The organism is Streptomyces sp. NPDC045022, from assembly GCF_056432605.1.
Window position 1 is genome coordinate 1 of sequence record NZ_JBWKIR010000027.1, and the last position, 55890, is coordinate 55890.

The following is a 55890-nucleotide window of genomic DNA, read 5'->3' on the forward strand; positions in this document are numbered from 1 at the left end:
TAACCGACGATGACCGCGACCTCGGTCAGACCCACCTCGGCGAAATTGCCCAGCGTCAGATCCAGGACCGTGAGCGAGTCCTCCGCGCCCTCCGGACCCACCGGCACCAGGGCCTTGGGCAGGGTGTCGGTGTAGGGACGCAGACGCCGCCCGGCGCCGGCCGCCAGCACGAGGCCGATCATGCGGTTTCTCCTTCATCGTGTACGGCGGGCGCCCCAGCGGACACCCAGAAGCGGATGCTCTCGACGAGCACCACCACGGCGACGGCCACGGCGAGAACCGTGAGCGCGACCTTGAACTGAGAGGCGGTGAGCACCGCGGCGAGGACGGCGACGAGCAGCGTCCGCCCCTCGTGCCCACCGATGGCGCGCACCAGCCAGGCCGGGGGCGCTCCGGCGTTGCCGCGGATGCGGTACACCGTGTCGTAGTGATGGTAGGCGACGGCGGCCACGAGGCCGAAAGCCGCAGGAAGGGCACCGTTCACCCCCGCTTTGCCCGCGAGGGCGAGGACGGTGCCGTACTCGGCGGCCCGGAAGACCGGCGGTACGAGCCAGTCGAGGGCGCCCTTGAGGGGGCGGGCGACGGCCAGGGCCGAGGTGAGGACGTAGCCGAGGGCGCCGGCGACCGGCAGCACACCGCCGAAGTCGGTGAGGGCCGAGCAGGCCACGACGGCGGCGCCGCCCAGCAGTGCCACGACGGGCACGACGACACCGGGCAGGCCCCTCTTCGCCACACGCCTGACGGCCTCGGCGAGCGGGCCCGAGTCGGCGAGGTCGGCGAGGGCCTGTGCCGCGCGGTCGGTACGCCGGGCCTTGCGGGTCACCGAGCGCAGCACGCGGCCGGCCGTGGTGTAGGTGGCGGCGAAGGCGCAGCCGATGAGCAGCACGTAGAAGGTGATCCTGGGGGTCGTGGCCGCGGTCAGGATCGCGATCAGCGCCCAGCGCTCACCGATCGGCAGCACGATCATGCGGCGCACCCAGACCGTCCAGCCGACGCTGTCGAGCTTGTCGGAGAGGGCGGCGGTGGGGCTGGTGTTGGCGGTGGCGTCGTGGTTGGCCTCGGTGAAGGAGAAGTCGACCACGTGCCGGCAGGTCTGCAGGATCATCGCGCCGAGGGCGAGGGCCCATACATCGTCACCGCCGCGGGCCGCGCCGAGGGCGAGGCCCGCGTAGTAGGCGTACTCCTTGGCCCGGTCGAAGGTGGCGTCGAGCCAGGCGCCGAGCGTGGAGTACTTCAGGGCGTAGCGGGCGAGCTGGCCGTCGGTGCAGTCCAGCACGAACGAGGCGATCAGCAGCACACCGGCGGCGACGAACCCGCCGCGGGTGCCGGTGGCCGCGCAGCCGGCCGCTATGAGCGCGGTGAGCAGCGAGGCGGTGGTGACCTGGTTCGGGGTGAGGCCCCGGCGGGCGCACCAGCGGGCGATGTAGCGCGAGTACGGGCTGATGAAGAACGTGGTGAAGAACCCGTCGCGGGACTTCACGGCCGACTTCAGGCGGACGGCCTCGTCGTCCACGGCGGCGACGGACTGCCGGGCCTCGTTGCGGGCCTGCGGGTCGGCGGGGACGGCGGCGACGAGGCTGCCCAGCTCGGGATGGTGCACCTCGCTGCCGTCGGCGTCGAGGGCGGTGACGACGCGGTCGGCGAGGCCGTCCACGGCCGGCGCGGTGCCGCCGCGGGCGGAGGTCTCGCGGGCCACGGCCCGGGTCAGTGCCTGCCGGGCGGCCGGCTGGGCGGTGACGGCGCCGGGGACGGCGGCGAGCGGAAAGCGCGGGTCGGTCAGGCCGAGGCGGAGGGCGTGCGGGTGGCCGACGAAGCGGGCGTCGACCAGGGCCACGCGGTCCGTGGCGGGAGCGGCGGCGAGCAGGGTCTCGGCCTCGGTGGCGTCCGCGGCGACCCGGATGTCGAAGCCGAGCGACCGCAGATCGTTCTCGAGCGACGATCCGGGGACCGGCGGACCGGTGACGATGGCGGTCGACAACCGAACTCACTCCCTGGGTGCCGGGCGCGCGGGCGCCGGTCTTCTGCATGGTGGGGCGCCCCGGCCTGCGGCACCCGGGCGGCATGTCGGCAGAGGCTATCGGATGGGTCGAAGCCCGTGTTCACCGGCCGTTCACGGGGTGGTCCACGGGGCCTGCCCCGGCCTTTGCCGCGATCATCATCGGGGATCCGGGGCCCGGCCCACAAACCCATGGGGGCAGACCCGGGCATCCAGGACACCCGTCGGCCTCGGCATAGGGTGGACGACCATGACGTGGCTGATCACCGGCGGAGCCGGATACATCGGGGCGCATGTGGCACGCGCCATGGCCGCCGACGGGGAGAGCGTCGTGGCGCTGGACGACCTGTCGGCCGCCGTCCCCGCGCGGCTGCCCGCCGAGGTCCCGCTCGTCGAGGGCTCGACGCTGGACGGGGACCGGCTGAGGCGGGTGTTCGCCGAGTACGGCGTGACGGGTGTGGTCCATCTCGCGGCACGCAAGCAGGTCGCCGAGTCCGTGGCCGAGCCCACCCGTTACTACCGGGAGAACGTCGGCGGTCTGGCCACGCTCCTGGACGCGGTCGCCGAGGCGGGCATCCGCCGGCTGCTGTTCTCCTCGTCGGCGGCCGTGTACGGCAACCCGGACGTGGACCTGATCACCGAGGACACCCCCTGTGCCCCGGTGAACCCCTACGGCGAGACCAAGCTGGCCGGGGAGTGGCTGGTGCGGGCGGCGGGGCAGGCGCACGGAATCTCCACCGTGTGCCTGCGCTACTTCAACGTGGCGGGCGCGGCCGCGCCCGAGCTTGCGGACACCGGCGTGTTCAACATCGTGCCGATGGTCTTCGACCGGCTCACCCGCGACGAGGCCCCGCGGATCTTCGGCGACGACTACCCGACGCCGGACGGCACCTGTGTCCGGGACTACATCCACGTGGCCGATCTCGCCGAGGCCCACCTCGCGGCGGCCCGGCGGCTCGCCGGCGGGGACCTGTCCGGCGATCTGACGCTGAACATCGGCCGGGGCGAAGGTGTCTCGGTGCGGGAGCTGATCGAGGTCGTCGGCGAGGTCACCGGGGACCGCCGGCCGCCCCTGGTGGAGGGGCGCCGCCCGGGGGACGCGCCGCGCGCGGTCGCCTCGGCCGAGCGGGCCGCCGAGGAACTGGGCTGGCGCGCCCGGCGGGGCGTGCGGGAGATGGTCGACTCGGCCTGGCGGGGCTGGCGGCGGCATCACGGCAGGTGAGCCGGGACCGCCCTGACCTGCGGAACGTTTCCGCAGGTCAGGGCAGATGACAACGGTGTTCAGTGCCGCGTTGCCCGATACCCCCCACCCGTAGTTCACTGGCTTTCCGAGTACAGGAAGGGCGGTAGTCATGGGGGCAGGGCACGACCACGGGCACGCGCACTCCCATGCGCCGGCCACGGGTACGGCCGCGGCCGCGTACCAGGGGCGGCTGCGCATCGCGCTGGGCATCACGCTCGCGGTCATGGTGGTCGAGGTGGTCGGCGGCCTGGTCGCGGACTCGCTCGCGCTGATCGCGGACGCGGCGCACATGGCGACCGACGCGGTGGGCCTCGGCATGTCCCTGCTCGCGATCCACTTCGCGAACCGCCCGGCGAGCACCAACCGCACCTTCGGCTACGCCCGCGCCGAGATCCTGGCCGCGCTGGCCAACTGCGTGCTGCTGCTCGGTGTCGGCGGATACGTCCTCTACGAGGCGGTCGAGCGGTTCGTCACGCCCGCGGACACCCGGGGCGGCCAGATGATCGTGTTCGGTCTGTTCGGCCTGGTCGCCAACATGGTCTCGCTGACGCTGCTGATGCGCGGGCAGAAGGAGAGCCTGAATGTGCGCGGCGCCTTCCTGGAGGTGGCCGCGGACGCGCTCGGCTCGGTGGCCGTGCTGATCTCGGCGGGCGTGATCCTGGCCACCGGCTGGCAGCCGGCCGACCCCATCGCCTCGTTGGTGATCGGGCTGATGATCGTGCCGAGGACGCTGAAGCTGCTGCGCGAGACGCTGGACGTGCTGCTGGAGGCGGCCCCCAGGGACGTCGACATGATGGAGGTCCGCGCGCACATCCTGGCGCTGGACGGCGTGGAGGACGTCCACGATCTGCACGCCTGGACCATCACCTCCGGCATGCCCGTGCTGTCGGCGCACGTGGTGGTCAGCTCCGAGGTGCTGAACGCCATCGGCAACGAGAAGATGCTGCACGAACTGCAGGGCTGCCTCGGTGACCACTTCGACGTGGAGCACTGCACCTTCCAGCTGGAGCCGGGCGGGCACGCGGCGCACGAGGCACGGCTGTGCCACTGACCGCGCGCACCGCCGTACGGCGCCGCCGGTCGGTTCCCGGCGGCGGTTGCCGGGCACGATGATCCACCGGGTCCCGCTTCCGGTGCCGCGCCGCGCGCGGACGTGCCGGGAAGTGCCGGGAGTGCCGGATTCGTACGGCAGACTTGGAGTGCGAAGACCGAGGCGAAGGATGGGTATGCCGATCACACCTGCCACCGCGACGCACAGCTCGTCGAACGGCACCGCAGAGGCGATTTTGCTGGAACTGGTCGACGAGAAGGGTGTGACGACCGGTACGGCGGAGAAGCTCGCCGCCCACCAGCCACCGGGGCAGCTGCATCGCGCGTTCTCGGTGTTCCTCTTCGACGAGCACGGCCGGCTGCTGCTCCAGCAGCGGGCCCTCGGCAAGTACCACTCGCCCGGTGTGTGGTCCAACACCTGCTGCGGCCATCCCAGTCCCGGTGAGGCGCCGTTCGCGGCGGCGGCCCGGCGCACGTACGAGGAGCTGGGCGTGTCCCCGTCGCTGCTGGCGGAGGCGGGCACGGTCCGTTACAACCACCCGGACCCGGCCTCGGGACTGGTGGAGCAGGAGTACAACCACCTGTTCGTCGGCCTGGTGCAGGCGCCGCTCGCGCCGGACGAGGAGGAGGTCGCCTCGACCGCCTTCGTCACGGCGGCCGAGCTGGCGGAGCGGCATGCCCGGGATCCGTTCTCGGCCTGGTTCATGACCGTGCTGGACGCGGCCCGTCCGGCGGTCAGGGAGCTGACGGGCCCGTCCGCCGGCTGGTAGGCCCGCGCACGTCCCTACGTGAGGATCGCGGGCTTGAGCGGCAGGGCGGCCCAGATCACCTTGCCGCCGCTCGCCGTGTGCTCCACGTCGACCACCCCGCCCGCCTCCCGGGCCACCTCGCGGACCAGGAGCAGCCCCCGGCCGCCCGTCTGTCCGTGGTCGGCCTCCAGGGCGGTCGGGCGGTAGGGGTGGTTGTCCTCCACGGACACCCGCACCCACTCGGCTCCGACGGCCACCTCCACGGCCAGCATCGGCGACAGCAGCGCCGCGTGCTTGACCGCGTTGGTGACCAGTTCGGAGACGATCAGCAGCAGGCCGTAGGCCAGGTCGTCGGAGACCGGTACGCCCTGGCGCAGCAGCAGGTCCCGTACCGCGCGTCGCGCCTGCGGGACGGAGGCGTCCACCGCGGAGGCGGTGAACCGCCAGACCCCTTCGTACGGCAGTGGATCGGGCGGCCGTTCGGCGCCCCCCGCTGGGCGCGGGCCGTCCCCGCGCCCGTGGTTGTCCATCGTCCGGTCGCCACCCTCGCGCTCGATTGTCACCACACGTCGAGTGTTGGTAACAATCCGCTCCGGCCAACCGGACTGAACACAAGTCAGCTGGTATCGAACGGTTTCTGACCGCCTGCGTATGACATGGCCCCGGGTGGGACTGTTCCTGTCCCCCGGCCGCCTGGTTCGCGAACTATTCGGGTTGTACGGGTTTGGCTTGCCGGTGCTCTGCCAGGTCCCGAGGGCCGGCCATGATCACCGGGGCGGCCGGGGGCGCCGACCGGGCTGCCGCTACCATCCGGCCCATGGAGCCCCAGCTGACGCACCAGGTCGCCGACTGTGTCGCCACCGTGGTCATCCGCCACCCGGCCAAGCGCAACGCCATGACGGCCGCGATGTGGCGGGCGCTGCCGCCGCTGCTGGACCGGTTCGCGCGCGACCCGGGTGTCCGGGCGCTGGTGCTGACCGGGGAGGGCGGGACCTTCTGCGCGGGCGCCGACATCTCGACGCTCCGGGGATCGCCCCAGGAGGCGCAGGAACTCGCGGTGGCGGCCGAGGAGGCGCTGGCCGCGTTCCCGAAGCCGACCCTCGCCGCGGTGCGCGGGCACTGTGTGGGCGGCGGGGCGCAGCTCGCGGCGGCCTGCGATCTGCGGCTGGCGCAGGAGGGCGCGCTGTTCGGGGTGACACCGGCGCGGCTGGGCATCGTCTACCCCGCGTCCTCGACCCGGCGGCTGGTGTCGCTGGTGGGACCGGCCACCGCCAAGTACCTCCTGTTCACGGCCGAGTTGATCGACACTCGGCGCGCACTGCGCACCGGACTCGTGGACGAGGTGCTGCCCGAGGGGGAGCTGGACGAGCGGGTCGCCGAGCTGACCCGCACCCTGGCGTCCCGCTCGCAGCTCACCCAGGCCGCCGCGAAGGAGTTCGCGAACGGCCGCACCGACCGGGACGCCCACTGGGCGGAGCAGGCGCGCGGCGGCGGCGACACCGCGGAAGGGGTCGCCGCGTTCCTGGAGCGCAGGCAGCCACGCTTCACCTGGAGCGTGTCCGCGGCAGGCTGAACCGGGTGTGGAACCCCTCCACGAGGTGCGCGGGCGCCTTCTGCGGCGAACCGGCGTCGTAGGGCGGCTGCGGGTCGTACTCGATCAACAGCTGGACCGCCTGGGCGTGTTCGTCGCCCGCGAGGGTGCCGACCAGCATGAGGCCCATGTCGATGCCGGCGGAGACGCCGGCCGCGGTGACGTACTTGCCGTCGGTGACGACCCGCTCGCCCGTCGGTTCGGCACCGAACGTCGTCAGCAGGTCCAGGGCGTCCCAATGGCTGGTGGTGCGCCGGCCCCTCAGCAGGCCCGCGGCCGCGAGCAGGAGTGAGCCCGAGCAGACCGAGGTGGTCCAGGTGCTCGCCGCGTCGGCGACGCGCAGCCACTCCAGCAAGGCCGGGTTCTCCATCTGGCCGGCGGTGCCGGGGCCTCCGGCGACCACGACGATGTCGGGACGCGTCACCTCGTCCAGCGCCCTGTCCGCGGTGAGGGCGAGAAAGCCCGTGTCGGTGCGCACGGGGCCGGGCCGTTCGGCGACGAAGTCGACCTGTGCGCCGGGCAGACGGCTGAGGACCTCGTAGGGTCCCACGACGTCCAGGGCGGTGAAGCGGTCGTAGACGACCATGGCGATCTGCATGGGGATTCCCTTCCAGCCGGCGGACGCCGGTCTCAGTGAGCGGACGCCGGGTGGAAACGTCTGCGGTATTCCGTGGGCGGTGTACCGAGCGATCCGACGAACGCGCGGCGCATGGCCTCGGGGGTGCCGTAGCCGCTGGCGCGGGAGATCTCCTCGATGCCGCCGACGGTGTCCTCCAGGAGCCGCCGGGCGTGTTCGAGGCGGACCCGGTCGACGTAGCGGCCGGGTGTCATGCCGGTCTCCTCCCGGAAGGCGCGGGCGAAGTGACGCGGCGAGAGCCGGGCGCGGGCGGCCAGCGCCTCGATCGTCAGGTCGTCGGCGGGGTGTTCGGTGATCCACCGCTGGACCTCTCGCAGGGGTGCGCGCTGCGCGGTCTGGGCGGCGAGCTGGACGCTGAACTGCGCCTGATTGCCGTGCCTGCGCAGGAAGACGACCAGGTGCCGGGCGACGGCGAGCGCGACGTCCCGGTCCAGGTCCTCCTCGACGAGGGCGAGGGCGAGGTCGATCCCGGAGGTCACGCCCGCCGAGGTGGACACGTGCCCGTCGCGGACGTAGATCGGCTCGGGGTCCACCCGCACGGCCGGATGGTCGCGGGCGAGCTTGTCGCAGTAGGCCCAGTGGGTGGTCGCCCGGCGGCCGTCGAGCAGTCCCGCGGCGGCGAGCAGGATCGACCCGGTGCAGACGGACACCAGGCGCCGCGCGCGCGGGCCGTGCGTGCGCAGCCACTCGGTCAGCCGCGGATCGGGGCTGCGCGTGCCGTGACCGCCGGGGACCAGCAGGGTGTCCGGGTCGGGCGCCTCGGTGAGCGCCTCGTCCGGTACGAGGGTCAGACCGCTGGAGGCGCGCACGGGACCGCCGTCCAGGGATGCCGTGCGGATGCGGTACGTCCCCGGCTTGTGGTTCTCGGCACCCGTGAAGACTTCCAGGGGGCCGGTGACGTCGAGGCTCTGCACGCCGTCGAAGAGGACGAGGAGGAGGGTGCGCTGCGGCATGCCTCCGATTCTTCGAGGACGTGCGCGTGGCCGCAATGACGTGTTCCCCACCTTTCCTGCCATGCGGGGCTCCAGGGCGCTTCGCGCAGGTACCCGATCTCCGCCTGGTCACCGGGACCGGGCGGGAAGGAGACGGTTTCGTGTTCCGTGCCATCGCAGACGTGTTGCGGCAGATCGGCGGGGCCATCGCCACGGTGGTCACGCTGCCGTTCCGGGCGCTCGCCCGGCTGTTCGGCGGGGCGTCGTCCTCGGCGCGCGGGAGCCGGGCCTGAGGCAGGGCTCGGCGCCCCGCCGGGCGCCGCCCTGATCCCCGGTTGTCGGTGTCACCTGCCACAATTGCCGCGCAACCTCAGTGGAGAAGGCGGTACGGGATCGTGACGACACCCCTCGTAGGGTCCATCGAAGGCAGGATCGCCGGGGAACTCGGCGTGCGGGAGCGGCAGGTGAAGGCCGCGGTGGAGCTGCTCGACGGCGGTTCGACGGTGCCCTTCATCGCCCGCTACCGCAAGGAAGCGACCGAGATGCTCGACGACGCGCAGCTGCGCACGCTCGAGGAGCGGCTGCGTTATCTGCGGGAGCTGGAGGAGCGGCGGACCGCCATCCTGGAGTCGGTGCGCGAGCAGGGCAAGCTCACCGAGGAGCTCGAGGCGCGGATCCGGAGCGCCGAGACCAAGGCGCGCCTGGAGGACATCTACCTGCCCTACAAGCCCAAGCGGCGCACCAAGGCGCAGATCGCGCGCGAGGCGGGCCTGGAGCCCCTCGCGGAGGGGCTGCTGGGCGATCCGACGGTCGATCCGGCGGCGGCCGCAGCCGCGTTCGTGGACGCGGACAAGGGCGTCGCCGATCCGCAGGCCGCGCTGGAGGGCGCCAGGGCGATCCTGGCCGAGCGGTTCTCGGAGGACGCCGACCTGATCGGCGAGCTGCGCGAGCGCATGTGGGTGCGCGGGCGGCTGGCCGCGAAGGTGCGGGAGGGCAAGGAGGAGGCGGGCGCCAAGTTCGCCGACTACTTCGACTTCGCCGAGCCGTTCACCGAGCTGCCCTCGCACCGGATCCTGGCGCTGCTGCGCGGCGAGAAGGAGGAGGTCCTGGACCTCGTCCTGGAGCCGGAGGAGGCGACGGAGGGCCCGTCCTCGTACGAGGGGATCGTCGCTTCCAGGTTCGGGATCGCCGACCGGGGCCGTGCCGCCGACAAGTGGCTGACGGACACGGTCCGCTGGGCCTGGCGCACCCGTATCCTCGTCCACCTGGGCATCGACCTGCGGCTGCGGCTGCGGACGGCCGCCGAGGACGAGGCGGTGAACGTGTTCGCCGCGAACCTGCGCGACCTGCTGCTGGCCGCACCGGCCGGCACGCGCACGACGCTGGGCCTGGACCCCGGTTTCCGTACCGGTGTGAAGGTCGCCGTGGTCGACGCGACCGGCAAGGCCGTCGCCACGGACGTGATCTATCCGCACGTCCCGGCCAACAAGTGGGACGAGGCGATCGCCAAGCTGGCGCGGCTCGCCGAGGAGCACGCGGTCGAGCTGGTCGCGATCGGCAACGGCACGGCGTCCCGGGAGACCGACAAGCTCGCCGGTGAACTCATCGCCCGGCACCCGGAGCTGAACCTCACCAAGGTGATGGTGTCCGAGGCGGGGGCGTCCGTGTACTCCGCGTCGCAGTACGCCTCGCAGGAACTGCCCGGCATGGACGTCTCGCTGCGCGGCGCCGTCTCCATCGCCCGGCGTCTGCAGGACCCGCTGGCCGAGCTGGTGAAGATCGACCCGAAGTCGATCGGTGTCGGCCAGTACCAGCACGACCTGTCCGAGGTGAAGCTGTCCCGCTCGCTGGACGCGGTCGTCGAGGACTGTGTGAACGGCGTCGGCGTGGACGTCAACACCGCGTCCGTGCCACTGCTGTCGCGGGTGTCGGGCATCTCCACCGGGCTCGCCGAGAACATCGTCGCGCACCGCGACCAGAACGGCCCGTTCATGTCCCGTTCCGCGCTGAAGAAGGTGGCGCGGCTCGGTCCGAAGGCGTACGAGCAGTGCGCGGGCTTCCTGCGGATCCGCGGCGGCGACGACCCGCTGGACGCCTCCAGCGTGCACCCGGAGGCCTACCCGGTGGTGCGCCGGATGGTGAAGACGACAGGCCAGGAGGTGGCCTCCCTCGTCGGCAACACGGGCGTGCTGCGCTCGCTGCGGCCCGCCGACTTCGTGGACGACACCTTCGGTCTGCCGACCGTCACCGACATCCTCAAGGAGCTGGAGAAGCCGGGCCGCGATCCGCGCCCCGCCTTCAAGACGGCCACCTTCAAGGAGGGCGTGGAGAAGATCTCCGACCTGTCCGCGGGGATGGTGCTGGAGGGCGTGGTCACGAACGTGGCCGCCTTCGGCGCGTTCGTGGACATCGGCGTCCACCAGGACGGTCTGGTGCACGTCTCGGCGATGTCGAAGACGTTCGTCAAGGACCCGCGTGATGTCGTGAAGCCGGGTGACATCGTCAAGGTGAAGGTCCTCGACGTGGACATCCCGCGCAAGCGGATCGCGCTGACCCTGCGGCTGGACGACGAGGCCGCCCCGCAGGGGCAGGGCGGCGGCCGGCAGCAGCGCGGTGGCGGCGCCCGGCCGCCCCAGCAGCGGCAGGGTGGCCAGGGGCAGCGGCAGGGTGGCCAGGGGCAGAGTGGCCAGGGGCAGCGGCAGGGCCGTGGTGGCGGCGACCGGGGCGGACGGCAGGCGCCGGCCCCGGCCAACGGCGCGATGGCCGACGCGTTGCGCCGGGCGGGCCTGCTGGACCCGAAGAAGCGCTGACCGGGACAGGGGCCGGAGCCGCACGGCTTCCGGCCCCTGTGCCGTCCCCGCTCGAAAACCACTGGACCGAGATCATCCGCTCGGCAGACTTGCCCCATGACCGATCCGAAAGAAGACCTGCGGGTGTACCTCCAGGACGCGCGCGACGTCCTGCTGTGGAAGCTGGAGGGGCTGTCGTAGTACGACGTGCGCCGCCCCCTGACCCCGACGGGGACCAATCTGCTGGGCCTGGTCAAGCATCTGACCGGCGCCGAGGCGCTGTACTTCGGGGCGACCTTCGGGCGGCCCTTCGACGGCACGCCGCTGTGGATCACCGGGGAAGCGGAGCCGGACGCGGATCTGTGGGCGCGTGCCGACGAATCCCGGCAGGAGATCGTCGACCGGTACCGGACGGCCTGGACACACGCCGACGAGACCATCGCCGTGCTGCCACTGGACGCGGTGGGCCGGATCCCGGGCAGCCAGGGGAACGAGGTGACCCTGCACCGGGCCCTCACCCACATGGTCGCCGAGACCCAGCGGCACGCCGGACACGCCGACATCGTGCGGGAACTGGCCGACGGGGCGGTGGGGCAGCGGCCGGGCGGGCTGAATGTGGCGCCCCATGATCCCGGACACCTCGAACGGGTCGAGCGGGCCGCGCAGGAAGCCGCCGCCCGCTGGGCCCGGAGCCCGGCCGGGAACCCGCTCTAACGCTCGGTCACCTTGCCGTCCGCCACCTCCAGGCGCCGGGTCACCCGGACCGCGTCCAGCATGCGCCGGTCGTGGGTGACCAGGAGCAGCGTGCCTTCGTAGGCGTCGAGGGCCGACTCCAGCTGTTCGATTGCCGGAAGGTCCAGGTGGTTCGTCGGCTCGTCCAGGACGAGGAGGTTGACGCCCCGGCCCTGGAGCAGCGCGAGGGCGGCACGGGTGCGCTCGCCCGGGGAGAGGGTGGCGGCCGGGCGCAGTACGTGGCCGGACTTCAGGCCGAACTTGGCGAGCAGGGTGCGGACCTCGACGGGATCGGTGTTGGGGACGGCCGCCCGGAAGGCGTCGAACAGCGTCTCGGGGCCGTGGAAGAACCCCCGGGCCTGGTCGACCTCGCCGACCAGGACGCCCGAGCCGAGGGCCGCGTGTCCGGAGTCGAGCGGGACGCGGCCCAGCAACGCGCCGAGCAGGGTGGACTTGCCGGCGCCGTTGGCTCCGGTGACCGCGACCCGGTCCGCCCAGTCGATCTGCAAGGACACGGGACCGAAGGTGAAGTCGCCGCGCCGGACCTCGGCGTCCCGGAGCGTCGCCACGACCGCGCCCGAGCGCGGGGCGGACGCGATCTCCATGCGCAGTTCCCACTCCTTGCGCGGCTCCTCCACCACGTCCAGGCGCTCGATCATGCGCTGGGTCTGCCGGGCCTTGGCGGCCTGCTTCTCGCTGGCCTCGCTGCGGAACTTGCGGCCGATCTTGTCGTTGTCGTTGCCGGCCTTGCGCCGAGCGTTCTTCACGCCCTTGTCCATCCAGCCCCGCTGCATCTGGGCGCGGTCCTGGAGGGCGGACCTCTTGTCGGCGTACTCCTCGTAGTCCTCGCGGGCGTGCCGGCGGGCCGTCTCGCGTTCCTCCAGGTAGGCCGCGTAGCCGCCGCCGTAGAGGTTGATCTGCTGCTGGGCGAGGTCGAGTTCGAGGACCTTGGTGACGGTGCGGGTGAGGAACTCGCGGTCGTGGCTGACGACGACCGTACCCGCGCGCAGGCCGGTGACGAAGCGTTCCAGGCGCTCCAGGCCGTCGAGGTCCAGGTCGTTGGTGGGCTCGTCGAGCAGGAAGACGTCGTAGCGGGACAGCAGGAGGGAGGCGAGGCCGGCGCGGGCCGCCTGGCCACCGGACAGGGAGGTCATCGGCTGGTCCAGGTCCACGGCGAGACCGAGGGAGTCGGCGACCTCCTCCGCGCGCTCCTCCAGGTCGGCGCCGCCCAGACCGAGCCAGCGTTCCAGCGCGGTCGCGTAGGCGTCGTCGGCGCCGGGCGCGCCGTCGACCAGGGCCTGCGTGGCCTCGTCCATCACGCGCTGCGCCGCGGTGACGCCGGTGCGGCGGGCCAGGAACGCCCGGACGGTCTCCCCCGGCCTGCGCTCGGGCTCCTGCGGCAGGTGGCCGACGGTCGCGGTCGGCGGGGACAGCCGCAGCTCGCCCTGCTCGGGTGCGGTCAGCCCGGCGAGCAGGCGCAGCAGGGTGGACTTGCCCGCACCGTTGGCGCCGACCAGCCCGATCACGTCACCGGGCGCGACGACGAGGTCGAGACCGGAGAAGAGGGAGCGGTCGCCGTGCCCGGCGGCGAGGTTCTTGGCGACGAGGGTGGCAGTCATCAGGACGCCGATCCTAATGGGCCGGACGCCCGGGCCTCAGCCGGGTTTCCCCGAGCCCGGACGGAGACTCCCCGCACCGGACACCCGGGCCCGAACCGCAGACTCCCCGCACCGGACACCCGAGCCCGAACCGCAGACTCCCCGCACCGGACACCCGAGCCCGAACCGCAGACTCCCCGCACCGGCCACCCGAGCCCGAACCGCAGACTCCCCGCACCGGACACCCGAGCCCGAACCGCAGACTCCCCGCACCGGACACCCGAGCCCGAACCGGAGCCCGGCCGGATGGGACACCCGAGCCGCAGACTCCCCGCACCGGCCACCCGAGCCCAAGCCGCAGACTCCCCGCACCGGACACCCGGGCCCGAACCGGAGCCTGGCCGGATGGGACACCCGTGTCTCGGCCCGGAGCCTCCTGAGGCCGAGACACGCACACCTCACCCGAGACCTCCCAGGCCGGGGCGAGCGCGCCTCAGCCGGGAGGCCGCCGGAGGACCGGCGTCGTGAGGACGCCCTGTGTGGTGCGGGCGACGAGGTACGTCTCCCCCTTGAGCGCCTTGGGGTCCAGGGCGAGGCGGTGGCGGCCGGGCTCCAGGGTGCCGTCGAACACGTCCTGGGTGTGGGTGCGGTGGAACCGGTCGAGGCGGTACGCGGTGACGTGCACCCGGCACGGGGAGGCCACCTCGATCTCCGCGGTGCCGTCCGCGGCGGCCAGGCCGGTCAGCCGGCGCTGCGCCGGCACGCTGCGGTCCAGGGCGTGCTCGATCTGCGCGACGAGCAGCGGCACGATCGGGGCCAGGCCGTCCACATGGGCCACCTCGACCCCGGCCCGGTCGAACGCCCGCAGTACGGCCGCCCGTTCCGCCTCGCCGACCGCGCGGCCGAAGGCGACGGCGTGGTAGCCGCGCAGTTCCTCGGCGGGGACCTCCCGGGCGTCCTGGGTGATGTCGGCCCCGATCCCGATGGTGCGCAGGGCGGCGGCCAGCCGGGCGAGGACGGCGACCCGGGCGCCGATCAGCAGGACCCGGCGGCGGGGCGCGGGCGGGCCGTCGGCGCCGTCGATCAGCGCGGACAGGGCCGCGCGGTACTCGGAGCCGTGGAACCGGAACGGCCCCGTGCCGTGGTAGCCGTTGAGCTCCAGGTCGGCGGTGGCGCCCGTCTGCCAGGCGAAGTCCCGCCAGATGTAGTCCTCGCCGTCGCGCTCGATGACGGCGGTGACCGCCCCGCAGGCCAGGTCCTCGCACTCGGGGCAGCCGTAGATGATGAACCGGCCGTCCGGGAGCGGTGGTTCGGCCTCCAGCAGCAGGGCGCGCACCTGCGCGGTGAAGATGGCCGGCGGGACGTCGGAGGCGAGCGGCGAGACGGCGTCCAGGTCGGACAGCCGGAACAGCAGCGGACGGCCGTCCACGACGAAGTCCACGAAGTCGCGGTGGATCCGGTAGCCGCCGTCGGCCAGGACACCACCGGCGCGCATCGCCGGTGCCAGGCCGAAGGTCGCGTATGCGGCAGACATGCTGTGAGTATCCCCACGCCGGGGCGGATGTGAGCGCGGCATGACATTTTCGCCCGGGCAGGGCCTATCGTCCTGGCGTGGACAACGAGCCGAGTGACGAAGTGATCGTGGTCGGGTGCGGGGTCGCCGGGCTGACGACGGCCGTGGTGCTGGCCGAGTCGGGGCGGCGGGTCCGGGTCTGGGCGCGGGAGCCCGCCGGTCGTACGACCTCGGCGGTCGCCGGCGGCCTGTGGTGGCCGTACCGCATCGAACCGGAGCCGCTGGTCGGTGCCTGGGCGCTGACGTCCCTCGCCGTGTACGAGGAGTTGGCGGCGCGTCCGGAGGAGACGGGCGTACGCCTGGTCGACGGCGTACAACACGGGGTCCGGCTGGACGAACTGGGCGCGTGGGCGGGCCGGGTGCCGGGGCTGCGGGCGGTGGCCGGTGGACTGGCGGCCCGGCTGCCCGTGATCGACATGCCCGCGCACCTGGCATGGCTGCGGGAGCGGCTGGTGAAGGCGGGTGGGGCGGTGGAGGAGCGGGAGGTGACCGACCTGACCGCCGTGCCGGCCGCCGTGGTGGTGAACTGCACCGGTCTCGGGGCTCGTTCGCTGGTGCCGGACCCTGGGGTGCGTCCGGTGCGCGGGCAACTGGTCGTCGTGGTGAACCCGGGCGTCACCACCTGGTTCACCTCGGTCGACCACTCGTCGGCGGCCTCCACCTACTTCATCCCGCAGCCCGGCGGACTCCTGCTCGGCGGTACGGCCGAGGAGGGCGACTGGTCCCTGGAACCGGACCCGGACACCGCCGCGGCGATCGTGGCCCGGTGCGCGGCGGTCCGGCCGGAGATCGCCGGTGCGCGGGTGCTCGCCCACCGGGTGGGGCTGCGGCCGGCCCGCGAGGCGGTACGGCTGGAACGGCAGTCCCTGCCGGACGGCCGCACGCTGGTGCACAACTACGGCCATGGCGGCGCCGGGATCACGGTCGCCTGGGGCTGCGCCCGGGAGGCGGCCGGGTTGGCGTTCCCGGCCGCCTGAGGCGTCAGCCCGCCGGGATGTGCGGGGCGGTGCGCGGTGCGCGGACGCCGTCGAGGTCGGCCGGCGCGGGGACCGCGAAGGCGCTGCCGTAGGTGGCGCGGGCGAAGGCCGCCGCGCCACCGGCCAGAGGGAGCCTGGCGCTGGTGCCGGACAGGGCCACGGTGAGCGTCGGCCTGGTGGACCGGGAGGACGCCCTGCTCGAAGAGCTGGGGGGAGGGTCGATGAGGCCCTTGTCCGTGCCGGCGACGATCAGGGCCAGGCGGTGTCCCTTGGGGACGACGTGGTCGGTGGCCGCGAGGTCGAGGGTGATCGTGTACGCCTTGCCCGGGGTGAGCGGGACGCCCTTGCCGAGGGAGGCGTAGTGGCCGAGGTCGGCCCAGCCGCGGCTGAAGACGGTGTAGTCGACGTCGGCTGTCTTCGCCCTGGTCTCCTTGAAGCAGGCGCTGTCCCCGGACGTGCTCGCGCCCCAGCAGGTGCGGTCGGTGAGCGTGGTGATGCCCTCGGCGTCGTCGGCGTAGTCACGGATGGTGTCGGGACCGAGGTCCACCAGGACGGCGGTCAGGTGGGCCGCGGCGGTGGTCGGGGTGGCGGTGACCGTCACCGTGGAGGAGCCGGACAGGCGCAGGTCGCGGGTGAGCGGTGCCGTGAGGAAGCCGGCCTTCTCGGGGGTGGACGTGGTGAGGTGCGCGGCCCAGTCGGTCTCGCTCAGCTTCGGGTCGTCGGTGAAGGTCTCGGAGCCACCGGCCGGGTGCAGGCCGAGCGTGCCGACGCCGGCCCGGGTGCCGGAGGCGGGGTGCAGGGTGGTGGTGCCGGTGCCGTGCGGCGGCCAGGCCTTGGAGGTGACCCACTGGTCCGGGTGGCGTTCGATGTCGGCCGTCGGTGCGCGGTCGATGCCGTTGTCGTAGCCGAGCAGTTCGTGGTCGAACCAGCGGTGCAGGGTGTCGACCCAGGCGCCGCGCCGGTAGTCGAAGGGGTCGACGTGCCCGGTCTGGGACAGCCAGATCTTCCGCTCGGCACCGTGCTTCGCGAGGGCGTCCCACCACTGGCCGAAGTGCTTGGTGCGGACGTTGAGGTCCTGCATGCCGTGTACGACGAACACGCTGGCGCGTACCTTGGCCGCGTCCTTGACGTAGTCCCGCTCGGTCCACAGCGGCGTCCAGTCGCCGCTGCGCGGGCTGCCGTCGGCGAGCTTCTTCCGTACGGCCGCGCAGTGGGCCCGCGCGTCGTCGCTCTCGACAAGGCCGGCCAGTTCGTCGGGGCCGCCGTCGTAGAGCGGGGCGCCCTGCGCGAAGTAGTAGTCGTACCAGGAGGAGATGGCGCTGATCGGGACGATGGTCTTCAGCCCCTTGACGCCGGTGGCGGCGACGCCGTTGGCGATCGTGCCGTCCCAGCTCTTGCCGATCATGCCGGTGCGGCCGTTGGTCCAGCCGGCCTTGACCGGTGTGCCGCCGGTGCGGCTGGTGTAGGCCCTGGCGCGGCCGTTCAGCCAGTCGACGACGGCCTTCGCGGACTGGATGTCGGAGCGGCCGCCGACGTCGACGCAGCCGTCGGAGCGGTTGGTCCCCGTGAGGTCGACGCCGACGAATGCGTAGCCGCGGGGCACGAAGTAGTTGTCGTAGAACAGCGGCATACGGACGACGTTTCCGTTCGCGTCGTACGTCTTCCGCTGGCTCTCGTTGCCGCGCCCGCAGCAGGAGTAGTACGGGCTGGCGTCCATGATGACCGGCACCTTGCGGCCCTGCCGGGCCGGTTCGGCGGGCCGGACGATGTCGGCGGCGACGCGGTCGCTCTTCCCGTCGCGGTCCCCGTCGAGGCCCGTGTCCACCCACACCGACTCGCGGACGGCGTCGGCGTAGGAGTAGACGGGCCGGCTCTCGCGCGGGGGCGCGGCGTGGGCGGCGGCCGGGGTGAGGAAGAGCGCCGTCAGGGTGGCGACGGCTGCTGTCGCGAGCGATCTCCAGATCGTGAAGCGCGTGCGTGTCGGCATGCGCGGACGGTACTCCGGACAACTCACGCGCAAAAGAGGGCATCTGAGGGACGCGGGGCGCTCGTGACGGCTGAATGGCGATCGTGTGACAGGAGAGGCCATGGACAGGTCAGGGGCCGCAGGGACTGAATAGGCTGCGAACAGACTTCTCCGAACGGACTTACGGTCCTGACGACTTGGAGCTGACGTGCACCGCAGAATCATCGCGCCGGGCGCACTCGCGGCGGCCTCCCTCCTGCTGGCGATCCCGGCATCGGCCGCGAGCTACTCCCCCGGCGCGCCGGGCATCGGCGACCCCTACTACCCGTACTACGGCAACGGCGGCTACGACGTCTCGCACTACGACCTGAGGCTGCAGTACCAGCCGAAGACGGACGAGTTGCAGGGCACGGCGACGATCCTGGCGAAGACCACCCAGGACCTTTCCCGCTTCGACCTGGACTTCCTGCTGGACGTCAGCGAGGTGCGGGTCAACGGCGCCAAGGCGGCCTTCGCGTCCTCGGGGCAGCACGAACTGGTCGTCACCCCGAAGACGCCGATCGCGAAGGGCACGCCGATCACGGTGGTCGTCCGCTACGGCGGAGTGCCGTCGGCGAAGAGCGCGTACGGCTTCACCGCCTGGCACCGCACACCCGACGGCGCGGTCGCGGCCGACGAACCCGAGGCCGCCTGGTGGTGGTTCCCGAGCAACGACCACCCGAGCGACAAGGCGACCTACGACGTGTCGGTGGCCGTGCCGGACGGCACCCAGGCCATCTCCAACGGCACGCTGCAGTCCACCAGTTCGAAGCTGGGGTGGACCCGCTACACCTGGCGGCAGAACAAGCCGCAGGCGACCTATCTGGCCACGCTCGCGCTCGGCGGGTTCGACATCACCACGAGCACCTCCGACGGCGGTGTGCCCGTCATCAACGCCTACAGCAAGGACCTCGGCGACAACGACGGGGCCGCGCGGGCGAGCGTGGAGCGCACCGGGGAACTGGTCGACTGGCTGAGCGGCTACTTCGGGCCGTATCCGTTCAGTTCGGCCGGCGGGTATGTGCCGAACACCACCACCGGGTACGCGCTGGAGACGCAGACCCGCGTCTACTACAGCCCGAAGCAGTTCGCGAACGGCTCCAACACCTCTGTGGTCGTGCACGAGCTGGCCCACCAGTGGTACGGCGACGACGTGTCACTGAAGGGCTGGAAGGACATCTGGGTCAACGAGGGCTTCGCGCGGTACGCGCAGTGGCTGTGGTCCGAGCACGAGGGCGAGGGCACCACGCAGGAGCTCGCCGACTACGTGTACGCCTCGCACCCGGCCGGCGACGCGTTCTGGACGGTCAAGCCCGGCGACCCGGGTCCGGACGGCCAGTTCGACATCGCCGTCTACGACCGTGGCGCGCTGGCCATCCAGGCGCTGCGCAACGAGATCGGTGACGACGCGTTCTTCGCGATCCTGAAGGGCTGGCCGAAGGAGCACGCGTACGGCAACGCCTCGGTGGCCGACTTCCAGAAGTACGCCGAGCAGGTGTCCGGCAAGCCCCTGTCCGCGCTGTTCGACACCTGGCTGTTCCAGCCGTCGAAGCCGGCCGCGCCCGCGGCACGGTCCCTGGTGAAGACCGGTACGGCTGCCGCGCAGCCGAAGTCGTGGAAGAGGATCGAGGCCACGAACGACGTCCACGGGCACTGACCCCGGGCGCCCTACCGGCTCGTCTCGGCCGCCCCTTCGAGGAGCGCGTCCCGGCCTATCGCGTCCGCGCGGGAGGCCGGGACGGTGCACGCGTAGGCCCCCGCGATCGCCCCGTACCGGGCGCATCGCTCGGGCGGCTCGCCACTGAGCCGGCCGTAGAGGAACGCGGCGGCGAAGGCGTCCCCCGCGCCGTTGGAGTCGACCACCGGCGTGGGCGGCGCCACCGCCGGTACCCGGGTCAGCTCGCCGTCGGCCAGCAGATACGCGCCCTCCGCTCCCGCGGTGGCGACGACGGTCTCGGCCCGGCCGCGTTCGGCGATGTGCCGCATGGTCCGCTCGGGGTCGGCCAGTGTGGCGGCGGACAGGAAGACGACGTCCGCCGCGTACGCGAACGGCTCGTGGTACGTGTTCTCGCCGTCCCAGTCGTGCAGGTCCGTGGAGAGCGGCACGCCCGTGTCGCGGAGGACCGGAAGGGCGTGGGCGCACGGCTGGGTGATGGTCACGTGAACGTGCCGGCCGGCGGTGGCCAGCGCGCGCAAGGTGTCCTCGGGGAAGCGGTCGTCGGGGTGGGCGCGGCTGGTGTCGTACAAGGACATGCGGCGTCCGTCCGGGCCGACGAGGTTGACCGCGCGCTTTGTCCCGGCGGGCTGCGGGAGGGCGGTGAGGGGGATGCCGTGCTCGTGGTGCAGGGCCCGGACGAGGTCCCCCTCCGGGTCGTCGCCGAGCAGATCGAGGTGGTGGGTGTCCAGGCCGAGCGCGGCCAGGCCCAGGGCGACGAAGTCGCCGGTCTGCCCTGCGCGGGTGCGGATCCCGGAGTCGATCATGTAGCTGTCGGCGTACGGCAGGGGCAGTTCGGGGACGTGGATGATCGTGTCCACGCCCGCCCCGCCCACCACCAGGACATCCGTTCGCCCGGTCATCCGCCGCCCTCCCCGTGGTCGTACACCGTGACTGCGATCCCCCGCCGCACCAGCCGTTCGGTGATCAGGGTTCGGTGCGGGACCATCTGCCGCCCGCCAGGCCGCAGCCTATGCGGGGCACGTGCACGGACGCGCCCCGTTCGATCACTTCGCCGGCGAGGCGGGCCAGGGCGGCGTCGATCGCCTCATAGCGAACGGGCACGCCCTTGCTGCCGGTCCTGATGCCGCGCTGGCCGATCATGTTGGCCACCCACACCTGCCGGTCGACCTGGACGAGCTGGACCGCGCCGAGCCCGAAATCGTTGTGCGCGCGGTCGCGATGCCAGGCCCGGTAGGCCGCCTCCGGCTGCGGCCAGCGCCGTGAGAGCGCCAGGACGAAGCCCTTCCCCCAGCCCCCGATGTCGTTGCAGACATGGGCGATCACCGTGGCGCCGTTGACCGACGGCACGGTGGCGTCACCCCGGACATACGTGATCTCCGACATGCCGCCACCGTGGGCGATGGCACTGACAGTGGCGCTGAGCCGCTACTTCGTCAGCTGCGAGAGCTCCCGGTCGGTGTTCTGCGACACCCGGCGGCGGACGGCGAACCAGCCGGCGACCAGCATGACGGCGATCACCGGGAGGAGGAACAGGGTCTTGCGGCCGACGTCGGGGTCGTTCCACATCATGCCGAGGCAGACCAGCAGGAAGGCGATCGTGGCGATCTCGGTGACCGGGCTGAACTTCAGCTGGAAGTGCGGCCGGTCCACGAGGCCCGCGCGGGCACGGCGGACGAACACCAGGTGACAGATCATGATGATCACCCAGGTGCTGATGATGCCGAGGGAGGCGACGTTCAGCACGATCTCGAAGGCCTGGCTGGGCACCATGTAGTTCAGGCCGACACCGAGCACGCAGACCGCGCAGGTCAGCAGGATGCCGCCGTAGGGGACCTGGCTGCTGTTCATGCGGGCGGTGAACTTCGGTGCCGAGCCGGCCATGGCCATCGAGCGCAGGATGCGGCCGGTGGAGTACAGGCCCGAGTTCAGCGAGGACATGGCGGCGGTCAGCACGACCAGGTTCATCACGTCGCCGGCCGCCGGGATGCCGATCTTGGACAGCACGGTCACGAACGGGCTCTGGTCGGCGGAGTACACCGAGCCGGGCAGCAGCAGGGCGAGGAGCACGACGGAGCCGACGTAGAACAGGCCGACGCGCCACATGATCGAGTTGACCGCGCGCGGGACGACCTTCTCCGGCTCGGCGGTCTCACCGGCGGCGACGCCGACCAGCTCGAGGGCGGCGTAGGCGAAGATCACGCCCTGCATGACGAGGACTACCGGCATCATGCCGTGCGGGAAGACGCCGCCGTGGTCGGTGATGACGCTCAGGCCCGGCTGGGTGCCGTCGACGTCGTGCTGGGTGGCGAGCAGGAAGATGCCGACCAGCATGAAGCTCACCAGGGTGGCGACCTTGATGATCGCGAACCAGAACTCCATCTCGCCGAAGATCTTCACCGAGATCAGGTTCACGGCGAGGACCACCGCGAGGGCGATCAGCGCCAGCACCCACTGGGGGATGGAGGTGAACATGCTCCAGTAGTGCGTGTAGAGCGCGATCGCGGTGATGTCGGCGATGCCGGTGGTCGACCAGTTGAGGAAGTACATCCAGCCGGCGACGTAGGCGCCCTTCTCGCCGAGGAACTCGCGCGCGTAGCTCACGAAGGACCCGGAGGACGGGCGGTACAGGACCAGTTCGCCGAGGGCGCGGACCACGAAGAAGGCGAAGACTCCGCAGACCAGGTAGGCCAGGGCGAGTGCCGGGCCCGCGTTGTGCAGGCGGCCGCCGGCGCCCAGGAAGAGGCCGGTGCCGATGGCGCCGCCGATGGCGATCATGTTGACGTGGCGCGCCTTGAGGTCCTTGCTGTAACCGGCGTCGCCCGCGTCCGCGGGCGTCCGGGCCACCTGGGGGTGGGTGGTGGCCTGTGCCGATTCCACGGCTTCCTTGCTCACGGGTGGTTCCATTCCTGGTGCGCCCGGACCTCATGGGCCCGGGGTTCGTGCAGGTCCTGGCCCGCACCACCCTTGTGTCGCGGCACAGACCAAGGCAGCAGCTTCCCAAAGGTTCACCGGGTATGCGATGGTCCACGTCACACAGCGGTACTTCTCACATGGCCTCCGCGGGTTTCACACGATCGGTGAGACAGCGATACTGCTGTACATGACGACCGATGCCGAGGAGACGCCCCTCACCATCGACGAGCTGGCCGCCCGGGCGGGCGTCACCGTCCGCACCGTCCGTTTCTACGGCAGCAAGGGGCTGCTCCCGCCGCCGGAGATCGGTCCGCGCCGGGTGGGGCACTACGGGCCCGGTCATGTGGCGCGGCTGGCTCTCGTCGAGGAGTTGCGCCAGCAGGGCATGACGCTGGCGGCGATCGAACGGTATCTGCGGCAGCTGCCGCCGGACCTGACCCCGCACGATCTGGCCATTCACCGCGCGGTGGTCGCGTCCTGGGCGCCGGACGCGGTGGAGACGGTGTCGCGCCGGGAACTCGAGCGGCGGGCGGGACGGCCGCTGGGCGAGGAGGACGTGGAGCGGCTGGCGGCGATGAACGTCGTCATGCCGGAGGACGAGGACGGGTTCCGGGTGGACGCCGGGCTGCTCCGGCTCGGCGTCCAGCTCCTCGACGTGCCTCTGTCGCAGGAGGCGATCCTCGCGGCGCGCAAGGTGCTCGTGGAGCACTCGCGCGCCGCGGCTCACGAACTCTCCCAGCTCTTCCGAGGCGAGGTGGCGGAGCGTGCCGCCCGGGATGTGAAGTCCCTGTCGGCGCACATGCACCCCTTGGTGGTGCAGGCGCTGCTGACCACCTTCCAGCGATCGCTGCGGGAAGAGCTGAGCGAGTGGCTCACCGGATCAGGAACGGGCTGAGTCGCCGAACCGCTCCCCCTTCTCCGCCTTCGCCACGAGCAGCGCGGGCGGGGTGAAGCGCTCCCCGTAGCGCTCGGCGAGTTCACGCGCGCGTGCCACGAATCCGGGCAGGCCGCCTTCGTAGCCGTTGATGTACTGGAGGACGCCGCCGGTCCAGCCGGGGAAACCGATGCCGAGGATCGAGCCGATGTTGGCGTCGGCGACGGAGGTGAGGACGCCCTCTTCGAGGAGACGCACGGTGTCGAGGGCCTCGGAGAAGAGCATGCGCTCCTGCATGTCCCGGAACGGGATCTCGTGTCCGGGCTTGGTGAAGTGCTCGCGCAGTCCCGGCCAGAGCCCGGCGCGCTTGCCGTCCTCCGTGTAGTCGTAGAAGCCGGCGCCGCCGCTGCGGCCGGTGCGGCCGAACTCGTCCACCATGCGGTCGATGACCGCTTCCGCCGGGTGCGCGGTCCAGGTGCCGCCCGCCTCCTCCACGGCCCGCCTGGTCTCCCGGCGGATCTTGCGCGGGAGGGTCAGGGTCAGCTCGTCCATGAGGGAGAGCACCTTGGCGGGGTAGCCGGCCTGGGCCGCGGCCTGCTCCACGGAGGCGGGTTCGACACCCTCACCGACCATGGCGACGCCCTCGTTGATGAAGTGGCCGATCACCCGGGAGGTGAAGAAGCCGCGCGAGTCGTTGACGACGATCGGCGTCTTGTTGATCTGCCGGACCAGGTCGAAGGCCCGGGCGAGGGCCTCGTCACCGGTGCGCTCGCCCTTGATGATCTCGACCAGCGGCATCTTGTCGACGGGCGAGAAGAAGTGCAGCCCGATGAAGTCGGCCTGCCGCTCCACGCCCTCGGCGAGCGTGGTGATGGGCAGCGTGGAGGTGTTGGAGCACAGCAGCGCGTCCGGGGCGACGACCGACTCGATCTCCTGGAACACCTTGTGCTTGAGCGTCGTGTCCTCGAAGACGGCCTCGATGACCGCGTCGCAGCCCGCGAGGTCGGCCGCCTCGGCGGTGGGCGTGATCCGGGCGAGCAGCGCGTCGGCCTTCTCCTGGCTGGTACGGCCCTTGGCGACGGCCTTGGCGCACAGCTTCTCGGAGTAGCCCTTGCCCTTGACGGCCGACTCCAGGGAGACGTCCTTCAGGACCACGTCGATGCCGGCGCGGGCGCACGAGTAGGCGATGCCGGCGCCCATCATGCCGGCGCCGAGGACGGCGACCTTGCGGACCTGGCGGGGCTCGATGCCCTTCGGCCGGTTGGCGCCGGAGTTGACGGCCTGGAGGTCGAAGAAGAAGGCCTGGATCATGTTCTTCGAGGTCTGCCCGGCGGCCAGCTCCACGAAGTAGCGGGCCTCGATGACCTGGGCGGTCTCGAAGTCGACCTGCGAGCCCTCGACGGCCGCGGCGAGGATGTTGCGCGGGGCCGGGTACGGCGCACCGTTGGTCTGCTTGCGCAGGGTCGCCGGGAAGGCGGGCAGGTTGGCGGCGAACTTGGGGTTGGCCGGGGTGCCGCCGGGGATCTTGTAGCCGGGCCGGTCCCAGGGCTGCTGCGACTCGGGGTTGGCGTCGATGAACGCGCGGGCCTTGGCGAGCAGTTCCTCCGGCGTGGCGGCGACCTCGTGGACGAGACCGTTCTCCTGGGCGCGCCGCGCGTTGTACTGCGTGCCCTGAAGGAGCACCTTCAGCAGCGCGTCGGCGATGCCCAGCAGCCGCACGGTGCGGACGACACCGCCGCCGCCGGGGAGAAGGCCGAGGGTGACCTCGGGGCAGCCGATCTTCGTGCCGGAGGTGTCGAGGGCCACCCGGTGGTGGCAGGCGAGGGCCAGTTCGAAACCGCCGCCGAGGGCCGCGCCGTTGATCGCCGCGACGACCGGCTTGCCGAGGGTCTCGATGCGGCGCAGGTTTCGCTTGATGGCGAGGCCGCCGTCGAACAGCTCCTGTGCGGTCCCGGGTGTGACCCGGATCAGGTCGCGCAGGTCGCCGCCCGCGAAGAAGGTCTTCTTCGCCGAGGTGAGGATGATGCCGCGGACGGAATCCTTCTCGGCCTCGAGCCGGTCGGTGATCGCGGCGAGGGAGTCGCGGAACGCCTGGTTCATGGTGTTCGCGGACTGGTCGGGGTCGTCCAGGACGAGGGTGACGACACCGGTGTCGTCCTGCTCCCAGCGGATGGTGGTGCTCTCGGTCATGACAGTCGTCTCCGTTGAAGTCGCTTGTTTCCGCGGGGAGTTCAGATGCGCTCGAGGATCGTGGCGATGCCCATGCCGCCGCCCACGCACAGCGTGGCGAGGCCGTACCGCTTGTCCTGGCGCTCGAGTTCGTCGAGGAGCGAGCCGAGGATCATGGCTCCGGTCGCGCCGAGCGGGTGGCCGAGGGCGATGGCGCCGCCGTTGACGTTGACCTTGTCCAGCGACAGCCCCATGTCCTTGACGAAGCGCAGCACGACCGCGGCGAACGCCTCGTTGATCTCGACCAGGTCGATGTCGTCGATGGTGAGGCCGGCCTTGGCGAGGGCCTTTCGGGTGGCGGGGGCGGGACCGGTGAGCATGATCGTCGGCTCGGAACCGGAGACGGCCGCGGAGACGATCCGCGCGCGCGGGACGAGGCCGTAGCGCTCACCGACCTCCTTGGATCCGATCGCGACGAGCGAGGCGCCGTCCACGATGCCGGACGAGTTGCCCGCGTGGTGGACGTGGTCGATCTTCTCCACCCAGTGGTACTTCTGCAGTGCCACGGCGTCGAAGCCGCCCAGCTCGCCGATGTCCGCGAAGGACGGCTTGAGCTTCCCGAGCGAGTCGGCGGTGGTGCCGGGGCGCGGGTGCTCGTCGTGGTCCAGGACGACCAGGCCGCTGCGGTCCTTGACGGGCACGACGGAGCGGTCGAAGCGGCCCTCCTTCCAGGCGGTGGCGGCGCGCTCCTGCGACTGGGCCGCGTACTCGTCGACGTCGCGGCGGGAGAAGCCCTCGATGGTGGCGATGAGGTCGGCACCGATGCCCTGCGGCACGAAGTTGACGGCGAGGTTGGTCATCGGGTCGTTGAACCAGGCGCCGCCGTCGGAGGCCATCGGGACGCGGGACATGGACTCGACACCGCCCGCGAGGACCAGGTCCTCCCAGCCCGCGCGGACCTTGGCCGCGGCCAGGTTGACGGCCTCCAGACCGGAGGCACAGAAGCGGTTCTCCTGCACGCCCGCGACCGTGTCCGGCAGTCCGGCGGCGATCGCGGCGATCCGGGCGATGTCGGAGCCCTGGTCGCCGACCGGTCCGACGACACCGAGCACGATGTCGTCGATCGCGGCCGGGTCGAGGCCGGGGAAGCGGTCGCGGATCTCGTGGATGAGGCCGACGACCAGGTCGATGGGCTTCGTGCCGTGCAGGGCGCCGTTCGCCTTGCCGCGGCCGCGCGGGGTGCGGATCGCGTCGTACACGTACGCTTCGGTGCTCACTGGTGTGCCTTTCGGGAGGGCGGGCCGGCGGGAGCCGGTCGCCGAGGGCGGGGTCGCCGGATGGCCGGGTCAGTCGCCGTCCGCGACGAGGTCGTCGTTCACGAGGTCGGGTATGCCCCAGTCCCGTGCCACCGTCTCCGTGTCGGCGCCCGGCAGCGCCGGGCCGGTGCGGACGGCGGTCGGGGTCGCGGAGAAGCGGGGGGCCGGTGCGGGCTGGGTGATACCGCCGTGGTCGGTGAAGGTGCCGCGGGCGGCCAGATGCGGGTGGTCCGGGGCCTCGCGCAGGGACAGCACGGGGGCCACACAGGCGTCGGAGCCCGCGAAGACGGCCGTCCACTCGTCCCGGGTACGGGATCTGAAGCGGGCGGCGACGCGTTCCCGCAGCTCGCCCCAGCGGGTCCAGTCCCGGTGGGCCGGCGCCAGGTCGTCCAGGCCGAGCAGGCGCAGGAACTCCTCGTAGAACCGGCCTTCCAGGGCACCGACCGCCATGTACGCGCCGTCGGCGGTCTCGTAGGTGCCGTAGTAGGGGCAGCCGCCGTCGAGGAGGTTGGCGGCGCGCCGGTCCTGCCAGCCGCCGGCGGCCAGCATGCCGTGGATCATCGCGGACAGGTGGGCCGTGCCGTCGACGATGGCGGCGTCGACGACCTGTCCGGTGCCGGTCGCGCGCGCGTGGTGCAGGGCGGCCAGGACGCCGACGACCAGGTAGAGGGAGCCGCCCGCGTAGTCGCCGAGCAGATTGGCGGGGACGGCCGGGGGCTGGTCCGGACGGCCGATCATGCCGAGCGTGCCGGTGAGCGCGATGTAAGCCACGTCGTGGCCGGCGCGGGGGGCGAGCGGGCCGTCCTGGCCCCAGCCGGTCATGCGGCCGTAGACCAGGTGGGGGTTGCGGGCGTGGCACTCCTCGGGGCCGACGCCGAGCCGCTCGGCGACGCCCGGGCGGTAGCCCTCGATGAGGATGTCGGCCCGTTCGGCGAGGTCCAGGACGCGGGCGGGGCCATCCGGCGCCTTCAGGTCGACCACGACCGAGCGCTTGTTGCGGTTGGTGACGTCGTACGCGGGGTCTGTCGCGAGTCCCGGGCCGCCCGGCCGGTCCACCCGGACCACGTCCGCGCCCAGGTCGGCCAGGAGCATGGCGGCGAACGGGCCCGGCCCGATGCCGGCCAGCTCCACCACGCGCACGCCGGAGAGCGGGCCGGTGCCCGGCGTGGTCGGCGTCCTTGCCGTCGTCATGGGTGCAGCCCCCAAGGCCGTGTAACACAACTGATGTAACACCGGTGATGCTAAGAACACGTTCCACCGGGCACAAGACCTCAACGAGCAAGCGCTTAGCCAAGTGCCCGGTAGTGCGGACCATCACCCGGGCGAGTGAGGGACCCCGGCCGTGCGGCCCGAGGGGCGGACCACGCTGCACCCGCGCACCTTCTCCCCTTTCTCCACAGTGTTCCCCGGTATGGCCACCACCACTGCCTCCGGCCCGGCCGTCGGAGTGCGCACCCCTTCACGCTAGCCTCAGCCACCGACAGCGGCGCGGGCTGCACGACCAAGGGGTGTCATGAGCAGGCTAAACAGGACGGACCGTCCCTACGACCTCGTGCTCTTCGGAGCGACGGGCTTCGTCGGCACGCTCACCGCGGAGTACCTCGCCGAGCACGCGCCGAAGGAGCTGCGCTGGGCGGTCGCGGGCCGCGACGAACACAAGCTGGAGCGGCTGCGTGAGCGCCTGCCCGGCGGCGCGGACGTCGGCGTCCTGCGGGCCGATGTGGACGAACCGGCGACGCTGCGCGCCCTCGCCGAGCACGCGCGCGTGGTGGCCACGACCGTGGGGCCGTACGTGCTGTACGGGGAGGAACTGGTCGCCGCCTGCGCGGACACCGGTGCCGACTACCTGGACCTCACCGGTGAACCGGAGTTCGTGGACCTGATGTACGTCCGGCACGACGCACGCGCGCGTGAGACGGGCGCCCGCCTGGTGCACGCCTGCGGCTTCGACTCCGTGCCGCACGACCTGGGCGTGTACTTCACGGTGCGGCAGTTGCCGGAGGGCGTGCCGCTGACCGTGGACGGATACGTGACCGCCGACGCGGCCTTCTCCGGCGGCACCCTCGCCTCGGCGCTGAACCAGGCCGCCCGCGGCCGGCGGATGTTCGCCGCCGCGCGGGAGCGGGGCCGGCACGAGCCCCGGCTGATGGGGCGCCGGGTCGCCGCGCCGACGGGCGCGCCGAGGTTCGCCCGCGAGGTCGGCGCGTGGGCGCTGCCGCTGCCGACCATCGACCCGCAGATCGTGCGCCGTTCGGCACGGGCGCTGGAGCGGTACGGCCCCGACTTCCGCTACCGCCACTACGCCGCGGTACGGCGTCTGCCGGTCGCCCTCGGCGGGGTCGCCGCCGTCGGCACGGTGGTGGCCGCCGCCCAGCTGCCGCCCGCGCGACGCTGGTTGTCGGACCGGCTCAAGCCGGGGGACGGGCCGAGCGCGCGGAAGCGGGCGGACAGCTGGTTCGCGGTGCGCTTCGTCGGCGAGGGCGGCGGCCGGCGTGTGTTCACGGAGGTCGCGGGCGGCGATCCCGGTTACGACGAGACGGCGAAGATGTTCGCCGAGGCGGCCCTCAGCCTGGCCTTCGACGACCTCCCGCCGACGGCCGGACAGGTCACCACGGCACAGGCGATGGGCGACGCCCTGACCGAGCGGCTGCGCGCCGCCGGGATCACCTTCCGGGTGGCGGCGGTCCGTTAGCCGGCGGCCGTCGGTACCGCGGCCCCGCGCGCTCGGGGCCGCTCCGCCGCTCCGGGCGTTTCCCGCCGCTCCACCCGCGCGTCCCCGGCGATTTGAGACCTCGTGCCCGGTGAACCCCCAGCCGGCCGCGGTCATCGGCCGCGAAGTGCCAACAAGCACTTGAATGAGACGATGGAAGCCCAGGTGGCAGCAGCCCAAGGAGGCGGAGGAGACGTGAAGTTCGTGCTCGAAGTGACCGTGGACGAGGGTGCGGTGGAGCAGGACCGGGCGGGTGAGCTGGGGCGCATCCTGCGCTACTGGGGCGGCAACCTGCGCCATTACGCCCTCGAGCCGGGCGACGGTTCGGCCGTCTACGACTCGGCGTATCAGGAGGTCGGTGCCTGGCGCGTCGTCGCGTCCTGAACCTGGCCGCCGGTCCGGCCCCGGGTCGCCTCCCGAAGCGCGCGGCGGCACAGGGCGTCCGCCCTTCGCGTGGTCTCCGGCAGCCGGTAGCGCGGGGTCAGCGCCAGGGTGTGCGCCAGGGCGTTGTCCAGGCTCACCCGGTGGCCGACGGAGACGAAGACCGGCTTGACACCCTCCCGGGTGCGCAGCGCGCGCCCGACCTCCTCGCTCCCCGCGAGCAGTGGCGCGCAGCCGCCCCGCGCGGGCGCCGGGTCCTCGTAGGTGAAGGTGAACGGGTTCTTGGCGACACCGATGGTCGGCAGGTCCGTGAGGACGCCCAGGTGGCTCGCGAGACCGAAGCGGCGCGGATGGGCGAGGCCGTAGCCGTCGCACACCACCAGACCCGGCGGACACGGCAGGGCGCCCAGGGCGGCCCGGACGGTGGGGATCTCCCGGAAGGCGAGAAGTCCGGGCACGTACGGGAAGGAGACCCGGCCGACCGCCGTCGCCTCCGCCACGACGTCCAGGGTGGCGGCGTCGAGCACGACGGCCGCCGCGGCGACCAGGTCGAGGTCGTCGTCATAGGCGACGTCGACGCCGGTGACACGGCCCGTCCCGGGCGGTGGTCCGGGCTCGCCGAGCACCACCCGCCCGCGCAGTTCGTCCTGTACGGCGCGAGCCTCTTCCTCGGTCGCGGGCCAGCCCGCCGGTACGCCTACGGTCGTCATGGTGGCCACGACTGTACGGGCCCACGGACGGTTGTCAGGGCCGGGGGGTAGGCTGACGATCATGTTCGTGCTGGAGCTGACCTACACCGCGTCGCTCGACGCCGTGGACGCCCTGCTGCCGGACCACGTGGCGTGGCTGGAGGAGCAGTACGAGAGGGGCTTTTTCCTGGCGTCCGGGCGCAAGAGCCCCCGCGACGGCGGAGTGATTCTCGCCGTCGCGGAGGACCGCGCCCGCATCGAGGAGATCGTCGCGGGCGACCCGTTCGCCGTCGCCGGCGTGTGCGCGTACCGCGTCACGGAGTTCGTCGCCACGAAGACGGCCCCGGAACTGGCGCACCACCGGCAGACACTGGGCTGAGCCTCCCGGCTCAGCTCTTCTTGGCGTTCAGCGCACGCTGCAACTGGCTCTTGTTCATGTTCGAGCGGCCCTCGACGCCGCGCTGCTTCGCCTCGTTGTACAGCTGGTCGTAGGTCGGGCCCTGGGAGCCGGCCCGGTTGCCCGATCGCTGGCCGCCGCGCTTGCCGGACGACATGTCCTGCGTCGAGCTGCGGCTTGCGGTCTTGGACTCGCCGGAGCGGGCGCGTTCCTTGTTCACCGTCCGCGCGGCGATCTCCTTGGCGCGTCCGGCGCTCTCGCCCCGGTCCTGCGCGCTCTCCTTGATGTGCTCGTACTGACGCTCGCGCTTGGGGCTGGAACCGGCTGGCATGATCGCTCCTTTCCTTTGGGCAGGAGACGAGTACCCGGCTTGCGGCCACTTACCTCGGCTCCTCCGCCGGACGGGTGGCTCAGCGCTCCAGGCGGCCCACCCTCCCCTGTTCGCCGGCCGCCCAGCAGCTCAGGTCGGGCGTGCAGCTGACGGTGTCGTAGGAGCCGGTGTCGATCGTCCGCCAGGTACGGCCGCCGTCGGTGGTGAGGTCGGTGCCGGTGGGACCGACGGCGAGCGCGGCGGTGCGGCTGTGCGGGAGCCAGGCGGCGCCGGAACGGTAGGCGGCCGGGGGCGTGGTGGCGGACCGCCAGCCGCGGCCCCCGTCTGCGGTCACGGCGGCGGCCTGCGGGGAGAGCCGGCCGGGGCGGTAGTCGCCGCCGACCGCGATGCCGTGGGTGCGGTCGCGGAAGGCGAGCGCGAAGACGCCCTTCGCCGGATCGCCCGCCGGGACGGGTGCGTCGGCGGCCGTCCAGGTCAGTCCGCGGTCGGTGGAGTGCAGCACGCGCGCGTGGTCCCCGCCGCCGGTGGCCAGCCAGACATCCTCCGAGCCGGCGGTGACCAGGCACTGGCCGCTCGCGGCGAACCCCGCCTCGCCGTCCAGGGCGGACGGCATACCGTCCGAGGGCAGCACCCGCCAGGAGCGGCCGCCGTCGCCGGTGGACAGGATGCGGAACTTCCCGTCGACGGGGTCGCTCAGGGCGAGGCCGTGGCGGCGGTCGAAGAAGGCGAGGCAGTCGTAGAAGGCCTTCGGGTCCGGGTTGCGGAAGGACTCCGCCCAGGTCGCCCCGCCGTCGTCGGTGCGGTACACCCGGGAGGCCTCGCCCTCGCCGATGGCCAGCACCACCGCGCGCCGTGCGTCGAAGGCCTGCACGTCCCGGAACTCCAGCTCCGCCGCCCCCGGAGGAGAGACGTTCCGCCAGGTCGAGCCGCCGTTCGTGGTGCGCAGTACCGTGCCACCGGTGCCGGCGAGCCAGGCGGTGTGCCGGTCGACGGCCGCGAGACCCCGGAAGCGGACCTGCGCGGTGCCGGGGTCCTTGGCCTCCCAGTGCGCGCTCGCCGCTCGCGCGCCCTCCTGCCCGAGCGGCCCGGCATGGGCCGCCGGGACGGTCAGCGCGGCCAGCGCCGTCCCGCACGCCACCCCCGCCGCCACGAGATTGCCGGTCCGTCCCCTGCGTCGCGTGCTCCCCGAGCGCCTCATGGCGGGCGAAGCTAGTGCATGCCCCCGGCGCCGTCCAGAGGACGTACTGCCGGCCCGCCAGGCGGGGGCGGCCGGCCGGTCCTTGAAGGCGACAACATCCGGCTCTGCGCCATGCATGAAGGCGGTGACCGAGGTCACTCGTTCTCCGTGTGCACGCTTCGGCCGAATCCGTCGTCTCTTCCTGTGCCGGGTGCCGCACATCCGGGCGTAGTCCAGCCGTCACGAGGGAGCAAGGCGTTGTCCACCGTCATCGAGCAGCCCGTCGAGGCCCGTCTCGTCGCCGCCGCACCGCGTATGCCGAGCATTCCCGCCACGCTGCGCTACGACCGGCACGACCCCTTCGCCGTCCGCATGACCTTCCCGGCGCCGGCCACCCTGGAGGGTGTCGAGGTGTGCTGGACCTTCTCCCGGGACCTTCTGACGGACGGGCTGCAGGGCCCCGAGGGGCACGGCGACGTCCGCGTGCGGCCGTACGGGTACGACCGCACGGTGCTGGAGTTCCACGCACCCGAAGGCACCGCGATCGTGCATGTGCGCTCGGGCGAGATACGGCGTTTCCTGGAGGCGACCAACGAACTGGTGCCCGTCGGCCTCGAACACCTCCAGCTCGACCTGGACCACGGCCTGGCCGAGCTGATGCGGGACACCTGCTGAGCGCTGCGCGCGCGTGAGCGGCGCAGGCGGCTTCCCGTCGCCCGAGCGGTCAGCCTGCCGCACGGGTGACCAGTGCGTTCAGGCCCCCGTGACCCCCGCACGCGCGAACAGCGCGTTCAGCTCGCCGTAGTCGTAACCACCGGTCAGAGCCCCGTACGTGCCCGCTTCGAGCAGCTCCCGCGTGGCGCGGCGGACCAGGGCGTGGGCGGCCTGGGCGAGGCCCGCGCCCGCGCTGATCCGGGCGACGCCGAGCGCGGCGAACTCGGCGACCGACGGCGCGCCGGGGAACACCATCACGTTGACCGGGCCGTCGATGCCCGCGACGAGCGCCTTGACCGTCTCCGCGTCGACGGCTCCGGGGACGAAGATCCCGTCGGCGCCCGCGGCGAGGAAGGCCGCCGCCCGCTCCAGGGTGACGTCCACTCCCCCGGCACCGCGCAGGAACGTGTCGATCCGGGCGTTGACGAACAGCGGCACGCCCGCCTCGTCGGCGGCCTCGCGGGCCGCGGCCACCCTCTCCGCCTGCTCGGCGACGGGCCTGAGCGGCTCACCGCCCGCCTCGTACCGTGCGTCCTCGATGTTGACTCCGACGGCGCCCGCGTCGAGGGCGGCCCGGACGGTGCCGGCGACGCCTGCCGGGTCCTCGGCGTAGCCGCCCTCGATGTCGGCGCTGACCGGGACGCGCACGGCGGCGCAGATCCGGGCGACCGCGTCCAGCGCGCGGTCCCTGTCCAGTCGGTCGCCGTCGGCAGCACCGAGCGCCCAGGCGAGCCCGGCGCTCGTGGTCGCGACGGCCGGGGCGCCGGCCTGCGCCACGACGGCGGCGCTGACCGCGTCCCAGGCGTTCGGCAGGACGAGCGGGCGGCCGGGCACGTGCAGGGCGCGGAAGGCGAGAGCGGTTTCGTGCAGTGGGTGCTGAAGTGTCATGGGCCGACCCAAGCACCCACGACTGGCCGGGCGCTGGCAGGAATCCGACATGTGCGTCCGCCCGCCGGGCGCACGGTGCGGCCCCAGGAACGCGGGCGGGAGCCGGACCGTAATGGCGTTGACAGCTCCGGGGACCCCTCGTACGGTGTACAGCGGTTCTGTTGCCGTCGATTGGAGAAGGACGTTGCTCGTCTGAGGTCCTGAGGCATCGCGTCGCACCGGTGAGGTGTGCGCGGCGTACGACCTCGGCGTCCGAGCCGTCCTTCGGCACCGGCCTTCTTTCGTGGCCTTCTGAGTGCCCAGGCCCTTCGGTTTCCGCCTCGCGGTGTCTCGACACGCGTCCACCGAACCGCACACTTCCCTCGCGAGGCCCTCATGTCTGCTTCCCTCACCTGCACGTCCCTGTCCTTCGCCTGGCCCGACGGCACCGCCGTCCTCGACGGCCTCGACATCGCCTTCGGCCCCGGCCGGACCGGGCTCGTCGGCGTCAACGGAGCAGGGAAATCAACCCTGTTGAAGCTGCTGGCCGGTGAGCTCCTCCCGGCCGACGGCACGGTCAAGGTGGCCGGCGAGGTCGGCTACCTCCCGCAGAACGTCACCCTCGACACCACGCTCCGCGTCGATCGGGCCCTCGGCATCGCCGAGCGGCGGGCCGCGCTGCACGCCATCGAGGCGGGTGACGTGGCCGAGGAACACTTCGAGACGGTCGGCGACGACTGGGACGTCGAGGAGCGCGCCCTGGTCACCCTCGGGGAACTCGGTCTCGGCCACATCGGCCTGGACCGGACCGTCGGCGAGGTGTCCGGCGGCGAGTCGGTGCTGCTGCGGCTCGCCGCGCTGCTGCTGCGCCGCCCGGACGTCCTGCTGCTGGACGAACCGACCAACAACCTCGACCTGTACGCGCGCCGGCGGCTGTACCAGGCCGTCTCCGCCTGGCCGGGCGTACTGGTCGTGGTCAGCCACGACCGGGAACTGCTCGACCTGGTCGACCAGATCGCGGAGCTGCGCTCCGGAGAGGTCACCTGGTACGGCGGCAACTTGTCGGCCTACGAGGAGGCCCTCGCCGTGGAACAGGACGCCGCCGAGCGGATGCTGCGCGTCGCCGAGGCCGATGTGCGCAAGCAGAAGCGCGAACTGGCCGACGCACAGGTGAAACTGGCCCGCCGCAAGCGTTACGGCCAGAAGATGTACGAGCAGAAACGCGAGCCCAAGATCGTCATGGGGGCCCGCAAGCGCGCCGCCCAGGAGTCCGCGGGCAAGCACCGCATCATGCACGAGGAGCGGCTCGCCGAGGCCAGGGAGCGCCTGGACGACGCGGTGGACGCCGTACGGGACGACGACGAGATCCGCGTCGACCTGCCGTACACAGCCGTACCGCCCGGCCGGCAGGTGCTCACCCTGGAGAACCTGGCGCCGGCCTACGGTGCGCGTGTCGAGGGCTTGGTCGATCTGCGCGGTCCGGAGCGGATCGCGCTCGTCGGCCGCAACGGCGCCGGCAAGACGACGCTGCTGCGGACCGTCGCCGGGGAGCTGGCGCCCGTGGCGGGCGAGGCGAAAGTCCATGTCCCGCTGCGGTTCCTGCCCCAGCGGCTGGACGTGCTCGACGACGAGCTGACGGTCGCCGGGAACGTGGCCCGGTTCGCGCCGGGCGCGACCAACAACCGGATCCGGGCCCGCCTGGCCCGCTTCCTGTTCCGGGGCGCCCGGGCCGACCAGAAGGCCGCCACGCTGTCCGGCGGCGAGCGCTTCCGGGCGACCCTGGCCGCGCTGATGCTCGCCGAACCCGCACCCCAGCTGCTGCTGCTCGACGAGCCGACCAACAACCTCGACATGGCCAGCGTCCGGCAGCTGACCTCGGCCCTGGAGTCGTACGAGGGCGCGCTGCTCGTGGCCAGCCACGACCTGCCGTTCCTCGAGTCGATCGGCATCACCCGCTGGCTGCTGATGGAGGAGGGAGAACTGAAGGAGATCTCGGCCGAGGACGTGGGCGCTTCGGACTAGGACCCGACGTCTCAGGAGAGCCACAGCCTGACAACGAGGGTTTTGTCCTGGCCGGAGCGCCCTGCATGATGGCGGACCGGTGCCGCATCACCGGCACCGGACGCCGCACCGTCGACCCGACCGATTCGAAAGGCCCCTCGTGCCCAGCAAGAAGGCCCTCGTCCGCCGCCCCAGCCCGCGCCTCGCCGAAGGCCTGGTGACGCACATCGAGCGGGAGAAGGCCGACGTCGGGCTCGCCGTCGAGCAGTGGGAGGCCTACGTCGAAGCGCTGCGCACGCACGGCTGGGAGACCATCGAGGTCGAACCGGCCGACGACTGCCCGGACTCGGTGTTCGTCGAGGACGCCGTCGTCATGTACAAGAACGTGGCGTTGATCACCCGGCCGGGCGCCGAGTCGCGGCGGGAGGAGACCGCCGGCGTCGAGGAGGCGGTGGCCCGCCTCGGCTGCTCGGTGAACTGGATATGGGAGCCGGGCACGCTGGACGGCGGTGACGTCCTGAAGGTCGGCGACACGGTCTACGTCGGCCGGGGCGGGCGGACCAACGCGGCCGGCGTGCAGCAGTTGCGGGCCGCGTTCGAGCCGCTGGGCGCCCGTGTGGTGGCGGTACCGGTGAGCAAGGTGCTGCACCTGAAGTCGGCGGTGACCGCGCTGCCGGACGGCACGGTGATCGGGCACATCCCGAAGGTCGACCGGCCCTCGTTGTTCCCCGGCTTCCTGTCGGTGCCGGAGGAGTCCGGCTCGCACGTGGTGCTGCTCGGCGGCAGCAAGCTGCTGATGGCCGCGAGCGCCCCGAAGACCGCCGAGCTGCTGACCGACCTCGGCCATGACGTGGTCACGGTGGACATCAGCGAGTTCGAGAAGCTCGAAGGCTGTGTGACCTGCCTCTCGGTTCGCCTGCGCGAGCTGTACGCCTGACCGGGTGATCCCGTCACCCCAGCAGCCCCGGGACCTGCGGTGCCGGGGCTGCTCGGCATGCCGTCGAAGCGCCGGACCATGCGTTCTGATCAGCACTCTTTACAGTGGCCTTAGCCTACGGCTTCGTAACCTACGGTTTCGTAGCCTACGATCTCGTAGGTTCCGGCACCGCTCGCCGGAGCGTCCCCTTCCCTCCCCCTGTTCGGCGTCCCCCTGGAGTTTCCGTGACGATCACTTCCCCTCACCTTGGCAGCCCGTCCGTCTGGACCGACGCGCGACTGCTGTACGCGCTGGAGGAAGTGGTCGAGAAGGAGCTGAACCGGCATCTGAAGATCGCCAAGGACTGGATGCCGCACGAGTACGTGCCCTGGAGCGACGGCCGCAACTTCCCCGGCCTGTTCGAGGACGGTCAGGCCTGGGACAAGGAGCAGTCCAAGGTCACGGAGGTCGGCCGCATCGCCCTCGTGGTCAACCTGCTGACCGAGGACAACCTGCCCAGCTACCACCACGAGATCGCCTCGCTGTTCGGCCGCGACGGCGCCTGGGGCACGTGGGTGCACCGCTGGACGGCCGAGGAGGGCCGCCACGGCATCGTGATGCGCGACTACCTGCTCACCTCGCGCGCGGTCGACCCGGACAAGCTGGAACAGTTCCGCATGTCCCACATGAGCGAGGGCTTCGAGTCCGACAACCGGCACTCGATGCTGCACTCGATCGCCTACGTCGCCTTCCAGGAGCTGGCCACCCGGATCTCGCACCGCAACACCGGCCACCAGTCCGGTGACCCGGTCTGCGACCGCATGCTGGCCCGCATCGCGACCGACGAGAACCTGCACATGGTCTTCTACCGCAATCTGCTGAAGGCCGCTTTCGAACTCGCCCCCGACCTGACCATGCAGGCGGTCCGGGACGTCGTCGTGAACTTCCGGATGCCCGGCCACGGCATCCCCGGCTTCGAACGGGCCGCCGCGCAGATGGCGATCGGCGAGGTCTACAACCTGCGCATCCATCACGACGACGTGCTGCAGCCGGTGCTGCGCTTCCTGAAGATCATGGAGATCGACGGCCTCGGCCCCGAGGGGCGTCAGGCGCAGGAGGAACTCGGCCTGTTCCTGGGCGGCCTGGACGCGGAGGCCGCCAAGTTCGACGAGAAGCTGGCCGCCCGCAAGGCCCGCATGGCGGCGCGCGCCGGCGGCTGACGCCTGTCGGCGCCGGTGGGGGCGGTCAGGGGGAGGTGCGCCTGAGAGCGAGGCGCTCCTTCTCGGACAGTCCGCCCCAGACGCCGAAGCGCTCGTCATGGGCGAGCGCGTACTCCAGGCAGGCCGGGCGCAGCTCGCACATGGCGCAGATGCGCTTCGCCTCGCGCACCGAGCTGCCGGGCTCGGGGAAGAAGAAGTCCGGCCCGGTCTGCGCGCACAGGGCCTGCGCCTGCCAGGTGTCGTCGGCCGGGGTGATGGTTTCGAAGTGCATGGGCCAGATCGTGCCGTGCGGCGAAAAACGTTCGATCAACGCGGGGTCAACGGCACCCTCAGGGCCTCCGGCCGCCCCGATGATGCTCCCCGCCCGCAGGCGCGTGCACGGCGGCGCGCGGGACAAGCCGGAAAACCGGGAGACCGCACCCCGCCACACAGGGTGCGGACGGATGCCCGTCCGGCGCGTCGTGGGACTCCGGCGGCGATTGTCAGTGGGCGGTGCCAGACTCGGCAGTGCACAGGACGGGACCCCATCCGAGGAGGGCGAAGATGCTCACCACCCGTTTCGTCAACGGCGCCCCGAACTGGATCGACATCGGCACCCCCGACCTCGACGGCGCCCTCTCCTTCTACGGCGGTCTCCTCGGCTGGCAGTTCCGGTCCGCGGGGCCGGACGCCGGTGGCTACGGCTTCTTCCAGCTGGACGGCAGGACCGTCGCGGGCGGTATGCGGACCGGCCCCGGGCAGGGGCCGCCGGCCTGGACGGTGTACTTCCAGAGCGAGGACGCGCAGGCCACCGCCACGGCGGCCGAACAGGCCCACGGCAGGGTGCTGTTTCCGCCCAGGGATGTGATGGGCGAGGGCCACATGGCGGTCCTCGCCGACCAGGCGGGCGTGCCGTTCGGGATCTGGCAGCCCGGCCGGACCAAGGGTGTGGACGTGGCGAACGAACCGGGCGCGCTGTGCTGGGTCGAGCTGTACACGCCGGACATCGCGGCGGCCGCCGCCTTCTACCACCGGGTGCTCGGCCTGGAGACGTCGGGCGTGCCCTTCCCGGGCGGGACGTACACCTGCGTCAACCCGGGCGGTGCCGGGGAGGACGCGATGTTCGGCGGCATGGTGCCGCTGGCCGACGCCCCCGCCGAGGCGGAGGCCGGTCCGCACTGGCTGCCGTACTTCGAGGTCGAGGACACCGACGCCGTGGTCGAGAAGGCCCGGCAGCTCGGCGGGGCGGTGCGCATGCCCGCGACGACCGTCGAGGGCGTGGGCCGCATGGCCAAGCTCGCGGACCCGCACGGGGTGCGTTTCGCGGTGATCAGAAGCGAGACGCCCCAGGGCTGACCGTCCGGGCCTCGCGGGGCGAACTCCTGGCCGGCCCCACCCCGCGCGGGGCGGACTCCGGCTGGACCCCCCTGGACCGCTCCGGGCTGGTACCACCCGTGCTGGGCTGACCGGGGCCGCGCCGGGCCTGCCGCCCGTCCCGGCGAGTCGTCGTCGGCCCCCTCGGGGCTATGCGGACGCGCGGCGTACCAGCGTCGTCGGCAGGATCACTCCGGCGTCCGATGCCGCGCGCACGTCCCATGCCGCCGACACGTCCGATGCGTCCGGCGCGTTCGGCGCGTTCGATGCGTTCGGCGCGTTCGATGCGTTCGGCGCGTCCGTTGCGTTCGGCGCGAGCGCCCCCGTCCCGTCCCGGCCGTGTCCGCCGGGCAGGCCCCGCAGCAGCAGGCGGGCCATCAGCCGGCCCATCCCCTCGATGTCCTGACGGACCGTCGTCAGCGGCGGGTCGGTCTGCTCGGCGACGGGCACCATGTCGTCGAAGCCGATCACGGCCACGTCCTCGGGTACGCGCCGGCCGCGCTCACGCAGCACGCGCAGGGCACCGAGCGCGGTCAGGTCGTTGGCGGCGAACACGGCGTCCAGGTCCGGGCAGCGGTCGAGCAGTGCGCGCATGGCGCGCTCGCCGCCGGCCGGGGTGAAGTCGCTCTCCACGACCAGCCGGGGGTCGCTCCCGCCCGGGACGGCGTCCATGACGTCCCGGTAACCGTCGAGCCGGTCCACCGCCGAGGTCTGGTCCAGGGCGCCGGTGATGTGCGCGACGCGTCTGCGGCCGAGGTCCACGAGATGCCGTACGGCCGCGCGGGCCCCGCCCCGGTTGTCGCAGTCGACGTACACCACCTCCGCGTTCCTGCCCGGGGAGCCGGCGGTGCCCTCGCCCCAGCCGGGCCGTCCACCGAACACGGTGGGCACACCGGCGTCCTGGATGAGCCCGGGCAGCGGGTCGTCCAGGTGCAGGGAGAAGACGAGCGCGCCGTCGACGTGGCCTCCGGCGAGATACCGGGCCACGCGCGCGTGGTCGTCCCGGCCCTCGGTGAGCAGCAGCACCAACTGGTTGTCGTGGGCGGTCAGCTCCTTGCTGATGCCCCGCAGTTGGAGGGCGAAGAAAGGGTCGGCGAAGACCCGGGTCTCCGGTTCGGCGATGACGACCGCGACGGCGTCGTGCCGCTTGGTGACGAGGCTGCGCGCCGCCTGGTTGGGGACGTATCCCAGCTCCGCCACGGCCTGCCGGACCCGCTCGGCCAAGGGCTCCCGTACCCCGTCCCCGCCGTTGACCACCCGTGACGCGGTGGCCCGGGACACACCGGCCCGCGCGGCCACGGCCTCCAGCGTGGGACGCGACACTGCCTCGGTCACTTCGGAACTCCTCATCGGCGGCTGCCGGTCAGAATATCCGGGCGCCCATCGCCCCCAGCGGCACAACCGCGGCCCACGGCCCCGGAAAACGGCTAGGACGTCGCCTCGCGCCGCGCACGGCTCGGCTGGACCCTCTTCGGTTCGCCCGGCATCTTCGGGTACTCCGGCGGGTACGGCAGGTCGCCCAGGCCGTGGTCGTGTTCGTCACGGCGGGCCAGCTCCAGCAGCGCGTCCAGGGAGTAGGCGTGCTCGTCCATGTCGGCGTGGACGTCGCCGAGTTCGGCGAAGCGGGCCGGCATGGTGGCGAGGTCGAAGTCGGCCGGGTGGGCCACGCCGACCTCGTCCCAGCGCAGGGGCGCCGAGACGGGGGCGTGGGGGCGGGGCCGTACGGAGTAGGCGGAGGCGATGGTGCGGTCGCGAGCCGTCTGGTTGTAGTCGAGGAAGATACGGCGCCCGCGTTCCTCCTTCCACCACTTGATGGTCACGTGCTCGGGCATCCGGCGTTCCATCTCCCGGCCGACCGCGATCGCGGCGCGCCGCACCTGGGTGAAGGTCCAGTGCGGTTCGATGGGGACGAAGACGTGCAGGCCACGGCCGCCGGAGGTCTTGGGCCAGCCGCGCAGCCCGCCGAACTCGTCGAGAACGGCGCGCAGCTCGTGGGCGGCGCGGACGGCGTCGTCGTAGTCGGTGCCGGGCTGCGGGTCGAGGTCGATGCGGAGTTCGTCGGGGTGGTCGACGTCGGTGGCGCGCACCGGCCAGGGATGGAAGGTGAGGGTGCCGTACTGGGCGGCCCACACCACGGCGGCCTCCTCGGTGGGGCACATCTCGTCGGCGCTGCGCCCGCTGGGGAAGGTGATGTGGGCGGTCGGGATCCAGTCGGGCATGCCCTTGGGGGCCCGCTTCTGGTAGAACCACTCGCCGCCGACGCCGTCCGGGTAGCGCTCGAGGGTGGTGGGGCGGTTGCGCAGGGCGCGCAGGATGCCGGGGGCGACGGCGGCGTAGTACCGGGCCAGGTCCAGCTTGGTGAAGCCCCGCTCGGGGAAGAAGACCTTGTCCGGGCTGGACAGCCGTACTGTCCGGCCGGCCACCTCCAGTTCCACCGCATCACCCATGCGGCCACGGTAGGCGCACCCCGCACGGCTCGCACACCGGGCGGCGGCGGACGTGTGCGAGCAGAATCGGACCATGGACCTGCCGGTGATGCCGCCCGTGAAGCCCATGCTCGCCAAGTCGGTGGCGAGGATCCCGCCGGGCATGCACTACGAGGCGAAGTGGGACGGGTTCCGTTCGATCGTGTTCCGGGACGGGGCCGAGGTCGAGCTGGGCAGCCGTACCGGCAAGCCACTGACCAGGTATTTTCCCGAGCTGGTCGGGGCGTTGCGGGAGCGGGTGCCCGAGCGGTGCGTGCTCGACGGGGAGATCGTGATCGCGCAAAACGGCCGGCTGGACTTCGACGCGCTGACCGAGCGCATCCACCCGGCGGACTCCCGGGTGCGGATGCTGGCCGAGAAGACGCCGGCGTCGTTCGTCGCCTTCGACCTGCTGGCGCTGGACGACCATTCCCTGGTCGATGTTCCGCTGGCCGACCGCCGGTCCCTGCTGGAGCGGGCCCTCGCCCGGGCGACCCCGCCGGTGCATGTGGCGCCAGCGACGACCGACATCGAGGTGGCGCGGCAGTGGTTCGAGCAATTCGAGGGCGCCGGGCTCGACGGGGTCGTCGCCAAGCCGCTCGCCTTGCGCTATCTGCAGGACGAGCGGGCCATGTTCAAGATCAAGCACGAGCGGACGGCGGACGTCGTCGTGGCCGGGTACCGCTTCCACAAGAGTGGCCCGGTGGTCGGGTCGCTGCTGCTCGGGCTGTACGACGACCACGGCAGGCTCCAGCACGTGGGCGTGTCGGCCGCCTTCTCGATGCAGCGCCGGGCCGAGCTGATCGAGGAGCTGGAGCCGCTGCGGATGGACGACGTGGCCGGGCACCCGTGGGCCGCCTGGTCGGACGAGGCGGCCCACGAGACGGCCCGGCTGCCGGGGGCGCCGAGCCGCTGGTCGGGCAAGAAGGACCTCTCCTGGGTGCCGCTCAGGCCCGAGCGGGTCGCCGAGGTGGCCTACGACCACATGGAGAACGGCCAGCGTTTCCGGCACACGGCCCGCTTCCGCCGCTGGCGCCCGGACCGCACACCGGACAGCTGCACCTACGCGCAGCTCGAGGAGCCGGTGCGCTACGACCTGGCGGAGATCCTGGGCGAGAAGAGTCTCGGCGAAGAGGGCTTCCCCGGCTGACCGTGTGAACCTTCACGGCCGCATGAGCACCTTCACGGCCCCGTCCTGCTTGCGCTGGAACATCTCGTAGGCGTGCGGTGCGTCGGCGAGCGGCAGCCGGTGCGTGGCGAAGTCCTCCACACCGAGCGGGTCCTCGTCCGTGAGGTAGGCCAGGACCTGGTCGGTCCAGCGGCGGACGTTGGCCTGCCCCATGCGCAGCTGGATCTGCTTGTCGAACAGGGTGAGCATCGGCATCGGGTCGGCCATGCCTCCGTACACACCGCTCAGCGAGATCGTGCCGCCGCGCCGGACCAGGTCGATGGCCATGTACAGGGCGCCGAGCCGGTCGACGCTGAAGCGTTCCGCGAAGGGCGCGCTGAGCTTTCGCGGCATGAGCGCGGTGGCCTGCTGGGCGAGCCTGGCGGCGGCGCTGCCGTGTGCCTCGGTGCCGACGGCGTCGATCACGGCGTCCGGGCCCCGGCCTCCGGTCTCGTCGCGGATCGCGTGGACCAGCGCCTTCTCGTCGTCGAAGGCCCTGAGGTCGTACGTCTCCACACCCCGCCGGTTCGCCCGGGCGAGCCGCTCGGGCACCAGGTCCACGCCGAACACCCGCTCGGCGCCGCGTGCCTTGGCGATCCGGCAGGCCATGTCGCCGATCGGGCCGAGACCGAGGACGGCGACGGTGCCGCCGGGCGGGACGGCGGCGTACTCGACGGCCTGCCAGGCGGTGGGCAGCACGTCGGAGAGGTAGACGAAACGGTCGTCCGGCGGCCCCTCGGGCACCTTGATGGGGCCGAACTGCGCCTGCGGAACCCGCAGGTACTCGGCCTGACCGCCGGGGACGGCGCCGTACAGGCGGGTGTAGCCGAACAGGGCGGCGCCCATGCCCTCGCCGGTGACCTGGGTGGTCTCGCACTGGGTGGGCAGCCCGGTGTCGCACATGAAACAGTGCCCGCAGGCGATCTGGAACGGCACCACGACCCGGTCGCCGGGCCGCAGGTTCGTCACCTCGGAGCCGACCTCCTCGACGATGCCCATGGGTTCGTGGCCGAGGATGTCGCCCGGGGTCATGAACGGTGTGAGCACCTCGTACAGGTGCAGGTCGGAGCCGCACAGTCCGGTGGACGTGATGCGGATGACGGCGTCCGTGGGCTCCTCGATCTGCGGATCGGGCACGTCTTCCACGCGGACGTCCCGCTTGCCGTGCCAGGTGACTGCCTTCATGGGGTCGCGCTCCCTTGCCTCGCCTGCGCGCCGGTTCGCCCTGGCGCACCCGGTGCGCAGTGTCTGCGTCCTGTGTGCGATGGCGGCCGGGTACCCGTGCGTCTCGGCGCGAACCCCCTGTCCGGACCGTCCAGGCAGGTCCGGACGCCGCCCGCGTCGTGTCGGGGCCCGGGCGCGCGGTCATCGGCGGTCAGATGTGGTCAGCAACGACCCGATGAGCGCACAATCGGACAACACGGACGGGGTGGCAACGGTGGGCATGGGACACAGAGCGCGCACACGACGCGCCGCACTGACGGCGGCTCTACTGACGGCCACGCTGACGGCGTCCCTCACGGCGGGCTGCACCGGCCACGGCCGGGACGACAGCCGCGCCCCGCACCACACCCCGCCCCCGAGCCCCTCGCTCGCGGCGGCCGGCTCACCGCTCGCCGTGAAGATCGACAACGTCCCCGCGGCCCGCCCGCAGACCGGCCTCGACGCGGCCGACGTGGTGTACGCCGAGCAGGTGGAGGGCGGCCTGAGCCGGCTGATGGCGGTGTACGCGACCAGGCTCCCCAAGACCGTCGGACCGGTGCGCAGCGCCCGCGAGTCCGACCTGGAGCTGCTGCGCCAGTTCGACCGGCCGACCCTCGCCTTCTCCGGCGCCCAGCGCAAGCTGCTGCCGCTGATCGACAACGCGCCTGTGCGCGCGGAATCACCGGACCAGGCACCGGACGCCTACTACCGGGGAACCGGCGCGGCCGCACCGCACAACCTCTATCTGCACCCCGCCAGACTGCTGTCCGCCGCCCCCGGCGAGACCGCGCTGACGACCGGCTTCCGCTACGGCCCGGCCCCGTCCGGCGGCAGGCCCGCGACGTCACGCACCGTGCGCTACCCGGCCGCCCGCTTCACCTTCACCTGGTCCCGCGAGCGGAACGGCTGGCTCGTGGCGATGGACGGCACTGCCGCGGTGACGACGGACGGCGCGCGGATGGCGCCCGCGACGGTCGTCGTGCAGCGCGTGAAGCTCCGCACCTCCCGGTATCACGACAGACTCGGCAACCGCACCCCGTACACCGAGACGGTCGGCTCCGGGAAGGCGGAGGTGCTGCGCGACGGACGGTCCTTCCCCGTCACCTGGTCGCGGCCGGCCGCGACGGGCGGTACGACGTTCACGGCGGCGGACGGCAGCCGGATGGCCTTCGCCGCCGGTCAGGTGTGGGTGGTGTTCGCACCGGCGCCGTAGAGGCGCGGCCGGCTTCCCGCGCCGGCGACTCGGCCGGGGCCGGCGACTCGGCTCCGGGCCACCGGTCAGCTCCGGGCCACCCGCCTGGGGGGAGATCTGGGCCGACCCGACGCTGTCCCGGCGCGAGCGCAGCCTGGTCACCCTGACCGTACTGGTCGCTCACGGCCACTACGACGAACTGGCCAGCCACGTACGGGCGGCCCGGCGCAACGGGCTGGCACCGGAGGAGGTCGGCGCGGTACTGCTGCAGACCGTCGTGTACTACGGGGTGCCCGCCGCCAACTCGGCCTTCGCGGTGGCCCAGCGGGTGCCGGCCGAGGAGGAGCCGCCCGAGGGCTGAGGGTGACCCCCGCGGTCGCCCCACGGCCGGCCGGCCTACCGCGCCCGCCCCGTCCGCAGCGCCTCCCTCGCCCGCGCCACCAGCCCGTCCGCTTCGCACGCCCGGGCGAGAGCCAGGCCCCGTTTGAGTTCCGCGACCGAGCCGGCGGCGATGCCGTACTCGACCCGGGCCGCCGCGTGTTCGTACTGGCAGGGTGAGGCCTCCAGATAGGTGACGGCCTGACCGGCGAGCCGGACCGCGCGTTGCCCGGTCTCCAGGGCGGCGGCACAGCGCAGGGCCTCGCCGATGGCGGTGTCCGTGCCGAAGCGCTCGGCCTGCCTGCGGGCGTCGGCGGCGATTCGGGCGGCGCGGACCGGGTCCTGGTCGGCGAGGGCCTTGGCGAGGTCGATGGACCAGGGTGCGAGGACGGGGTTGTGACCGCCGCGGGAGACGGCGGTCTTCTCGGCCGCCTCGAGTTCGTTGATGCCCTCTTCGACGCGGCCGACGGCGAGCAGCAGCCGGCCGCGTACGGAGCGGATGTCGGGCAGCACGATCGTGGAGGGGTAGGGCGGGGCGAAGCCGTACTGTTCGGCGATCGACCAGGCCTCATCGACGCGGCCGCGGGCCAGCAGGGTGTCGACGAGTCCGCAGGTGGAGGACCAGTACAGCGGCAGTCCGCGGCCGACGCGCTCGGCGAGGGCCAGTGCCTCGCGCAGGGTGGTCTCGGCGTCCTTCAACCGGCCCTGTCTGCGGTAGGCGAGGCCCAGGAAGGCGTTGGCCAGCGAGAGATGGCCGCCGCGCCAGCCGGAGCCGGTGTAGACGCGGCGGGCCTCGGCGAAGAGGCTTTCGGCGCGGTCGAGCCGGTCGGTGTAGGCGTATGCGCTGCCCAGCATCATCAGCAGCTCCATGCCCCACTCTGGGTCGGTCCAGCCGAGGCCGGGCGCGAGGCGGCCGTTGACGAGCGCCCGGTCGCACAGTTCGAGCACCTCGGTGGCGCTCTCGCCGTGGGTCATCGCGTCGAAGCCGCGCAGGATCAGCAGGGCGCGTTCGGCGTTGTCGCGGCCGGCGCAGGTGCCGGCGAGTTCGGCGAGGCTCTGGGAGCGGGCCGGGGAGACGGTTTCGCCGTGGATGCCCTCCCACATGTACTGGAAGGCCTGCAGCCGCATCCGGACCGGGCCGGCGTCGTGCCGGGCGGCCTCGGCCTCGACCGTGCGGACGGCCTCCTCCAGCTGGTCGTTGTGGAGCAGCGCCTGGGAGAGACGGACGACGGCGCCGACGCGGTCGTCACCGCCGAGGCCGGGCATGCCGAGCGCGCTCTGCAGGTGGTCGATGGTGACGGCGGGCGCGGTCAGCAGGGTGGCGCAGCCGAGTTCGTAGAGGACGTGTGCGTGGACGTCGGGGCGGGGCGGCTCTTCGAGGGCGCGTTCCAGGCAGCGGCGGGCGGCGTCGGGTGCGCCGACGGCGAGGTGCTCGCGGGCGGCCTCGCGCAGCTGTTCGACGAGTTCCTCGTCGTCGTCCGGGTGGACCTTGAGCAGGTGCCGGGCGGCCTCGGCGGCGCCGCGGCCCAGCTCGGTGATGATCTGGGCGGCGACGCCGTGCATGGCGGTGCACACGCCGGGCGGGATGGAGTTGTAGACGGCGGTGGCGATCAGCGGGTGGACGAACTCCAGCTCACGGTCCGCGAAGTCGGTGCCGGTCGCGGGGTCCGGTTCGGTGAGGATGCGGGCGTTGCAGAGGAGTTCGGCGCAGTGGCGGGCGATGTCGTCGTTCATGGTGGCGAGGCGGGCGACCATGTCGACGGTGATGTGGGTGCCGAGGATGGCGGCGGCCCAGGCGAACTGGGTGGCCTCCAGGCCGAGGCCCTTGAGCCGTTCGACCAGTCCGCCGCCGCGCGCGGCGCGGTTGAGGGCGCGGAGTTCCCCGGCCTGGGCCTCGACCGGGTGGAGGTCGCTGTCGTGCACCTTGGCGAGGAGTTCGACGGTGTCGTAGGGGTTGCCGGCGGTGACGGCCCAGACCTCACGGCAGAAGGCGTCGTCGGCGTGCCGGCCGACGGCGGCGCGGGTGAGCCCGGCGGTGGCGTCGGGGGTGAGCGCGCTGAGGGTGCTGACCGGGCGGCCGGCGGCGGCCACCGCCTCGAGGTGGCGGGCGCTGTCCCCGCTGACCTCGCCGGGCCGGCGGGCGACCACGACGAGGACGGACAGGTCCTCCAGGCGTTCGGCGAAAGCGGCGAGCCAGCGCAGGGTCTCCTGGTCGGCCCGGTGCGCGTCGTCGACCAGCAGCACGAGCGGCCATTCGCGGCGGGCGAGCCGGCGCACGGCCGCGACGAGTCCGTCACAGACGTACTGCGGGTCGGGGCTGCCTTCCTGGGGGTCGGCTATGCCGAGGGCGGGGCCCGCGATGTCGTACCAGTCGCCGAGGTACTCGCGGGCCTCCTCGGGCAGTAAGGACAGCAGCGCGGGCTGGAGCAGCTGCCGCACCACGTTGAACGGTACGGATCTCAGGGTCTCGGCGCCGCGGGCGGACCAGACCGTGCAGCCGCGGCGTTCGGCGATGCGGCGTGTCTCGGCCAGCAGCGCCGTCTTGCCGAGCCCGGCCTCGCCGCGGAAGACGAGCAGGCTGCCCGCGGACGACTGGTCGGCGCACAGGACGTCGAGTGCCTGTGCGACGGTGGCGATCTCCGCGTCCCGCTCCCACAGGGCAGCCGAGGCGGCAGCCTGCGGCCGTCCCTCCGTCATCCCGTTACCTCCCCAGGTCGCCCGAATGACGTACAGACCACGAGCCTAGCCGTCCGGTGGGATGTGTGGTGGCCGGTCGGGGCACCCGTTGCCCCGCCGGGTGAAGGTGGGTGCGGGCAGGCGACGCGCACCCGGTCCGACCAGCGGGTCAGCAGCGGACGGAGCGTCAACAGTGGCTGAGACGAAGCCGGTCTCCGGCAGCCGCGCGGTACCGCGCGGGCCGACGGTGCGGGCGGTGGCGGCGGGGTCGGTGGGGAACCTCGTCGAGTGGTACGAGTTCGGTGTCTACGGTTTTCTGGCCACGGTGCTGGCGGAGCGGTTCTTCGCCCCGGCGGGCGGTGGCGCGGCCGGGGCGCTGGTGCGGACGTACGCCTCGTTCGCCCTGGCGTTCTTCTTCCGGCCGCTCGGCGCGGTGCTGTTCGGCAGGCTGGGTGACCGGTGGGGGCGGCGGCCGGTGCTGATCGGGGTGGTCGCGCTGATGTCGGGCGCGACCGCGCTGATCGGTGTGCTGCCCACGTACGACACCGCGGGTGCCCTCGCGCCGTGGCTGCTGACCTTGCTGCGGGTGGTGCAGGGGCTGGCGGCGGGCGGTGAGTTCGGCGGTGCGGTGGCGTTGCTGACGGAGTTCGCGCCGCCGGGCCGGCGCGGGTCGTACGGGGCGTGGCAGTCGTTCACGGTGGCGCTGGGGCTGCTCGGCGGGGCGGGGGTGACGGCGGTGACGGCGACGGCGCTCACCGACGCCCAGCTGTCCGCGTGGGGCTGGCGGTTGCCGTTCCTGCTGGCGCTGCCGCTGGGGCTGGTGGCGCTGTGGCTGCGGGCGGGGCTGGCGGAGACGCCGGCGTTCCTGGAGCGCGGTGCGGGGCCGCGGGAGGCTGCCGGGCGGCTCGGGTGGGGGGTGCTCGTGCTCGCGGCGGCGCGGGTGGTGGGCTGGGCGGCGGCCGGGTACACCTTCCTGGTGGTGCTGCCGTCGTATCTGCAGGTCACCTTGCACGCGGATGTCCGGCACGCGCTGCTCGCCGCGGTGCCGGCCAACGCGGGGTTCGCGGCGGTGATCCTTCCGGCGGGGCTGCTCAGCGACCGGGTCGGGCGGCGGCCGGTGCTGCTCACGGGGGCCGTGCTGGTGACGGTGACATCGTTGCCGCTGCTCAACCTGCTGCAGGATCCCGCCACGTCGAGCGCGGCGAAGGGCGGGGCCCTGTGCGCGGCGGGTGCGATCGTGGGGCTGATGGCGGGGCCGGGGCCCGCGCTGCTCGCCGAGATGTTCCCGACCCGGGTGCGCTGGACGGGACTCGGGCTCGCCTACGCCCTGTCGAACGCGCTGTTCTCCGGCTGCGCGGGCCTGATCATCACGGAGGCGGTACGGCGCACCGGGAACCCCGACGTGCCCGCCTACTACGCGGCGGCGGCCTGCGCGGTGAGCGCCGTGGCTCTCCTGAAAAGGTCTCACGGAGAAGGGAGTTGACCCGTGCTGGTGATCGGGCTGATGTCGGGGACGTCGTACGACGCGGTCGACGCCGCGGCGGCCGAACTGCGCCTCGACTGCGACACGTTGACGCTGCGGCCACTGGGGATGGTGAGCACCCCGTACGACGGCGGGCTGCGCGCGGCCCTCGCGGCGGCGCTGCCGCCGGCCGCCGTGCCCCTCGCGGAGGTGTGCCGGCTCGACACCGGCATCGGGCGGGCGTTCGCGGCGGCGGCCGTCCGGGCGGACCGTGAACTGTGCGCGGGACGAGCGGAGTTGGTGGCCTCTCACGGGCAGACGGTGTTCCACTGGGTGGCGGACGGCCGGGTGCACGGCACGCTGCAGCTCGGACAGCCGGCCTGGATCGCGGAGGCGACCGGGCTGCCGGTGGTCGCCGACTTCCGGGCCCGGGACGTGGCGGCGGGCGGGCAGGGCGCGCCGCTGGTGAGCCTGGTCGACCTGCTGTGGCTGCGGGGCAGGCCGGGCAGGCCGGTGGCCCTGAACATCGGCGGCATCGCCAATCTGACCGCGCCCGACGGGACGGCCTTCGACACCGGGCCGGGCTGTGCGCTGCTGGACGCGGCGGTCCGGGAGTTCAGCGGCGGGCGCCTGGTGTACGACGCGGACGGCGCGCTGGCCGCGCGCGGCAGGGCGGAGCGGCGGCTGCTGGAGCGGCTGCTCGCGGAGCCGTACTACGCGCTGCCGGCGCCGAAGACGACCGGCAAGGAGCTGTTCCACACCGGCTACCTGCGGGCGGCCGGACTGCTCGACGGTGCCCGCCCCGAGGACGTGCTGGCGACGCTCACCGTGCTGACGGCCCGGACGGTCGCGGACGCGGTGCGGTCCGTCGGCGCGACCGAGGTGATCGCGTCCGGCGGGGGCATGCGCAACCCGGTGCTGGCCGGGACGCTCCGGCGGCTGCTCGCCGGGATCCCGGTGCGTGCCTCGGACGAGCTGGGGCTGCCCGCGACCGCGAAGGAGGCGTACGCCTTCGCGGTCCTCGGCTTCCTGACCGCCCACGGTCTGCCGGGCACCGATCCGCGCGGCACGGGCGCCCGGCATGCCGTCGTACTGGGGTCGCTGACCCCGGGCAGGGACGGGTTCCGGTTGCCTCCGGCCGCGGCGCGCGGGCCCGAGCGGCTGGTGGTGGAGGCGGCGTAGCACCGTGGCAGGGGCGCCTAGGGCACCGTGGAGCGGTGCCGGCGGACGAGTGACGGAGAAAACCCGCGGCGAAATGTTCCGGTCCGCGGGATTGGCGACGGATCCTCTCATCCCGCTTTCACCGTCGCCTCATACGGTGGGGACATGACGCAGGTGACTCCTCCCGGGTGGTACCCCGACCCCGGGCAGACGAATGACGGTCCGCCCACCGAGCGCTGGTGGGACGGCAAGGCCTGGACGGACCAGACCCGCCCCGCCGGGACGGCCGCCGCATGGGGTCCCCCGACGCAGCTGCCGGCGCCCGGCGGCCCGCAACCGGGCTATCCGGCGCAGCCCGCCGGCCCGGCTCCCTCGGCTCCCGCCGGCTACGGCTCCTATCCGGGGTATCCGGCCTGTCCCGACCAGCCCGTGGCCGGGCAGCCACGGCGCCGGCTGCACACCGGGATAGCCGTCGCGGTGGCGGTCGCGGTCCTGGCGAGCATCGGAGTCGGCGTGTGGGCCCTCGCCAAGGACGGCGGCGGCAGCGGCAACCGCGCCGGATCGCAGCAGGGGCGGGAGGGCGGGCCCGGCGGCTCGGGTGGCTCCGGTGGGCCGGGCGGGTCCGGTGGGCCGGGCGAGTCCGGTGGCCCGGGTGGCTCGGGCGGCCCGGGCGGCGCCTCGCCCTCGCCGAAGCGGTCCCAGGCGCCCAAGGTCGAGGGCGGCGGCACGGTGCCGGACCCGGTCAACGGCATCAGCCTGCCGGTGCCCGAGGGCTGGACCGGTCAGACGATCAGCGTCGGCGCGCAGGTGACCTCCGACAACTCCTACAAGTGCCCGGGCAACAGCACCCAGACATGCACCGCGGGCGGCGCCTACACGGCCCCGGCGGTAACACTGGGGATCAACGGCGACACGGCCGAGAAGGTCGCCAAGGCGGACATCGCGGCCAACGCCAAGCAGTCGTACGGCGGGACCACCTACGGCAGCATCACCTCGCACGAGGTGCTGGCGTCCAAGGCGGTGACGGTGGCCGGGCAGAAGGGGTACCTGGTGCGCTGGAAGGCGGTCACCAGCAAGGGCGCCGACGGCTATGTGGAGTCGGTCGCCTTCCCCTCCCCCAACGACGCCCAGCAGATCGTGGTGGTCCGCTTCGGCGTGGACGTCGGCCAGAAGGTGTCCGTCGTCGACGAGATCCTCAAGGGGATCAAGGTCTCGTCCGGCGGCGGGAACGGCCAGGACGTCTGACGGTTTCCTCCCGGAGACGTCCGACGGCCTCCGTGGCACGAGATCGGCCGGGTGGGGCGTCCCTCCGCTCAAGGGGAGCCCCACCCGGCCGGGGGGTGCGCGCCGCCCCCGTCCCCACGGTGCGGCGCGAGCAGGTCACCGTTCAGTCATCCCGTGAACGGCGGCCTGGTCCTAGGTCAGTCCGAGCGCGGGCAGCACAGCGGCCTCCACGAACCGGACGAGGTAGTCGGCGTCGGCGTACTGGCCGCTGAGCACGGGCCGGACGCGCAGGACGCCGAACATCATGGCGGGGATGTACTCCAGCGCGGGGTGGCCCGCTCGGACCTCGCGCCTGGCCACACCGCGGTCGAGAATCTCCCGCAGCGCGGCGATCTCCGGGTACACCAGCGCCTCGCGCAGCGCCTCGGCCAGCTCCCGGTCCGCGGTCACCGCGTGCCCCAGCGCCTGCAGCAGCTTGGTGTCCTTGTCGGACCAGTCGCCCGCGGCCCGTGCCGCCTGGCGCAGGTCCTCGGCGAGCGATCCGGTGTCGATGCCGGCGAAGCGCACCCGGCGGTTGGCGCGCAGCGCGGCCGCGACGAACTGCGGCTTGGTCTTCCACTGCCGGTAGAGCGTGGACTTGCTGCACCGGGTGCTGGCGGCGACGCCCTCCATGGTCACGGACTCGTAGCCGCACTCGCGGATCTGTTCCAGCACGGCGTCGAAGAACTCCCGCTCACGCTCGGGCGTGAGCTTGGAGCGGCGCGAGGCGGCGACCGTCTCCGGTCCGTCCGCGGCCTGCGACGTCATGCGGTACTTCCCCTCGCTCGGGTGCGGCCGGTCTTCGCTGTGCGGCGCGCTGGAGCAGGGCTCGAGCCAGGCCCCAGGCCGTGTCTCCAGTGTGGCGCACATCAATCGATACGTCAGTGTACCGGTACCCGAGCGTATCGGTACACTGGCGTATCGGTACGCTGTCGTATCGATGAGTTCCGGGTACGGCCCCGGGCTCGTCCGCATCACACACGCACCACCGTCAGCACCGTCAGCACCGTCAGCACCGTCAGCGAAGGGGCCGGGGATGACTGCCCGAACCGAGCCTGCAGAGGCAGAAGCGGAGCCGGACGCAACCGCGCGCCCGGCTCTGATACGTGAGTTTCTGCTGGTCGCGGGGCTCTTCCTCGTCTACAAGCTCGGCCGGCAGCTGGCCACCGGCCACACCGGCGACGCCTTCCGCAACGCCCACCACGTGTGGCACCTCGAACGAGCGGTGCACCTCCCCGACGAGATCTCCGTGCAGTCCGCATTGCTGCACGGCGACACCCTGGTCCACCTGGCGAACACCTACTACGCGACCGTCCACTTCCCGGCCACGCTGGCCTTCCTGGTCTGGATGTACCTCCGGCGGCCCGCGCACTACGTGTGGGCCCGCCGGGTGCTGGCGGCGGTCACCACGGCCGCCCTGGTGCTGCCGTTCACCTTCCCGCTGGCTCCGCCCCGGATGCTGACCGGGACGGGCCTCGTCGACACGGCCCGGGTCTACGGCCCGTCCGTGTACGGTCCGCCGTCCAGCGACCACCTGTCCAACCAGTTCGCGGCGATGCCGTCGCTGCACTTCGGCTGGGCACTGATGGTGGCGGTCGGCCTGATCGCGGCCACCCGGTCCCAGTGGCGCTGGCTGTGGCTGGCGCACCCGCTGATCACCCTGCTGGTGATCGTGGGTACGGCGAACCACTACTGGCTCGACTCGATCGTCGCGACGGCCATGCTCGGCCTCGCCCTCGCGGTCGTTCCTCCGCCCCGGCGGACGGCCACCACGGCGGGGCGCGGCACGGAGCGGCTCGCCCCCGGCACCCCCGCCCTGGCGGGAGCGGGCCGATGAGCGCCGCCGCCCTGGCCGCGCTGAGCCTGTCGCTGGTCTCGGCCGTCGCCTACGCGCTGGCCGCCGTCGCCCAGGAACGCCTCGCCGCCCGCGAAACCGGCGCCGGCCTGCTGCGGCTGCTGGGCACCGGTGCCTGGTGGTCGGCGGTCGGCCTGAACGCGGCCGCGGCCCTGCTGCACGTCGTCGCCCTCAAGTACGGTCCGCTGACCCTCGTCCAGCCGCTGGGCGCGCTCACCCTGGTCGCGGCCGTGCCGCTCGGGGCGCGGGCGGCCGGGCGGCGGGTCAGCGCGGTGGAGTGGCGCGGTACGGCGCTGACGCTGCTCGGGCTCGCGGCACTGCTGGTCACCGCCTCCGGTCCGGCGCCCACGCGGGTGCTGTCGGTGACCGAGGCGCTGGCGGTCTCCGGTACGACCGCCGCCGCGATCGGTGTGCTGTCCCGCCCCGGCGCCCGGCCGGGCCTGCGGCATGCGACGGCCGCCGGGTTCGCCTCCGGTGTCGCCTCGGCGCTGACCCAGACGGTGACCGTGGCGGCCACGGACCGCTCCGGCCCGGCGCTCGGCGCCGAGGTGATCGTGGTCGCGGCGCTCGTCGCCGCGTTCGCCGTGGGCGGGCTGCTGTTGTCGCAGACGGCCTATCGCGACGGCCTGGGCGGACCACTGGCCGTGGTCACCCTGGCGAACCCGGTGGCCGCCGCGGTGATCGGTCTCACCCTGCTGGGGCAGGGACTGCAGGGCGGCGCAGCCGGCCTGCTGCTCGCCCTGGCCGGGGCGGGTCTGGCCGCCTCGGGCGTGATCCTGCTGACCCGCGCGGCCCCCGGGCCCGGTGCCACCGGGCAGCCCGAGGAGCACGCCGAGCACATCGAGCAGCACGGACACGGCGGGCAGCACGGACACGGCGAGCACCACGGGCACGACGAGCACCCGGTCGCGGCGGTGCTCGCGTTGGAGCCGGGGACGGCGGCGGCGGAACCGGCGCTGGTGCCACGGCAGCCGGAGCAGCCGGGGCAGCTCACCGCCCGGTGATCGCATACGGCGGCGGCCGGTGCGCGGAGGTCTCCACCCGCACCGGCCGCCGTGGCCATGCCGCTCGGCCCGGCCCGCTCAGCCCCAGCCGCGCGCGTCCTGCTTGAGTGCGGTGTCGACGGTCAGGGCCGTCGCCACCACGAGGCTCAGGAGCGGCTCGGGCAGCTGGTAGTGGATCTGCAGGACGTAGTTGTCCGCGGTCGTGAACAGGGTCTTGGCGAGACCCTCCCAGGTCTTGGTGATCCGGGCGACCTCGTTGTCCGCGTGGTCGACGATCGCGAAGTTCCAGGCCCGCCAGTTCTCCGCCTTGATCGCGCCGACCTGCTGGCCGTTCGCGTTCATCGCGAAGTTGATCTTCCCGATCATGTTCTTCTGGACGATCTCACCGACCGGCGAACCGTCCGGACGGGTCACGATCACCCGGGACTTGAAGATCTTCGCGGGCCGGGTCAGCAGCAGCTGCGGCTGGCCGTAGGCGTCGCGGA

The 55890-nt window shown here is 72.7% G+C and carries 48 protein-coding genes and 3 pseudogenes (1 of these 51 only partly in view); 26 read left to right on the top strand and 25 right to left on the bottom strand.

Annotation, left to right across the window (positions count from 1 at the left end; all coding sequences use genetic code 11):
- On the bottom strand, positions 1 to 182 hold a 182-nt coding region (locus AC07C1_RS33290), incomplete at its 3' end, for a sugar phosphate nucleotidyltransferase (RefSeq protein WP_478945158.1).
- Positions 179 to 1978 (bottom strand): DUF5941 domain-containing protein, encoded by a 1800-nt coding sequence (locus AC07C1_RS33295; protein ID WP_478945160.1) that lies wholly within the window; start codon positions 1976 to 1978, stop codon positions 179 to 181. The genes AC07C1_RS33290 and AC07C1_RS33295, both read right to left, overlap by 4 nt.
- 268 nt (positions 1979 to 2246) lie before the next feature.
- On the opposite strand from AC07C1_RS33295, the gene galE reads away from it, so the two are divergent.
- The 3 genes from galE (at position 2247) to idi (ending at position 5059) form a co-directional block, all read left to right on the top strand.
- The gene (gene galE / locus AC07C1_RS33300) at positions 2247 to 3218 is read left to right on the top strand and encodes a UDP-glucose 4-epimerase GalE (protein ID WP_478945162.1); all 972 of its coding nucleotides are present in this window, start codon (positions 2247 to 2249) and stop codon (positions 3216 to 3218) included.
- A 130-nt stretch (positions 3219 to 3348) separates the two neighbouring features.
- Entirely contained in the window at positions 3349 to 4290 is a 942-nt protein-coding gene (locus AC07C1_RS33305; protein ID WP_478945164.1) for a cation diffusion facilitator family transporter, read from the top strand.
- 175 nt (positions 4291 to 4465) lie between these two features.
- Positions 4466 to 5059 carry an isopentenyl-diphosphate Delta-isomerase gene (gene idi / locus AC07C1_RS33310; RefSeq protein ID WP_478945166.1) on the top strand — a complete coding sequence of 198 codons (594 nt, stop codon included), beginning with the start codon at positions 4466 to 4468 and terminating at the stop codon, positions 5057 to 5059.
- 14 nt (positions 5060 to 5073) lie between these two features.
- Here idi and AC07C1_RS33315 read toward each other — a convergent pair whose 3' ends face one another.
- On the bottom strand, positions 5074 to 5568 hold the full coding sequence (locus tag AC07C1_RS33315) for an ATP-binding protein (RefSeq protein WP_478945308.1): 495 nt from the start codon (positions 5566 to 5568) through the stop codon (positions 5074 to 5076).
- Between the two features lie 287 nt (positions 5569 to 5855).
- Here AC07C1_RS33315 and AC07C1_RS33320 point away from each other — a divergent pair, with 287 nt between their 5' ends.
- Positions 5856 to 6611, top strand: a complete 756-nt coding sequence (locus tag AC07C1_RS33320) for an enoyl-CoA hydratase/isomerase family protein (RefSeq protein ID WP_478945167.1) — start codon at positions 5856 to 5858, stop codon at positions 6609 to 6611.
- Here the strand turns inward: AC07C1_RS33320 and AC07C1_RS33325 are convergent.
- Both AC07C1_RS33325 and AC07C1_RS33330 read right to left on the bottom strand, forming a co-directional pair.
- Positions 6583 to 7227, bottom strand: a complete 645-nt coding sequence (locus AC07C1_RS33325; protein ID WP_478945169.1) for a DJ-1/PfpI family protein — start codon at positions 7225 to 7227, stop codon at positions 6583 to 6585. The two genes, AC07C1_RS33320 and AC07C1_RS33325, sit on opposite strands and share 29 nt — an antisense overlap.
- 32 nt (positions 7228 to 7259) lie before the next feature.
- Positions 7260 to 8219, bottom strand: a complete 960-nt coding sequence (locus AC07C1_RS33330; protein WP_478945171.1) for a GlxA family transcriptional regulator — start codon at positions 8217 to 8219, stop codon at positions 7260 to 7262.
- Between the two features lie 140 nt (positions 8220 to 8359).
- Here AC07C1_RS33330 and AC07C1_RS33335 point away from each other — a divergent pair, with 140 nt between their 5' ends.
- From AC07C1_RS33335 to AC07C1_RS33345, 3 genes and pseudogenes are all read left to right on the top strand, one after another.
- Entirely contained in the window at positions 8360 to 8491 is a 132-nt protein-coding gene (locus AC07C1_RS33335) for an LPFR motif small protein (protein ID WP_014676189.1), read from the top strand.
- A 102-nt stretch (positions 8492 to 8593) separates the two neighbouring features.
- Positions 8594 to 11008, top strand: a complete 2415-nt coding sequence (locus AC07C1_RS33340) for a Tex family protein (RefSeq protein WP_478945173.1) — start codon at positions 8594 to 8596, stop codon at positions 11006 to 11008.
- A 96-nt stretch (positions 11009 to 11104) separates the two neighbouring features.
- Positions 11105 to 11701, top strand: a pseudogene (locus AC07C1_RS33345) (DinB family protein).
- On the opposite strand, the gene AC07C1_RS33350 reads toward AC07C1_RS33345, so the two are convergent.
- Complete coding sequence (locus tag AC07C1_RS33350) at positions 11698 to 13338, bottom strand: ABC-F family ATP-binding cassette domain-containing protein (protein ID WP_478945175.1); 1641 nt, start codon at positions 13336 to 13338, stop codon at positions 11698 to 11700. The pseudogene AC07C1_RS33345 and the gene AC07C1_RS33350 sit on opposite strands and share 4 nt — an antisense overlap.
- Before the next feature lie 472 nt (positions 13339 to 13810).
- The gene (locus AC07C1_RS33355) at positions 13811 to 14851 is read right to left on the bottom strand and encodes an oxidoreductase (RefSeq protein WP_478945177.1); all 1041 of its coding nucleotides are present in this window, start codon (positions 14849 to 14851) and stop codon (positions 13811 to 13813) included.
- Between the two features lie 101 nt (positions 14852 to 14952).
- On the opposite strand from AC07C1_RS33355, the gene AC07C1_RS33360 reads away from it, so the two are divergent.
- The gene (locus AC07C1_RS33360; protein ID WP_478945313.1) at positions 14953 to 15867 is read left to right on the top strand and encodes an FAD-dependent oxidoreductase; all 915 of its coding nucleotides are present in this window, start codon (positions 14953 to 14955) and stop codon (positions 15865 to 15867) included.
- Between the two features lie 4 nt (positions 15868 to 15871).
- Here the strand turns inward: AC07C1_RS33360 and AC07C1_RS33365 are convergent, their stop codons facing one another.
- Positions 15872 to 17854, bottom strand: a complete 1983-nt coding sequence (locus tag AC07C1_RS33365; protein WP_478945179.1) for a Xaa-Pro dipeptidyl-peptidase — start codon at positions 17852 to 17854, stop codon at positions 15872 to 15874.
- Positions 17855 to 18041: 187 nt separating this feature from the next.
- Here AC07C1_RS33365 and AC07C1_RS33370 point away from each other — a divergent pair, with 187 nt between their 5' ends.
- Entirely contained in the window at positions 18042 to 19529 is a 1488-nt protein-coding gene (locus tag AC07C1_RS33370; RefSeq protein WP_478945181.1) for a M1 family metallopeptidase, read from the top strand.
- An 11-nt stretch (positions 19530 to 19540) separates the two neighbouring features.
- Here the strand turns inward: AC07C1_RS33370 and AC07C1_RS33375 are convergent, their stop codons facing one another.
- From AC07C1_RS33375 to AC07C1_RS33385, 3 genes and pseudogenes are all read right to left on the bottom strand, one after another.
- Positions 19541 to 20449 carry an adenosine kinase gene (locus AC07C1_RS33375; protein WP_478945183.1) on the bottom strand — a complete coding sequence of 303 codons (909 nt, stop codon included), beginning with the start codon at positions 20447 to 20449 and terminating at the stop codon, positions 19541 to 19543.
- Positions 20446 to 20933: pseudogene (locus AC07C1_RS33380) on the bottom strand (macro domain-containing protein). The gene AC07C1_RS33375 and the pseudogene AC07C1_RS33380 overlap by 4 nt, the downstream one beginning before the upstream one ends.
- Before the next feature lie 42 nt (positions 20934 to 20975).
- Complete coding sequence (locus tag AC07C1_RS33385; RefSeq protein WP_478945185.1) at positions 20976 to 22442, bottom strand: amino acid permease; 1467 nt, start codon at positions 22440 to 22442, stop codon at positions 20976 to 20978.
- A gap of 208 nt (positions 22443 to 22650) precedes the next feature.
- Between AC07C1_RS33385 and AC07C1_RS33390 the strand changes: the two genes are divergently transcribed.
- The gene (locus AC07C1_RS33390; protein ID WP_478945187.1) at positions 22651 to 23358 is read left to right on the top strand and encodes a MerR family transcriptional regulator; all 708 of its coding nucleotides are present in this window, start codon (positions 22651 to 22653) and stop codon (positions 23356 to 23358) included.
- Here the strand turns inward: AC07C1_RS33390 and AC07C1_RS33395 are convergent.
- From AC07C1_RS33395 to AC07C1_RS33405, 3 genes are all read right to left on the bottom strand, one after another.
- Complete coding sequence (locus AC07C1_RS33395; protein ID WP_478945188.1) at positions 23344 to 25527, bottom strand: 3-hydroxyacyl-CoA dehydrogenase NAD-binding domain-containing protein; 2184 nt, start codon at positions 25525 to 25527, stop codon at positions 23344 to 23346. The two genes, AC07C1_RS33390 and AC07C1_RS33395, sit on opposite strands and share 15 nt — an antisense overlap.
- 41 nt (positions 25528 to 25568) lie before the next feature.
- The gene (locus AC07C1_RS33400) at positions 25569 to 26783 is read right to left on the bottom strand and encodes an acetyl-CoA C-acetyltransferase (RefSeq protein WP_478945190.1); all 1215 of its coding nucleotides are present in this window, start codon (positions 26781 to 26783) and stop codon (positions 25569 to 25571) included.
- A gap of 69 nt (positions 26784 to 26852) precedes the next feature.
- Positions 26853 to 28013: a CaiB/BaiF CoA transferase family protein gene (locus AC07C1_RS33405; RefSeq protein WP_478945192.1), complete on the bottom strand. Its 1161-nt coding sequence runs from the start codon at positions 28011 to 28013 to the stop codon at positions 26853 to 26855.
- Between the two features lie 322 nt (positions 28014 to 28335).
- On the opposite strand from AC07C1_RS33405, the gene AC07C1_RS33410 reads away from it, so the two are divergent.
- Together AC07C1_RS33410 and AC07C1_RS33415 are read left to right on the top strand one after the other, a co-directional pair.
- Positions 28336 to 29514 carry a saccharopine dehydrogenase family protein gene (locus AC07C1_RS33410; RefSeq protein WP_478945194.1) on the top strand — a complete coding sequence of 393 codons (1179 nt, stop codon included), beginning with the start codon at positions 28336 to 28338 and terminating at the stop codon, positions 29512 to 29514.
- Positions 29515 to 29727: 213 nt separating this feature from the next.
- A complete protein-coding gene (locus AC07C1_RS33415) occupies positions 29728 to 29916 on the top strand; it encodes a hypothetical protein (protein ID WP_478945195.1) in 189 nt (62 codons plus the stop codon).
- Here AC07C1_RS33415 and AC07C1_RS33420 read toward each other — a convergent pair.
- Positions 29880 to 30623 (bottom strand): endonuclease V, encoded by a 744-nt coding sequence (locus AC07C1_RS33420; protein WP_478945197.1) that lies wholly within the window; start codon positions 30621 to 30623, stop codon positions 29880 to 29882. The genes AC07C1_RS33415 and AC07C1_RS33420 overlap by 37 nt on opposite strands.
- Positions 30624 to 30684: 61 nt before the next feature.
- Between AC07C1_RS33420 and AC07C1_RS33425 the strand changes: the two genes are divergently transcribed.
- Positions 30685 to 30981 (top strand): YciI family protein, encoded by a 297-nt coding sequence (locus AC07C1_RS33425; protein WP_478945199.1) that lies wholly within the window; start codon positions 30685 to 30687, stop codon positions 30979 to 30981.
- Positions 30982 to 30991: 10 nt separating this feature from the next.
- Here AC07C1_RS33425 and AC07C1_RS33430 read toward each other — a convergent pair whose 3' ends face one another.
- Positions 30992 to 31330, bottom strand: coding sequence for a plasmid stabilization protein (locus AC07C1_RS33430; protein WP_478945201.1), 339 nt, complete (start codon positions 31328 to 31330; stop codon positions 30992 to 30994).
- A gap of 79 nt (positions 31331 to 31409) precedes the next feature.
- Positions 31410 to 32528, bottom strand: coding sequence for a WD40/YVTN/BNR-like repeat-containing protein (locus AC07C1_RS33435; RefSeq protein WP_478945203.1), 1119 nt, complete (start codon positions 32526 to 32528; stop codon positions 31410 to 31412).
- A gap of 237 nt (positions 32529 to 32765) precedes the next feature.
- Between AC07C1_RS33435 and ssgD the strand changes: the two genes are divergently transcribed.
- Positions 32766 to 33182 (top strand): spore wall synthesis regulator SsgD, encoded by a 417-nt coding sequence (gene ssgD / locus AC07C1_RS33440; RefSeq protein WP_478945205.1) that lies wholly within the window; start codon positions 32766 to 32768, stop codon positions 33180 to 33182.
- A 78-nt stretch (positions 33183 to 33260) separates the two neighbouring features.
- On the opposite strand, the gene AC07C1_RS33445 is transcribed toward ssgD, so the two are convergent.
- Positions 33261 to 34109 (bottom strand): isocitrate lyase/PEP mutase family protein, encoded by an 849-nt coding sequence (locus AC07C1_RS33445; protein WP_478945207.1) that lies wholly within the window; start codon positions 34107 to 34109, stop codon positions 33261 to 33263.
- A 375-nt stretch (positions 34110 to 34484) separates the two neighbouring features.
- On the opposite strand from AC07C1_RS33445, the gene AC07C1_RS33450 reads away from it, so the two are divergent.
- The 3 genes from AC07C1_RS33450 to AC07C1_RS33460 all read left to right on the top strand — a co-directional run bounded on the left by AC07C1_RS33450 (position 34485) and on the right by AC07C1_RS33460 (position 38225).
- Positions 34485 to 36110 (top strand): ABC-F family ATP-binding cassette domain-containing protein, encoded by a 1626-nt coding sequence (locus tag AC07C1_RS33450; RefSeq protein ID WP_478945209.1) that lies wholly within the window; start codon positions 34485 to 34487, stop codon positions 36108 to 36110.
- A 139-nt stretch (positions 36111 to 36249) separates the two neighbouring features.
- On the top strand, positions 36250 to 37026 hold the full coding sequence (gene ddaH, locus AC07C1_RS33455; protein ID WP_478945211.1) for a dimethylargininase: 777 nt from the start codon (positions 36250 to 36252) through the stop codon (positions 37024 to 37026).
- A 224-nt stretch (positions 37027 to 37250) separates the two neighbouring features.
- Positions 37251 to 38225 carry an acyl-ACP desaturase gene (locus AC07C1_RS33460; protein ID WP_478945213.1) on the top strand — a complete coding sequence of 325 codons (975 nt, stop codon included), beginning with the start codon at positions 37251 to 37253 and terminating at the stop codon, positions 38223 to 38225.
- A 25-nt stretch (positions 38226 to 38250) separates the two neighbouring features.
- Here AC07C1_RS33460 and AC07C1_RS33465 read toward each other — a convergent pair whose 3' ends face one another.
- A complete protein-coding gene (locus AC07C1_RS33465) occupies positions 38251 to 38496 on the bottom strand; it encodes a WhiB family transcriptional regulator (RefSeq protein ID WP_478945215.1) in 246 nt (81 codons plus the stop codon).
- A 272-nt stretch (positions 38497 to 38768) separates the two neighbouring features.
- On the opposite strand from AC07C1_RS33465, the gene AC07C1_RS33470 reads away from it, so the two are divergent.
- Positions 38769 to 39560: a VOC family protein gene (locus AC07C1_RS33470; protein WP_478945217.1), complete on the top strand. Its 792-nt coding sequence runs from the start codon at positions 38769 to 38771 to the stop codon at positions 39558 to 39560.
- Between the two features lie 168 nt (positions 39561 to 39728).
- Here AC07C1_RS33470 and AC07C1_RS33475 read toward each other — a convergent pair whose 3' ends face one another.
- Together AC07C1_RS33475 and ligD are read right to left on the bottom strand one after the other, a co-directional pair.
- Entirely contained in the window at positions 39729 to 40913 is a 1185-nt protein-coding gene (locus tag AC07C1_RS33475; RefSeq protein WP_478945219.1) for a LacI family DNA-binding transcriptional regulator, read from the bottom strand.
- Positions 40914 to 41005: 92 nt separating this feature from the next.
- Positions 41006 to 42025 (bottom strand): non-homologous end-joining DNA ligase, encoded by a 1020-nt coding sequence (ligD, locus tag AC07C1_RS33480; RefSeq protein ID WP_478945221.1) that lies wholly within the window; start codon positions 42023 to 42025, stop codon positions 41006 to 41008.
- Positions 42026 to 42098: 73 nt separating this feature from the next.
- On the opposite strand from ligD, the gene AC07C1_RS33485 reads away from it, so the two are divergent.
- Complete coding sequence (locus AC07C1_RS33485; RefSeq protein ID WP_478945223.1) at positions 42099 to 43193, top strand: ATP-dependent DNA ligase; 1095 nt, start codon at positions 42099 to 42101, stop codon at positions 43191 to 43193.
- A 12-nt stretch (positions 43194 to 43205) separates the two neighbouring features.
- Here AC07C1_RS33485 and AC07C1_RS33490 read toward each other — a convergent pair whose 3' ends face one another.
- Positions 43206 to 44396 carry a zinc-dependent alcohol dehydrogenase gene (locus AC07C1_RS33490; RefSeq protein ID WP_478945224.1) on the bottom strand — a complete coding sequence of 397 codons (1191 nt, stop codon included), beginning with the start codon at positions 44394 to 44396 and terminating at the stop codon, positions 43206 to 43208.
- A gap of 214 nt (positions 44397 to 44610) precedes the next feature.
- On the opposite strand from AC07C1_RS33490, the gene AC07C1_RS33495 reads away from it, so the two are divergent.
- Together AC07C1_RS33495 and AC07C1_RS33500 are read left to right on the top strand one after the other, a co-directional pair.
- Positions 44611 to 45627 (top strand): DUF3048 domain-containing protein, encoded by a 1017-nt coding sequence (locus tag AC07C1_RS33495; protein WP_478945226.1) that lies wholly within the window; start codon positions 44611 to 44613, stop codon positions 45625 to 45627.
- Positions 45628 to 45709: 82 nt separating this feature from the next.
- A pseudogene (locus tag AC07C1_RS33500) lies at positions 45710 to 45967 on the top strand (carboxymuconolactone decarboxylase family protein); the annotation flags it as partial.
- 35 nt (positions 45968 to 46002) lie between these two features.
- On the opposite strand, the gene AC07C1_RS33505 reads toward AC07C1_RS33500, so the two are convergent.
- Positions 46003 to 48681: an ATP-binding protein gene (locus AC07C1_RS33505; protein WP_478945228.1), complete on the bottom strand. Its 2679-nt coding sequence runs from the start codon at positions 48679 to 48681 to the stop codon at positions 46003 to 46005.
- Between the two features lie 172 nt (positions 48682 to 48853).
- Between AC07C1_RS33505 and AC07C1_RS33510 the strand changes: the two genes are divergently transcribed.
- The 3 genes from AC07C1_RS33510 to AC07C1_RS33520 all read left to right on the top strand — a co-directional run bounded on the left by AC07C1_RS33510 (position 48854) and on the right by AC07C1_RS33520 (position 52528).
- Positions 48854 to 50143: an MFS transporter gene (locus AC07C1_RS33510; RefSeq protein ID WP_478945230.1), complete on the top strand. Its 1290-nt coding sequence runs from the start codon at positions 48854 to 48856 to the stop codon at positions 50141 to 50143.
- Between the two features lie 3 nt (positions 50144 to 50146).
- Positions 50147 to 51304 (top strand): anhydro-N-acetylmuramic acid kinase, encoded by a 1158-nt coding sequence (locus AC07C1_RS33515; protein WP_478945232.1) that lies wholly within the window; start codon positions 50147 to 50149, stop codon positions 51302 to 51304.
- Between the two features lie 144 nt (positions 51305 to 51448).
- Positions 51449 to 52528, top strand: coding sequence for a DUF2510 domain-containing protein (locus tag AC07C1_RS33520; protein ID WP_478945233.1), 1080 nt, complete (start codon positions 51449 to 51451; stop codon positions 52526 to 52528).
- Positions 52529 to 52699: 171 nt separating this feature from the next.
- Here the strand turns inward: AC07C1_RS33520 and AC07C1_RS33525 are convergent, their stop codons facing one another.
- Positions 52700 to 53314: a TetR/AcrR family transcriptional regulator gene (locus AC07C1_RS33525; protein WP_478945235.1), complete on the bottom strand. Its 615-nt coding sequence runs from the start codon at positions 53312 to 53314 to the stop codon at positions 52700 to 52702.
- Positions 53315 to 53582: 268 nt separating this feature from the next.
- Here AC07C1_RS33525 and AC07C1_RS33530 point away from each other — a divergent pair, with 268 nt between their 5' ends.
- A complete protein-coding gene (locus tag AC07C1_RS33530) occupies positions 53583 to 54383 on the top strand; it encodes a phosphatase PAP2 family protein (protein WP_478945237.1) in 801 nt (266 codons plus the stop codon).
- The gene (locus tag AC07C1_RS33535) at positions 54380 to 55405 is read left to right on the top strand and encodes a hypothetical protein (RefSeq protein WP_478945239.1); all 1026 of its coding nucleotides are present in this window, start codon (positions 54380 to 54382) and stop codon (positions 55403 to 55405) included. The genes AC07C1_RS33530 and AC07C1_RS33535 overlap by 4 nt, the downstream gene beginning before the upstream one ends.
- Before the next feature lie 78 nt (positions 55406 to 55483).
- Here the strand turns inward: AC07C1_RS33535 and AC07C1_RS33540 are convergent, their stop codons facing one another.
- Positions 55484 to 55890: the end of an LURP-one-related family protein gene (locus AC07C1_RS33540; RefSeq protein WP_478945241.1), read on the bottom strand. Its footprint extends 430 nt past the window's final position; the window shows 407 of its 837 coding nt (coding positions 431-837); its start codon lies beyond the right edge, outside the window; it ends in the stop codon at positions 55484 to 55486.

Excerpts from the sequence above, each read along its gene's own strand:
- galE (WP_478945162.1), top strand. The coding sequence starts at position 2,247 with ATGACGTGGCTGATCACCGGCGGAGCCGGATACATCGGGGCGCATGTG.
- AC07C1_RS33305 (WP_478945164.1), top strand. The coding sequence starts at position 3,349 with ATGGGGGCAGGGCACGACCACGGGCACGCGCACTCCCATGCGCCGGCC.
- idi (WP_478945166.1), top strand. The coding sequence starts at position 4,466 with ATGCCGATCACACCTGCCACCGCGACGCACAGCTCGTCGAACGGCACC.
- AC07C1_RS33315 (WP_478945308.1), bottom strand. The coding sequence starts at position 5,568 with ATGGACAACCACGGGCGCGGGGACGGCCCGCGCCCAGCGGGGGGCGCC.
- AC07C1_RS33320 (WP_478945167.1), top strand. The coding sequence starts at position 5,856 with ATGGAGCCCCAGCTGACGCACCAGGTCGCCGACTGTGTCGCCACCGTG.
- AC07C1_RS33325 (WP_478945169.1), bottom strand. The coding sequence starts at position 7,227 with ATGCAGATCGCCATGGTCGTCTACGACCGCTTCACCGCCCTGGACGTC.
- AC07C1_RS33330 (WP_478945171.1), bottom strand. The coding sequence starts at position 8,219 with ATGCCGCAGCGCACCCTCCTCCTCGTCCTCTTCGACGGCGTGCAGAGC.
- AC07C1_RS33350 (WP_478945175.1), bottom strand. The coding sequence starts at position 13,338 with ATGACTGCCACCCTCGTCGCCAAGAACCTCGCCGCCGGGCACGGCGAC.
- AC07C1_RS33355 (WP_478945177.1), bottom strand. The coding sequence starts at position 14,851 with ATGTCTGCCGCATACGCGACCTTCGGCCTGGCACCGGCGATGCGCGCC.
- AC07C1_RS33365 (WP_478945179.1), bottom strand. The coding sequence starts at position 17,854 with ATGCCGACACGCACGCGCTTCACGATCTGGAGATCGCTCGCGACAGCA.
- AC07C1_RS33375 (WP_478945183.1), bottom strand. The coding sequence starts at position 20,449 with ATGACCGGGCGAACGGATGTCCTGGTGGTGGGCGGGGCGGGCGTGGAC.
- AC07C1_RS33390 (WP_478945187.1), top strand. The coding sequence starts at position 22,651 with ATGACGACCGATGCCGAGGAGACGCCCCTCACCATCGACGAGCTGGCC.
- AC07C1_RS33395 (WP_478945188.1), bottom strand. The coding sequence starts at position 25,527 with ATGACCGAGAGCACCACCATCCGCTGGGAGCAGGACGACACCGGTGTC.
- AC07C1_RS33405 (WP_478945192.1), bottom strand. The coding sequence starts at position 28,013 with ATGACGACGGCAAGGACGCCGACCACGCCGGGCACCGGCCCGCTCTCC.
- AC07C1_RS33410 (WP_478945194.1), top strand. The coding sequence starts at position 28,336 with ATGAGCAGGCTAAACAGGACGGACCGTCCCTACGACCTCGTGCTCTTC.
- AC07C1_RS33420 (WP_478945197.1), bottom strand. The coding sequence starts at position 30,623 with ATGACGACCGTAGGCGTACCGGCGGGCTGGCCCGCGACCGAGGAAGAG.
- AC07C1_RS33425 (WP_478945199.1), top strand. The coding sequence starts at position 30,685 with ATGTTCGTGCTGGAGCTGACCTACACCGCGTCGCTCGACGCCGTGGAC.
- AC07C1_RS33430 (WP_478945201.1), bottom strand. The coding sequence starts at position 31,330 with ATGCCAGCCGGTTCCAGCCCCAAGCGCGAGCGTCAGTACGAGCACATC.
- AC07C1_RS33435 (WP_478945203.1), bottom strand. The coding sequence starts at position 32,528 with ATGAGGCGCTCGGGGAGCACGCGACGCAGGGGACGGACCGGCAATCTC.
- AC07C1_RS33445 (WP_478945207.1), bottom strand. The coding sequence starts at position 34,109 with ATGACACTTCAGCACCCACTGCACGAAACCGCTCTCGCCTTCCGCGCC.
- AC07C1_RS33450 (WP_478945209.1), top strand. The coding sequence starts at position 34,485 with ATGTCTGCTTCCCTCACCTGCACGTCCCTGTCCTTCGCCTGGCCCGAC.
- AC07C1_RS33465 (WP_478945215.1), bottom strand. The coding sequence starts at position 38,496 with ATGCACTTCGAAACCATCACCCCGGCCGACGACACCTGGCAGGCGCAG.
- AC07C1_RS33470 (WP_478945217.1), top strand. The coding sequence starts at position 38,769 with ATGCTCACCACCCGTTTCGTCAACGGCGCCCCGAACTGGATCGACATC.
- ligD (WP_478945221.1), bottom strand. The coding sequence starts at position 42,025 with ATGGGTGATGCGGTGGAACTGGAGGTGGCCGGCCGGACAGTACGGCTG.
- AC07C1_RS33485 (WP_478945223.1), top strand. The coding sequence starts at position 42,099 with ATGGACCTGCCGGTGATGCCGCCCGTGAAGCCCATGCTCGCCAAGTCG.
- AC07C1_RS33490 (WP_478945224.1), bottom strand. The coding sequence starts at position 44,396 with ATGAAGGCAGTCACCTGGCACGGCAAGCGGGACGTCCGCGTGGAAGAC.
- AC07C1_RS33495 (WP_478945226.1), top strand. The coding sequence starts at position 44,611 with ATGAGCGCACAATCGGACAACACGGACGGGGTGGCAACGGTGGGCATG.
- AC07C1_RS33505 (WP_478945228.1), bottom strand. The coding sequence starts at position 48,681 with ATGACGGAGGGACGGCCGCAGGCTGCCGCCTCGGCTGCCCTGTGGGAG.
- AC07C1_RS33520 (WP_478945233.1), top strand. The coding sequence starts at position 51,449 with ATGACGCAGGTGACTCCTCCCGGGTGGTACCCCGACCCCGGGCAGACG.
- AC07C1_RS33525 (WP_478945235.1), bottom strand. The coding sequence starts at position 53,314 with ATGACGTCGCAGGCCGCGGACGGACCGGAGACGGTCGCCGCCTCGCGC.
- AC07C1_RS33530 (WP_478945237.1), top strand. The coding sequence starts at position 53,583 with ATGACTGCCCGAACCGAGCCTGCAGAGGCAGAAGCGGAGCCGGACGCA.
- AC07C1_RS33535 (WP_478945239.1), top strand. The coding sequence starts at position 54,380 with ATGAGCGCCGCCGCCCTGGCCGCGCTGAGCCTGTCGCTGGTCTCGGCC.